Below are 53,646 nucleotides of genomic sequence, written 5' to 3'. Positions count from 1 at the left end.
CCGGCGCCGTTGGCCTGGAGGTACTCGATCGCGTCCCGGAGCCCGGACTTGAGCGCGTCGGTCAGGGGCTCGTTGGTGCCCTGGATCGCGCACACGGCGTAGTGCGCGAGGTTGAGCGGCTGGTTGCCGTTGGCCCCGCTCTCCTTGCCGGCGCCGCGGCCCTCGAAGACCACCGAGTGCCCACAAACGACCAGGTTGTACGCAATGTCGATCCAGTGCTGAACCGGGTCCGACAGGTGCTCCTGCTGGATCGCGCGGACCTCGGCGGCGCACTGGGCGTGGTCGGCCGGGGTCTGGTAGGGGCCGCCGATCCAGTGGACCTTGACGCCGCGCGCGGTCGGCATGTCGGACAGCTGCGCCTTCGGGGGCTGGGCGCCCCACTGGTCGCGAGTGACGAACTGCATGGTTCCTCCGGTCAGTTCAAGGTGACGGTCTCGGCGGTGGCCGAGGTGACGGTGAAGCCGGCGTAGTGCCGCAGGACGCAGGTGTCGCCGGTGGCCGCCAGGGCGCGGGCGATGTCGGCAGGGGTGCGGATCCCGCCGGTGTACTGGCTGGTGCTGTAGGGCCAGCCGGGGAGGTCGTCCTCGCTGGTGAGGGCGTACACCTGCCACTGCCCGGGGGTGGCGGCACTGGTGCGGGCCAGGGCCAGGAGCCACAACTCGCCCCACGCGGTGGGCTGTCCGGCCTGGGAGGGCCCGGCCTGTCCGGCACGTGCGGCGAGGTACTCGGCGGCGGCGAGCTGGTCGAGGTAGTTGGTCAGCGTGACCTGATCGGCGGCGACCACGGTGGTGACGGTGCGCACGGTGCTCCCGAGGGGTCAGGGGATAGAGCGGATCAGCTGCGGCTGCGCGGCCACACTGCCGCTGCCGGAAGTGAGCTGGGCCTGGACGCTGAGCTGGTACTGGGCGCCGAGGGCGACGCCGGGCAGCAGGCCGGTGTTGTCGAACGTCGTACCGGCGGCCACGGTCGGGCCCCACTGCACGCCGCCGATCAGCACGCGCACGTTGCCGGCGGCCCCGCCGGTGGCGATGGTGGCCAGGACCAGGCGCAGGCCGGGGTGCCAGGCCAGGTTCGAGCAGGAGGCGACGGTGGTCCAGGCCGCGGCCGAGGTGGCCGGCCACGCGCTGGTATTGGTCGGTAGCGGCGGCATGAGGGCGTCCGCTGCTGACAGGTCCGGGGCGCGGGCACGCAGCTCGGCGATGTCGCGTTGCAGTCGGGCCACGGTTGCGGCCAGGTCGGCTGGTGTGGCGGGGAGTTGGTCCAGGCGTCGGGTCACGTCACTGCACACCCTCCAGCAGGATCGGCTGCACCTGGTCGGCGCCGGCGTCGAGGGACCAGGCGTAGGCGCGGGCGACGGTCTCGGCCCCGTCCGGGTGGCGGGGGGAACTGGTGACGCGCAGCCGGACCGAGTCGCCGAGCGCCCAGGACTGGCCGAGGCGGGGCGAGGCCGAGGCGGCTGCGCTGATGGTCCAGGCGCGGCTGCCGGTGGCCATGAGCGCGAGCGCGGCGGCGGCGTGGGCCTCCAGCGAGGCCTGGTCGGTAATGGCCGCGGCGGGTTGGAATCGGGTCTCCCACAGTGGCCAGCCGGAGGAGAGTTGGGCGGTGGCCAGGTGGGTGGTGGAGCTGGCGCGGCCGGCGGCGGTCTGCGCACCGCGGGCGATCACGCTCGTGGCGCCCTTGTCCCTTTCGAACGACTCGGTCAGGGTGTAGGCGGTCACGCAGCCCGGCATGTCGAACACCGCCTCGGGGTTGGTGGATTGGACGCCGATCGCGGGTTTGATTCGCAGGACCAGCTGGACGGCGGTCTGGGCGGCGTTGGCCCAGACGGTGTCGATGGTCCACTCGGGGGCGCCATCCATGGCGGCGATCTCTTGGAGACAGGACAGGATGCTCTTGTCGTCGGTGTCGGCCACGGTGTAGTTGCCGAGGGTGCCGCAGGCGGTGGTGTCCAGGGTGATCGCGGGGCCCTGGGTGAGGATCGGGGTCGCGAGCTGCTGCACGATCGTGGCCAGGTCGGTGCTGGTGGCCGAGTAGCTGCCGGGGTAGCGGCGGTCCAGGTAGCACTCGGGGGTGACTGCGGCCAGGTCGAGTGTGGGGGCGCTGCCGCCAGCGCGCGGCAGCGGGATCCCGGACCAGACGATCTGGCCGGTCGCGGTGTCGACCCCCACGGTCAGAGTCCGTCCCGGGTCGGTCGCGGCCTCCCACGCGGCCGGCGCCCCGGCCAGGGCGAGGCCGAACGCGGTGCTGGTGGAGGCGCCCAGGCGGCGCTGCAGCGGCTGGGTCGGGGTGAGGGCGCGCAGTTCCTCGGCGATGGCGCCGGTCTGCAGGCTGCAGCCGTACCAGGCCAGGGTGACGGGTTGCTGCGTCATGTGCCCTCGTAGGCGAACGACAGGTGGATCTCGGCTCCGGAGGCCCAGCTGTTGATGGCGCTGCCGGGCGGCCAGTAGCTGATGTCCGAGTTCTTGAGGGCGAAGACGTTCGCCGTGCTGGAGCCGCTCGTGATGATCGAGCGGGCAGCTTTCCACGGGTTGCCTGCGTCGATGATGTAGCCGTCGCCGACCGCGCTGATCGTTGAGGCGGAGGCGGCCACTGGCAGGCTGACGCTGATGTTGCCGCCGCCGATGGTGGAGCTGGCGCCCCATAGGAGGGAGACCTGGGCCATGACGGTACGTCCGATCCGGGTCCATCGGCCGGCGGCGGTGGCCGCGCCCAGGGCGGACAGGCCGCTCCAGGTCGGGGTGTAGGCGGACCAGTCGCCCTGTGCGGTCCAGGCGCTCCCGGTCCAGTACTCCACTACGCCGCGGGTCGTGTTGTAGCGGGCCTGCCCGACGTAAAGGCCGGCCGCGGCAAGGTCGGCCGTGCTCGACACCGGCAGGATCCCGCCCGGCGCGACTGTGTAGGGCCGGGCAGCGTTGTTGACGGAGGCCGCGCCGCCGCCGGACGGCGGAACGTTGACGGTGGCTAGCGCAACGCCGTACTGGCCGGCGGGGATGGACGGCGCGCTCGGGCTGCCGGACGGGGTGCCGGCCAGGTAGACGATGTCCGCCTTGCGCAGGCCGGTGCCGTCCAGGTCCTGGTCCCACACGCGCAGGTACACCAGGTCGATGCGGGTGTAGGTGCCGTCGGCGGCGTTGATGCTGCCGGTCCAGGCGGTGTCGATCTCCGCGTGGTAGACCCCTTCGCCGGCCGCGCTGGAGACGATGGCGTTGCCGGTGGTGACGGTCAGGGTGGTGCCGGCGATGCTGACCGTCAGGTCGGGCCCGGGCCGGGTGCCTTGGCGGCCGCCGCGGCTGGTGCCGTCCGACATCGCGGTGAGCGCGCCGGCGACCCGCATCGTGTGCGCGTCGTAGGACAGCGTGCTCGTCCACAGCGGGGACCTGGCCAAGTGGAGCCTCCTACATCCAGGCGGAGCGCCAGGAGGCGCTCAGCGTCGCGGGTGCGCTGCCGGAGGCCGCGCGGAACAGCAGGGTCGCGGTCGAGCCGGCGGCGATCTCGGGCCAGGGCCCGGACAGGTAGCGGCGGCGGCTGGCGGTGCCGTTGAGCACGGCGGTGTGGGCGTCGCAGTCGAGCACCAGCGTGTCGCCGGCGCCCAGCTGGTCGCCGTAGGCGAGCTGTGTGACGGCGCCGCCGGCCGCCTGCACGGTGATCACGGGCTGGACGACCGGCCCGGTGATGGTCAGCACAGGCCGGGTGGCCATGCTCCCGGCGTTGGCCGCGGTGATGCTGCCGGACACGGTCGTGGACGACATCGTCAGCGGCAGCGTGAGGGGCAGCACCAGGCCGCCGGTGGTGGACGGCAGCCCGGTGGAGCCCTGCTGCAGCGTGGTCGAGTAGCGGCGCGGGTCCGGGGCCGTGACCAGCACGCTGTAGGTGGCCGTGCGGTCCGTGATCCGCTCCAGCAGCAGCTTGCCGGACCGCCGCGCCGTGCACTGCTTCGGGATCGTCTCGCGGACCGTCAGGACGACGTCGGAGACCCCGACAGCGGCCCGCAGCTGCTCCATCGCGGCCTCCAGCGTGGCCTGGTCGAGCGCCACGATGGTGCCGGTCAGGGTGAGCACCCGGGCCGTCAGGTAGGTCGGGCCCGCCCAACTGCCGTGGTCGGCCTGCCGCTCCGCGTACTGCATCGTGCGGGTGTCCGGGCTGTCCCAGCCGTCCAGGCCGGTCAGGACCCAGGCCACGCCGGCCGCGTCGACCACCCCGAGGCTGACCGGCGCGACGCCGGCGGCCTGCGGGGTGAGGTCGACGCGGATCGGCCCGACCGCGGACCCGGGTGTGTACACCAACGCGCACCTCCCCTTCTCAGCTGACGAACTGGAGGTGCCTCACCAGGTCGGCGCGCTGCTCGGCGTCGCTCTGCTGGGCGCCGTGCAGGTGCACGTTGGTGGTGCGCTGGTCGTAGCTCGGGCCGGCCGAGGCCGGGGCCAGAGCCGTCATCGCCCGAGCGGGGACGAGCTGGTAGCCGAACTGTCCGGCGACCTGGCCCAGCAGCGCGGTGGAGCGCTGCCGCTTGGACGGGGACAGCGGGATGTACGCTTCCGGACCCGCCTCGGCCCACAGGATCGGCCGGGACGCGACCATGGCCTGACGGCCTGACAGACCGTCGGCGGCCGTCGTGATCCCGCCCGCAGCCATCGCCCGGCTGTAGATCCCGCCGTCCGCGTTCGGCAGGGGCTTGTTCCCGTAGGGCCCGGTGCCTCCGGTGATCGTGAAATCGTTGATCGTTTTCACGTGGATCGTCTTGTCGGTCAGGGCGTTGATCTGGTCCTGGATCTGCTGCAGGGAGTGCAGCGGGTCCCCGGTCGGCACGGTCACCTTGACCCGGCCGTCCGGCAGGGTCTCGGTGGTGTAGCCGACCGCGTGCAGCGCATCCAGCGCGCCCTGGGTGAGCGCCGCGACCGTGACCGTGTGCGCTCCCGGCAGCGCCTGCACGGTGCGCCCCACCGTGTCCAGGTCGGCGATGGCCTGCCTGGTCTGCGCCGTGACGTCCACCTGCTTGCCGGGCACCTCCTTGGCGATCAGCGCGTCCAGCGCCGCGGCCGCCTTGTCGGTCGGGGCCGTGATCTCCATCTGCCGGCCGCCCGGCAGCGAAGTCACCTCGATCCCGACCTGCCGCAGCTGCTTCACCGCGTCGTCCGTCAGCGCCGACACCTTGATCGTGGCGCCCGGCGGCAGGTGGCCGGCCAGGCCCTGCACGTACAGCAGTTGCGCCTGGGTCTCCCCGAGGCCCTTGACGCCGAGGGTGATCGCCAGATTCGACGGAATGAACCCCATCTGCGCGGCCAGGTTCTTGGCCTGGTCGGCAGTCAGGCCGAACTGCTGCGCCGCGGTGACGGCCTGCTGCCACGCCTGCTGCATCGGCGCCTCGGCCGCCTTGAGTGCGGTCGGCAGGTCGGCGCCGTTGGCGGTCGCCAGGTCGTAGGTGGCCTGCGCCGCGCCGGCCACCGCCGAGTTCAGGTCCTGCAGCTTGTTCCACAGCTGCTGACCGTTCTCCGAGGTCGTGTTCAGCGAGCCGTCGACCTGCAGCAGCGCCGCCCCGTACCCCCGGGCGTGGTCGACGCTGTCCTTGTAGGTGGCCGCCAGGTCGAGCGCGGACTGGTTGGCCTTGGCGGTCGCGGCCTGGACGTCCAGCTCGCCGCCGGACAGCAGGGTCAGCGCGTCGTGCAGCGAGCGGGCCCGGGTGTCGGCATCGGCGGTGGTGTCGGACAGCGTCCCGATGATCTTCTTGAGCCTGCCCGCCGGGTCGGTCGCGTTGCCCGCCGCGGCACCGGATCCGGCGATGGCGGCCGCCAGGTCCTTCTGCTTGGCGATCGCCGCCGGCGCCTCCCCAGTCAGGGAGTTGATCGCGTCCGCAGCCTTGAGGATCGCCTTGCCCTGCTGGTCGTAGGTGTAGAACACATTGCCGTCGCTGTCAAAGTTGTAGACGGTCTTGTAGCCCTCCGCGGCCGCCATCAGGCGATCGTGGAGCGCCGTCAGGGAGTCGCCCTGGCCGAGGTAGGCATCGGTGAGCTGCAGGGTGGAGACGCCGGCGCGCTGCATCACGTCCAGCAACTGCGTCTTGCCGTCCTTGAGCTTGGCGTCGGCCAGGGTCTGCACCGTGGCCGACCTCACCGACGCGTCAATCTGCCCGTTGGACTGCTGCAGCGCCTGGGCGAGCGAGGAGATCCGCTGCCGGTGCGCCTCGGTCGCGGCCGCGGCCTCCTGCTGGTGCTGGGCCAGCATGTCCAGGCCGATCATGGCCGCGCCGATCGCGATGCCCCACGGTCCGCCCAGCAGGCTGACGACCCCGCTGAGCGCGCCCTTGAGCCCCGCCTTGGCGCCGACGCCGGCCGCCGTGGCGACACCGGCCAGGTTGCCGCGGAAGCCCGCGAGCTTGCCGCCGCCCTCCTCCACCGCCGCACTGGTCGTGCGGAAGCTAGTGGCCATCTCGCCGATGACCGGCACCCGCGCCTCGACCGCGGCGAAACCGGACCCCCACTTGCCCAGGGACACGCCGGCCTGCTCGGCCAGGATGGACTGCAGCTGCATCGAACCGCGCACCTCGTTGAAGGTGGCGGTGGCGGAGCGGCCGTAGCCGGTGACGGTGTCCTGCAGGGCCTGGATCTGCGGCCGAAACGGGCGCATGGCGATCATGCCGAGGATGGACAGCTGGATCGGCCCGGGCAGCCCGGCGAACGCGTGCCCGAGGTCGCCGACGATTGCGGCCAGTGGCCGCAGCTCGCTGGACAGGCCCCCGAACAGGCTGAAGCCCACTTGCAGACGGCCCGTCAGCACGCTGACCGCGCCTGCCCCGGAGGAGACGGAGGTGACCACGGACTGCAGGCCGCCGACCAGCGGGACGACCGCGGACCCGGCGTTGTGGACGACGGTCTCCAGCGCGTGGAACCCGGACACGGCCACCGGGATGGAGTCCTGGCCGATGGTCAGCAGCGCCCGGCCGACCGGCGCGGCGAACCGCCCGGCCGCGGTGGCGATCCGGTTCGTGTCCTGGGCCAGGATCCGCTCGACCGTGGGGCCGTAGATGGTCCACAGGTCGGTGGCGTCCTTGATGCCGCGCTGCACGTGCGGGATCGCCGCCGACACGCCGGACGACATCCAGCGGGTGATGCCCTCCAGGGTCGGCGCCAGGCCGAGGTACACCTGCAGGAACGCGCTGGAGATCTCCTTGCCGAGGGAGCGCATCGCGCCGCCCAGGCCCTTGGATTCGGCGGAGGCCAGCGCGGCCGCGCCGCCAGCCCGCCCGACCTGCACGCCGAACTGCTGGAACGCCTCGCCGCCTTGGTGAGCCAGTGCGGTCATCGCGCTGAGCGCTGGCTTGCCGAACGCCATCGCGGCGGCCGCGGTGAACTGCTGCTCGCTCAGGTGCTCCTGGGCGGTGTGCAGCTGCGTGATGACGTACTCAAGGCCCTTGAACCGGCCCTGGCTGTCGAAGGCCTCGATGCCGAGTTCGTGCAGGCCCTCCCTGGCCTGCTTGGTGGGCTTGGCCATGTTGACCAGGGCGCTGCGCAGGCTGGTGCCGGCGGTGTCGCCGATGATGCCGGACTTGCCGAGCAGGCCGACCGCGGTGGCGACGTCCTGCAGCGGAATGCTGAGACTGTGGGCGGTGGGCCCGACGTACTTCATCGCGTAGTACAGGTCCATCAACTCGCCGGAGGTGCTGTTCACCGTGTTGGCGAGGATGTCCGCGACGCGGGTGGAGTCGGTGGCCTTGAGGTTGAACTCGTCCAGGATGTCGCCCTGGATCTTCGCGGCGGTGGCGACATCGGTGCGGGCGGCGGCCGCGAGCTGGATCGTGCCCCGTGCCGCGGTGACCGCGTCCTGCGCGGACAAGCCCGCCTTGGCCAGCTCGACCATCGCGTCGGCAGCCTCGGCGGCGGTCGCGGTCGGCAGCTTCAGGTCCGCACCCAGCGCCTGGGCCTGCGCACCCGCGACCGCCATCTGGGCACCGGAGGCGCGGGTGACTTCCTGGTACTTCTGCAGGGCGTCGTTGTACTCGTTGCCCTGGTGGACGATGTCGTGCAGGCCCAGCAGCAGCGCGCCGCCGGCCAGCAGGGTGCCCAGGTGGGTGGTCATCTCCAGGGCGCCCTCGGCGCCGTGCTCGACGGCGGCCATGCCGTCACGGCCTGCCGTGCCGATCCGGCCGAACGCGGCCGCGCCGGCGTCCACTTCGGTGCTGGCCGCGCGTACCGCCCGCCCGGTCTTGGCGGCCTGCGCCTCGGCCTCGGCCGCGCCGGCCGCACCGCCGCGCGCACCGGTACCCAGGCCCACCATCGCCGCTTCGGCGCCCCCGGCCTCCTTGGCCATCGCACGGGTGCCGCGCCCGGCGGCTGCGGTGGCGTCGCCGAGAACGGTGGCCTTCTTGGCGGCGCCGACCATCTCGGGGCCGAACTGGGCGGTGTCCGCGACGACGCGGACCAGGACCGTGCGATCCGTCATCTGCAGGGCCTCCCTTCACGGTCGGGCCCGGCCGGGCGCGGATCAGTGGGTGCCGGGTGTGCTCCCCGGGGAGTTGGCGATCACGTCGGCGGCCAGCACGCTCGGCACCGGCTCGGCGTACTGCAGCTGGACGGCCAGGGCGGCAGACCATGCGGCGGCGAGCTGGCCGTCCGACAGCTCGGACCACCAGGCGTCGAACTCCTGCGCGCTGTCGGGCCGCGGGGAGAGCAGTTGGGCGTGGACCAGGGCCGGGGCGAAGGTGTCGGGGTCGAACGCGGGCTCGCCCTGGTTGGCCTTGGCGGCCCGCTCCAGCTGCTCGCGGGTGGGCGGGTGCTCGCGGCGCAGATCCCGGTAGGCGGTGTGCGGGACCGCCTGCAGGACCAGGTCGACGCGCGAGGCCTGGGCGCGCTGCTCGGCGGCCTGGAGGAGCTCGGCGATCGCGCGGGCGGTGCCGGCGCCGGTGGCTTGGTCGTGCAGCACCGCCCGCTCCAGCAGAGTGGCGAGCGTCTCGGTCTCGGCGGCGGCCTCGGCGTCCAGGACCAGCGGCACGGTGCGGCGCGGCCGCGAGATCCGCTCGCGCATCTGGGCGAACGTCAGCGGCTTGGCGGCGGGGCTCAGTGGCTTTGCGGCGGGGCGGGGCATGGTGTTCCTCGGATGATCAGGCCAGTGCGTCCTGCACGGCGGCGTTGATGCCGGCCTCGACATCGGGCTCGGCGGCGTCCAGCGCGGGTCCCAGGTGCGGGATCGGCGCGTTCTTGCTGGTCCCGTACTCCACGATGTTGCCCAGCGCGCCCTGCGGGCGGCCCTTGTCGGGGCCGATCTCGGCCGTGACGCCGGCCGCGGTGGCGGTGATGTCGTAGGTGATCGAGGCCGGGTAGCGGGGCAGGTAGCGATGCCCGCGGATGCGGGATCGGGCGTCGTCGCGCACGGTGCGGGCGGTGCGCTCCACCGCGGTGCGCACGTTGCGTTGCAGGGCATTGGGGGCGCGCTGCAGCGCGGTGACGACCTCGGTCAGACCGGTGACGATCAGACTCAACTCGCGGCTCCCTTGCGGTAGATGTGCACCTGAAGGCCGGCCGTGCTGGCGCCCTGTTCCTGGAGGGCGGTGACGCGGCGGTGGCCCGCCGCGCAGGCGTGGCAGCGCACCACCTCGGCGTCGTAGGCGTACTCACCCGCCGGGTCCGTGGTGTCGGTGCTGGGGTGGCCGCAGTCGCGGCACGCCCTCGCCTCCACCTCCAGCAGCGCCAGCGCCCACCACCGGTCCTCTGGCAGCCACAGCGGCTCACCCGGGCCTGGCATAGGCCGGCCCAGCAGGATCGAGCGGGGAACCCCCCAGGCGCGGGCGGCCTCCAGCTCCCTGCGGTACGGCAGCCCCGGGTCCTGCAGGCGCGAGCTCAGAAAGGGATCGGGCTGGGCTCCTCGTTCACGAGCAGCGCGGCGCCGAACAACTGCTCGGCAGTGCCGGTGTTGACCGATTCCAGCAGCAGGACCACCTGCTCGGCGGTCAGGCGCGGCTCGGCCGCGCAGGCCTCGACCAGCGCGGGCAGGAACGTGGCCGCGTCGTACCGTTCGTTGCTGCCGGCCGGGGCCGGGTGGCAGGCCAGCAGCGCCGAGTAGGCGGTGTGGCCGATCGCGACCAGCCGGACGTGGACGGTGGCGGCCGCCACCCGGGCCCGGACCACCTGGAGGTCTGCGGCCAGGGCGGCGCCCGGGTGCACGTCGCCCAACGAGGTGGCCTGCCAGCCGGCCGCCTGCTCCAGCTGCAGCTGCAGGTCGGCCGCGTCCTGGGCGGCCTGGCCGTCCAGGCAGACCGGCACGGTGAGCTCGCGCGGCGTGGCCCGGGCCAGCAGTTCGGTGATGTCGGGCATCAGGCCACGATCGCGTGCGTCGCCGGGTCCGAGGTGACGGTCAGACCCACCATTACCTTGAGGATCTCGTTCGCGGTGGGCGCGATGTTCTGCGGTTCCTTGCAGGCCACCGGGTAGACCTCCACCCGGTCACCGGCGGCGAACGCGGTGGCGAACGCGGTGCCGCGGCGAACCACCAAGAACCCGGTCACCCCGTAGCCCAGGGTGGTGTACGGCTGGTCCTCGGTCGGGGTGGAGCCGCGCTTGAACGTGATCTCCGCCTGGTAGCTCTTGCGGCCGGGGACCGCGGTGTCGAACGTCGACCCGAGCGAGGACGTGTTGACGTCCGCCGTGGTCGGGTCCGTCTTCAGGCCGTCCGGGGTGAGCCGGGTCGTCCAGTCGTTGCCCGCGTTGAGCTCGGCGGCGGTCGGCGCGGTGATGCTCGCGACGCTCGACACCCAGGCGACCTTGATGTTGCCGTCGCTGATCAGGTCAGACATGTTCGAACCTCCTTCAGGGGGTGGGGGTCAGAGCCGGAACGCGGCGATGGTCACGGTCGTGACGGCCGAGTACGCGACGGACGCCTGCTGGTTGATGTCCGCGTGCAGGGCGGCGTCCAAAGGGCCGATCATCTGCTCACCGGAGGCGGCGACGGTCACGATGCGGTCGGGCACCGTCAGGCCCTTGTAGGCGTTGTTCTGGGTGGTCACCGTGACGGTGATGCTGGACGCGCCCCCGTTCTTGACGTGCAGGAACGTGTTCGGGGCGGACAGGCTGACCTTGTCGCCGCCAGCCGAAGCAGCGCCGTAGGCGGGGCTGATGCCCGAGGCCTTGATGGTCAGGATGGGGAGCAGGGCCATGGGGGCTCTCCTTACTGGGGCATGGACCGCAGCCGCCATCGGGCCACGGCGTAGAACACGGGCGGGGTCACGTCGTCGTCGCGGCGCACGGGCTGGCCGTCCAGGGCCTGCGGGCGCCAACTGGTGCGGCCCGTCACCTGCAAGGGTGCGGACAGCGCCTGTTGGCAGCGGTCCATGACGTTCAGGGCCTGCTCGGCGGTCGCGCCGACGGCGGTGGCCTGCAGGACCCCGACGAAGCGGGTGCGGTCGTCCGCGAGGCTGGCCGGCGCCGGGGTGCCCGGATCCGGGTACAGGACGACGTACGGGGGTGCAACACCCTGCGGGGCGCCGCCGAGATAGACGGTCAACTGGGCGGTGGTCAGGACGGCGGTGACCGCGTCGACATGGGGCAGGACGGCCGGGGTGCTCACGTGGTGTCCTCGATCGTGATCCGCCACGCGGTGGCCGTGGACCCGAAGTCGACAGCCATCACGGCCATGACCTGGCCGACCAGCCGCCCGTCACCGGAGGCCGTGACGGTGACCAGGTCCCCGACCCGCAACTCGGCGGCGGGGACCGCGGCGAACGGCAGCGCCAGCTCGTAGCGCGCCGCGACCGTCAACCGCTCGCCGGCCTGCCTATCGCGAGGCAGCCGCTCGGCCTTGACCCGGCACGCGCCGGAGTAGAGCACCGTTGCGGTGCCGGGGGTGAGGTGGCTGGTGGTGCGGTCCAGCGTGGCCGGCCCGGGGCGGGTGATGGTGCAGGCGTCGACCATCAGCTGCTGGTGCGCCAGGCGTCCCGCCGCGAGGACCTGGTCGAGTGAGCTGCTCACGTCGGCCTCACCGAGGCCAGGTTGACCCGGTATGAGGCCAGCTCTTCCTTGTGGGCGTCGGTGAGTTGGGCATTGCCGATGGTCTCCGAGGCGAACGTGCGGCTGTAGTCGTCGATCGCCTCCTGCCGCAGGTTCTGCGGGTTGGTCAGGTTCATCGACGCCAGGTCCAGCACGACGTCCATCACGTCGTCGGGGACGGTCGCGTACCCGTGGCTGTAGGTGAGCTGGACTCTGGGTGCCCAGATGCCGAGGTTGCGGCGGGGCCAGCCCATGAGCCGGCCCGGGGCGTACCAGGGGTAGCCGCGGGTCAGTTCGTCGCCGTTGCGGATGTAGTCGCGCTGCTCGACCAGGGTGAGCTGGACGCCGCCGAGGTCGGCCAACTCGACCACGCCGAGCGGGTTGTTGGCGTCGACCACCAGGGGCCGGTCCGGGACCCGCAGGATCCGGTCCCCGCCGTCGACAACGATCGTCTCCTGCTGCACGAACGTGAACGTCTGCCGGGTCCACTTGCGCACCCGTGCGGAGGCCCGGCGGATCGCCAGTGCGGCCTGTGCGGCGTCCACCGGCCGCTGCATCGCGGTCTGCAGGTCCGCCACCTGGGCCAGAGGCGGCCCGGTCTGCGGCGGGGTGCTCACTCGACTACGGGGCCGGCCAGCTGCTGCAGCCGGTTGACCAGGGTGGCGCGGGCGCCGTCGCGGGCCTGCTCGACCTCCAGCGCATGCCGGGCCCGGGCCGGGTCCTCGCCGACCCAGGACAGCACGGTGTCGATCGTGCCGGCGATGTCCAGGCCGCTCGGGTCCACCGGCTCGGCCGGCGGCTGGCCGTCGCCGCCCTCCGGGTCCGGCTCGGAGGCCGTCTCGGGCTCGGGGTCGTGTTCCAGGATCTCGACCTCCGCGCCAGTGGTGGCCAGGTGACGGGCCAGCTCGCCCTCGTGCTCGGTGTCGGCGGCGAGCTCGTGCATGCCGTAGTTCCACCAGAAGCGGTGAGACTTCAGGAGTCGAATACGCATGGCTGACCCCCGATCAGGCGTGTTCGAGGACGACGGCGCGCTTGAACACCGCGTTGTCGCCGGACAGGGCGTCGGAGGGGACACCGAAGTCCCCGACGTAGGACCAGGCGGTCGACAGCACCTGCTGCAGGCGGTCCTGCGGCGGGCGCACGATCCGGGCGACCTGGACGGCGGGCGCCACGTCGATCATCTCGATCAGCGGCACGTCCTCCACGCCGGTGCCGGCCAGCAGGGACGCGGTGCCCTCGAACGGCGCGGCGACCAGGCAGTCGGCGCCCATGACGATCGGGCGGTGCACCGTCAGCGCCCCGGCGGACCCGCCCAGCACGGTCGGCGACTCCATGTTGCGCACCCAGTCGATGCCGCCGAAGCGCCCGATGGACAGGTCCCGGTAGATCGGGGAGTCGACCCGGCCCTGCAACGCCTGCTTGAAATCCGCGTCGCTGAACAACTGGGCCTCGGTGGTCGCGTCGACGTGAGCGACGTAGTAGCCGCCCTCGGTCGGCACGTTCATGGACCGGAGGCGGGCGACCGCCGAGCGGAACATGGCGAAGGTGGCGGTGTTGGAGCTCGTGAGGTCGTAGGCGGTGTTCGCACCGGTCGCGCGCACCGACACCGGGGCGGTGGAGGCGATGACGGCGGCGCCGACAGCGACGGTCGCCGCGGTGCCGAGCGTCAGCACGTTGGTGGTGGTGTTGACGCCGGTCACCGTGTTGGCGACGCCGGCGATCGTGATGCTCAGCGGGGTCGCGCCGGACACCGGGATCTGCACACCGTTGGACAGCACCGTTCCGAACCCGGCCGCGTTCTGCACGGTCAGGCTGGTGCTGGACGACGAGCTGACGGTCGCCCAGGTCCGGCCGCCCGCATAGGCGGTGTAGAGGCGGCCGCGGACCAGCTGGTTGATGGACTGCCCGGCGTTGACACCGAGGGTCTTGGCGTCCTGGAGCCACTTGGACGCCAGCGACATGCTGGAGGTCAGCATGTTGGTGTCGATCGCGTTGCCGTACTGGTCCATGCTCACGGACCACTGCTCGACGCCGTACGTGCCGGTCGACGCGTCGTTGCCGGTGATCGCGGTCGGGACCGGGGCCATCAGGCCGGTGCGGGTGAACGTCTTGGTGTCGCCCAGGCCGCCGGCCCAGGCCTCGGCGGTGGCGGTGGCCGCGTACAGGAACTGCGGGACCAGCGAGTCCTGGAACGTGCGGTCCAGCAGGCCGTTCTGCATGATGGCCTGCAAGCTCGCCGGGAGCGCCCAGCGCACGTTGTGGCGGGCGAGGTCGAACCACGGCGCGCGCGCCGGGCCTTGGGTGGTCGTCATGTGCTCTCCTGGGTGATCTCCACGGACACGAGGTCCGGGTGCTGCGCGGCCACCTGGTCGAGGCCGAGCAGGGCGGTCTGGGTGATGGCGCTGACCGCGGCGCAGACGCGGCCGCCCCGCTCGTGTTCCTCGTGGCCGGTCACCTCGATGGAGGTGCGGCCGGCGCCCAGGCGGGCGCGCACGTGGATCACAGTCGGATGCCGTACTTGGCGAGCTCGGCGGCGAAGGCGGTGCGGTCGGCGGTGCGGAAGTCGGCGGTCGGTGCCGGGGGGCGGGCGCCCTGGCCGGCGTCCGGGCGAGGGCCGGCCGGGGTGGTGGCGGGCTTGGCCAGGTGGGGCTTGGCCTGCAGCAAGGCGGCGAGGTCGGTGGCGATGCGGGCTGCGTCGATCTCGCCGGTGCTGGAGGTGTACTGGGTCAGGTCGAGCAGGGCGGTCGCGTCGCTCGGGTCCGCGAACGAGGTGGCGGCCATCGCCTTGACCTCGGCGCGCACCGCGCGGGCGGTGGCGGCCGCGGCCTGCTTGGCGGCGGTGTCGGCGGCGGCCTGAGCCTTCTCCAGGTCGGTGCGCTTCTCGTCCTCGAACGCGGCCACCTTGGCGGCCAGGTCGTCGGCGCGCTGCTTCTCGGCGGCGGCCTCGGCCTTGGCCGCGGCCCGCTCGGCCTTGACGCGCTCCAGGGCGCGCTTGCCGGCGTCGCCCAGGGCGGCCTCGTCGTCCGCGCCGGAGTCCGTACCGGTCGGCGTCGGCGGTGCGGGCGGGGTGGGGTCGTCGTGGCGGTGCAGGTCGAACCAGATGCTGGTCCTCATGGCGGTCTCCCGATGCGGGTTGGGCCCGCCCGGCGTTGAGCACGGGTCAGGCAGCGAGGTAGCCGAACTGGCGCAGCAGGCGGACCTGCTGGGCGCGGTCGGAGGTGAGCCGGTAGATCTCCGCGGGCATCAGGCGCGGGGCCTGCAGCGTGAACCGGGGCAGGCCGGCGGCGAGCTCGGCGCGGGAGTGGGCGTACCGGATGCCGGTACGCGCCTCCTCCAGCGTGCGGGCCCGCTTGTAGTAGGTGCCGAAGCGGCTGGTGCCCTCCAGGGTCGCGGCCAGGCGCGCCCCGAAGGCGTCCACGGTCGTCATGCCGCGGCGGGCGTTGACGACTTGGAAGATGTCGGCGCCGTCCCGGATCGCTTGCGCGTCCCCGGCACCGAACCTGCGGTCCTGCTCGGCCGCGCTGAGCCGGTCGAACACGGCGCGGGGGTCCTGCGGGCTGCCGGGGCGCGCCCGGGTGGCGGGCACGCCGTAGCACTGGCAGTTCTTGTGGCGTTGGAAGTCCGCCGACCAGCGGTACCAGCGGCCGGCCAGGATGATGCACCGGGCGCACGCGCCCGAGCGGACCTGCCGGATGTAGCCGGTCACCGTCCGGTTGGCGGTCATGGCGACCTGGGCGGCGGCCGAGCCGGCATCGGTGACCTCGCTGGTGACGATCCGGCGCAGGTCGACCAGACCGCCCAGCAGCGACTGCTGCAGCGTCATCCCGCCGCCCAGCAGGGTCTTGGTGCGGATCACCGGCAGGTAGAGCAGCGAGTCCAGCGCCCGGCCGTCGGTGGCGACGCCGGCCAGCGCCGAGGGCACCACCCTGCTCGCGCCGGGCAGGTAGTCCGGGGCCTCGCCGTCGGCGCTGACCACGGCGTCCACGTACGGCTGCCCGCTGCTCGCGGCCTGGAGCTGGCCGGCCGTCAGCGCGCGGACCAGGGCCGGCCCGATGCCGCCCAGCCACGCCGCGGACAGGTCGTCCGCGGCGGCGCCCAGCGCGGCCCACAACCGGTCCGTGGTCGAGGTGGCCTGGACGACGGCGCGGCGCTGGCTCGCGCCGTAGGCGGCGACCAGGTCCGTCAGCGTCTGGGTGTCAGCCATCGATGCCGGCTGACGGGCCGCCGGTCACTGCCGCCCGGGCGGCGGGCGAGCCCGGCAGCGTGCCGCCGGGGGCCCCGGAGAGCGCGTCCAGGTCCGCCGCGGTGAGCCGGGTCAACGCCGCCTCCTCCATCGCCTGCATGCGGGCGATCTGCGCGGCCGAGTAGCCCAGGTCCTCCCAGCCCTGCTCGCGCGGGATGATCCCGGCCACCACCAACTTCGTGACGGCGTCGGCCTTCTGTGCGTAGGTGGGGGTCGCGGCGTCCCGCCACAGGGTCTCCATCCGGTGGGCCTCCGGCGGCACTTCGCCGTCACGGATCAGCAGCGCAAGCCGCATGGCCTGCTCCCAGTCGCCGCCGAGGGCGCGCTGGCGGCGTTCGGCCCGCTTGATCAGCCGGGCTTCGGCCGCGCGGATCGCGTCCGCCGAGGGCGGGCTGTCGCTGGCCAGGCCGAGCATGGTCGGTGGCAGTCCGGACATCGCCGACACCATCCGCGCGAGCGCGTTCAGCGTGTCGTGGAAGTTCGTCAGGTTCGCCTCGGGGAACTGCCCGAACGTCACCTTCTCGTTTCGGCTGGCCCAGACCCGGCCGGCGATCCGGGACAGCGCGCTGACGACGCGGCCCTGCGGGTCCTTGAAGTCGTCGTCGGCCATCCCGGTCGCCCAGCGTCTGGGCATCGCGTGGAACTCTGCGCCGACCATCATGTCGGTGGCGATCTTGCAGGCCGCGTCCGACAGCGACACCACCGACGTCAGCTCGGAGCGGCCCGAGCGGTCCGCCAGGCGGGACCGGTTCACCAACGGCACCACCGGCACGACACCGAGCCTGTGCTCGTCCTGGTCGCTCTGCTCCCACACCGCGGCCGCGCTGGTGCGCCGGTAGGACACCGTGGCGTCCGGCAGGTACACGGTGGCGTGGAACTCGGACGAGCCGTCCGGCTGCACCTCCTCCCAACGCTTTAGCGCTGCCAGCACCTTGCGGGTACGCGGGTCACGCTCGGCGAAGACCTGCAGCGCGCTCTCGGCCGTCACCACCGGCGGATCGATCCGCGAGTCGCCGGCGCCCACGATCACGAACGCCCGCGACATCGCCAGCGCGTCCACGTGCGCGAGCTGCGAATCCTCGTCCAGGTCGTTGGGCTGCCAGATGTTCTCCCACAGGTCCCGGTCCGCGCGCTCCGCGCCGCCGAGCCGGAACCCCTCGATGTCGAGACGCTCGTCCAGGGCGTCAACCACCAGCTGCGGCCAGCACACCACGACCTGCCGCAGCCGGTCGTCCATCTCCATCAGCAGCTCGGGCGCCATGTACGAGAGCGGCTGGCGGCCCTCGTAGTAGGCGTCCCACAGCTGCAGCTGTGTCATCTGCCGGTCGTGGGCCTGGGCGAGGCGCTGCAGCCACCCCGCGGCGTCCAGGTCGGACAGAGCCATCAGCGCATCACCACCACACTGGAGTCGGGTTCGGTTCGGGCCAGGCCTGCCGCGATCGCATCGCCGGCCGCCTCATGGGCGAGGATCGAGATCACGGCGGCGTCGATCTTCTGTGTGTGTGAGGCCTTGCGGAGCAGGTAGCGGCCGCCCGGGCGGGCGGCCCTGCGGGCATTGCCGACGTGCACCGAGGTGATCGGGCACCCGTCGTGCCGCAACGTGGTGTCGGCCTTGGTCGCGTCGGTCAGCAGCCGCTCGGCGGCCGCGTGCATCTGGGTGGCCCGGTAGGTCGCCCACCGGACCACCCGCTCGCCGTACCGATCCGCCCACGCGTCGACTTCGCTCTCCCAGTAGGGCGGGTCGCAGTACACCCGCACCACGTCGTAGCGGCGCATCAGCTCGTCCAGCGCAGCGGCTACTTCGAGGCGCGGGACCTGGCCGCCCCACTCGGCCGGGTTCCAGATCGTCGGCAGCTGGAGCGAGCTGTAGACCGGCGTGAACTGGTAGCCGTCCAGGGTCTCGGCCCGGAAGCCGGTCCAGTCGTCCAGGTCCGAGCCGTCGAAGCCGAGGACGATCCGGGTCCCGTCCGGGACGGTGCGCGGCTCGGCGAGCAGGTCCCAGCGGGCCCGCTCCAGCCACGTCCCAGTGCCGGCGGTGATCCGGTTGCCGAAGAACCGTTCGGCCTGGGCCACGTCGGTTTCGGCGAGCTCAGCGGCCTCGGCCTCGATCGCGGCCAGGTCGACCCAGCCGCCGGGGCGCTTCGCTGAGTCGCCGTACACCGCGCGGTGGATGCGCTGCCGATCGCGCTTGAGCTTGTAGTCCAGGCGCGGGTCCGCCAGCGTGTGGTCCCGGTAGATGTCGCGCACCCGCGACTCGGCGGTTCGCTGCGCGACGCTGTCCTCGGACGGGTCCCAGGCGTTGGTGGTCTCGACCGAGCGGCCGCCCATGCCGGCCAGGCCGCGGCGCTGGGTCTCCGCGACCGCGACCATGCCCGACTGCACCGTCCACAGGCCGGTTTCGTCCTGGACCACGAACGTGACGCGCTGGCCGAGCCGGGTCCGCGCGCGGGAGGTGACCGGGTCGATCCGGCCGCCGCCCGGCAGGTTGACTCTGGTGTCGCCGGTGTCTGGGATCAGGTCCGCCAGCGGGCCCAGCTCGATCATCGGCTGTAGCGCGGCGTAGACGTTGGCGGTCTGGTCCTCGGAGTTGGCGGCGATCTGGATCAGCGGGGTCGGCCACGGCCGGCCAACCGGCTCCCCGTTCGCGTCCCAGCCGTCGAACAGCACGGGCCCGACGGCCTCCGCGCAGATCAGCGCTGCGCTGAACGGTCCCTTGCCCCACTTCTGGGGCCTGACCAACTGCGACCGCCGGTAGGCGAACGCCGGTGCCCGCTGGCCCGGTTGGGCGCCCGGGCGAAGCCGGTAGTGGTGCGCGAGGAAGCGCCACATCTCGTCCGTGAGCCGGTACGGCTCACCCGCCCGGTCCCCATCCGGGACGACGCACAGCTCCTCGATCCACTCCCCGACCAGCCAGCCCAGCGTGGGGAACTCGCCCGCGTAGTCAGGTCCCCTCCACGGCATCGGTACCGACCACCCTCAGCCGCTGACGCGGAGTCCGCGCGGCGGCCGGCGCCCGCTGCTGGCGCTGCTCGGCGACCTCATCGTCCGCCACCTCCCAGCGCAGCCGCAGCATCGCCAGCGGGTTCAGGCCGAGCCGGTCAGCGAGTTGCCTGGCTTCCTTGGCCGCGTCCAGGTCGCCCTGCTCGGCCCGCACCTTCCACCGCACGTATTGGGCGACCTCGCGGTCCCAGCGCAGCCGCTCCCAGGCCACCGCCTGTGGCGTAGCCCACAGCTGAGCCCACAACTCGGACTCCACCCGTGCAGCCGACTCCAACTGTGCCGTCAGGATGTTGACCTCGGTCACCGCCGCATCGTGCTTCTTCTGGGCTGCGGTCCGGGCCCGGCCGGTCAGGTCGGGCTCCAGCAACTGCAGCTCCAGCTCGTCCGCCAGCCGCTGCGCGGCGTCGCGCCGCTCGCTGCTCGCAATGTCGGGCAGCAGCGGCCACGCCGGCGGCGGCCCGGGCCGGCCGGCAGCGGGAAGCCGGGTCGAGCTCGCAGCCACGTTGCGCCGGCGCCGCTCAGCAGCAGGCTTGGGCGCCGGTCCCATCCCGGCCACGCTGACCACCTCCCTTACCTGTTGGGCGCATCATGGGGCGATGGAGAGGCGTGAGATCAAGCAGAGCGTGGCGGGGCTTCTGGCGATCGTGCTGGACGACAGCCTCACCGAGGCCGACTTCCTTCAGCAGTTCGGCCTGGTGACCACCGACCTGCTGGCAGTCTCAACTCCGCGCAGCGCGTCGGCGCAAGCAGCAGTTCGCGCGGCGGTACGCGAACTCGAACCGCAGCTCACGACCTTGACGGCAGCGCTCTGCGAGGCCTTCAGGCACCTGGCGAACGAGCACGACCTGGGAACTGAAGCGTCCTCGCGAGAGGTGCTGCAGGCCCTCGCGCTCGACTGGTCCAGCCAGAGCGGAGAGTAACCGCTGGGGGCACTGGTCGCGTGGCTTCGGACTCCCAGACCCGTACACAAGGCGAGCCACCTCCCCGGCGGTCCAAAAACGATCACCCCAGGGGGTCCCTCCCCTGGGTCCTGCTCACACCGAGTGACCGGCGGGAGGTGTCCAGCCGAGGCTCGCCAGCAGCCGGGCAGCCGTCGGGCTCATCACCACCTCGGCGTGCTCCACGTTGATGTGCCTGACCTCGGTGATGAACGGCTCGATCACCACGCGCGGCAACGAGTTGGGCGCGAGGTCGAGCGAGACCGAGCGCAGGGCCCCTGACCAGTTGGTGCCGTCGATGTGCACCGTGTGGCGGGCGCCGTCGCTGCTGATGCTGAGCGAATGCTTCACGCGGCACCATCCTCGGCGGCCGGGGTCCAGCTCCAGACGCCTTCGCTGACCCAACGCACCTCGCCTGCAGCGCGGTGCTGCAGGCCGCGCGCGGTCAGGTCGTGGCCCTCCGCCACCGGGAGCGGACCGTCGTACGGCTGCGTGCCCAGGTGGATCATCAGCTCGCCCCTTCGACCGAGGTGGTGCTGCTCTCGATCAGCTCGGCGACCCGGAGCATGCCGGCGCGCTCGATCCAGCCGAGCCCGTCGGAGTAGGCCAGGCTCAGGCGCGTGCTGCCGTCGGCCTGCAGCACCTTCAGCAGCACCACGGCGGCTGCGGCGAGCTCACCGTCCGCGAGGTGCGCGGCGACGCCAAGGCCGTCGATGATGGGGCCGAGCGGCTGGTCCTGGTCGTCGTTCACTGGTGCCAGCCTCCGGGTTGGTGTTCGGCGGTCTCGCGGCTGTGGCAGGGGCGGCATATGCCGCGCATGCGCTCGGGGGCGTCCGGGTCGGGCACGCCCTGCTGCAGCAGCTGGCGGCGGCTGGCCGGCCAGTGGTCCGCGACGCGGGACGGCTCGGTGCGGCAGAGCACACAGATCGGGTCGCGCGCGATCACGGCGGCCCGGGCCTGCGTCCAGTCGGGTCCGCCGTAGCCGCGTTGGCGGGGGCTGCCGCGGCGCTGTTCGGCCTGGCGGCGGTGCTCGTCGCATCTGCCGCTGTCGGTGTACTCCGGGCAGCCGGGGGTGCTGCACACTGCGTACGCTCTGCGTCTGGCCACGGTGATCACCTCCTCGGTCACGATCCGGGCAACACGGCACAGTGGGCGGGCAGTGGCTGGGATGCTCGCGACCATGTTTGACGAGTCGACAGCCGAGCCCGAGTTCGTACCCACGTCCGCGCCCGGCGTGCTGGAGCCACCGAAGGCGCAGCCGCGGTGGCTGCTGCCCGCTGTTACCGGGTTGGCCGGTGTACTGCTGGGCGCTTGTAGTGCGCTGCTGTTGGCGCCGGGCGGGTCCGGTGGTCAGGCGGCGTCCGGGGGCGCGCCGTCATTCACCCTGAGCGGCACGCTCGCGGTGCCGGGCACCAGTGCGTACTCGGGGACGGGCACGTGCAGTACGTCGGGCGGCTACACGGACATCCGCGAGGGCACGTCAGTAACGGTCTACGACGCGGCCGGCGCGGTGGTGGCGAGTGGTTCGCTGGGTGCTGGGGCGGATTCGCCGAGCCGGAGCGGTTGCGTGTTCCCGCTTGCGGTGTCTGGTGTGCCGAGCGGCGCCAAGTTCTACCAAGTGGAGATCAGCCATCGCGGGAAGCTCACCGTGCCCGCTGATGAGGCCCGCAGCGGAGGGTTCGCTGCCACGCTCGGGTAGCGAGCGCTGGTCAGGTGCGCTCGGGCCAGTGCCAGGTGCCGCCGACGGGGGTGGGTTCGGTCCATCCGCAGCCGCAGTATCGGAACGGCTGACCGTGTGACTGGGCGTCGGGACAGCTCGGGTGACCGGGCTGGCCGTCACCGTTGTTGTAGGGCACCGCGCGGTTCAAGTGGATGCCGGTCGGGTTGAGTACCGCGAGGCCGACCTGGTTGGGGTGGTTGGGGTCGCTGGTCAGCTCGGTGATGATCGCGGCGCGGCACTCCTGGGTGTACTCGCCGCCGGGGGTTCCGTGGCTGACGTAGTGGACGATGCGTCCGATGCTGGGCTGCATGGCAGTCTCCGGGGAAGGGAGCGGCCCCGCCACGGGGGGTGGTGGCGGGGCCGCTGGTCTTATGCCGCCTCGGCGAGGCGGGGGCGGGCGATGGCTGCGTAGTGGGGTGTGATCTCGCAGCCGACGAAGTTGCGGCCCTCGGTGAGGGCAGCGACCCCGGTGGTGCCGGATCCGGCGAACGGGTCGAGGACGGTGCCGCCCTCGGGCACGATCCGAACGAGCTGGCGCATCACGTCCAGGGGCTTCTGGGTGATGTGCTGACGCTCGGTGCCGCGGGGCTGAGATGCGCTGTACAGGCCGGGCAGGTAGACGGGGTCGGCGCCGGGGTGCATGGGGCCGTTGCTGCCCCAGACGATGAACTCGCACTCTTGGCGCAACCGGCCGGGCTGCGGGCGGGCGATGGGCTTGTGCCACACCGCGATGCCGCGCAGTGTCCAGCCGCCGACCTGCAGGGCGTCGGTGGTGACGCTGAGCTGGCGCCAGTCGGTGAACACGAGGGCGGCGCCGCCGGGTCGGGTGGCGTGCAGGCACTTGGAGAGGATGACGCCGAGCCAGGCGACGTAGCCGCGCTGGTCGCGGGATTCGCCGGCGAAGTCGGCCAGGCCGTGTGCGGTGCCGTTGCCGTTGTGGCCGCTGACGTATTTGTCGCGACTGCTGCGGCCGGTGCGTTCGGTGGGGGTGCGGCCACCGCTGTTGTACGGCGGGTCTGCGATCACGGCGTCGATGGACGTCACAGGTAGCTGGTCGAGGATGGAGAGGGCGTCGCCCTCGTGAACGGTCCAGGTCACAGTGCTTCTCCCGTCAGTTGGCCTGATGGTTGGCCTGCTGGGTGAGGCGGGAGCCCTGAGTCTGGGGATGGCGAGAGCCCCGCGCCGTGGTGCTGGCTGCGGGGCTCTCGGGGAGGCATTGTGTCCGGGCACGCCGGACGTGGGGCCAGTGTGGATCACGAACTGGCTGATCGTCAAGCAACCCCGGTGCGAACGTGCTTGGTCAGCTGGGACACGCGGCTTGCGGACAGACCCGGGCGCGCGAGCGCCGTGGGGCCGAGCCCGCCAGCGGCGAAGCGCTGGACGAGGAGGTCGCGGGCGTCCTCGGCGGCGTCGGCCGCGGCCCGGCTAGCGGCCAGCCGGGTGCACGCCTGGTCGAGCACGGGCAGGGCGTCGGTGGTCAGCGGGCCGTCGCCACGGGCGGTCCACTGCGGTGCGAGCTCGGCGTGAGCGCGCTGCAGAAGCTCGTTCACTGCGCTGGACGGGTCGCCCGGGTTGGTGATCTCGCCGAGCCGGATCCGGGCCGGCTGCAACCCAGTGGTGACAGGGTCGTGCAGTTGCATGCCGCCGCCGTGCAGGGCGGTGTCGGCCGGGCCACGAGCGAAGAACTCGGCACCGATCGCGGCCTGGTAGACGTACAGCAGCAGGTCGCCGGGCTCGGCGGCGAGGACCAGGGCGCTCGCGTCCAGCGTCCAGCGGCCGAGTCCGGGCAGGCCGTGCAGTGTGGTGGAGGCGATGTCGCCAGGGCAGTACATAGTGCTCCATGGGTTGGCCAGTGCGCTGGATGGTGGGAGTCCAGCGCACTGGACGGTGGGGTTGGGTCAGGTGGCGCGGAGCTGCTCGAGCAGCGAGGTACCGGTCCAGGTGATCCCGCAGCCAGCGCACCGGACACGGAAGTCATCCACCGAGTTGGTGACGCTGAGCTGGCCGCCGCACTCGCAGACGAGCGGCAGATCCACCGCCTGTCCGTCGGCCGTGGTGGGGCTGGCGAGGAGCGGCTCAGCGCGGCGGCGGCAGGCCGCGGCGACGGCGCCGATCCACTCGATCTGGGTGTCCGTCAGGGGCTTGAACGGTCCGGCCGGGTCGGTGAGGCGGTCGGCGAGCCAGCTGGCTGCGGTGGCGCCGTCGCGGCCGGCCAGGTTGTAGCGCCAGCGGCGCGGGTCGGCCCGGTCGGTGAGCTCGGTCAGGGCGAGGCGGCGCGCAATGTCGTCGTGCGGGCTGGCGGACGGGATCTTGAAGGTGAACGGGGGCCGCTGAACGGCGCCGGCGATCTCGTCGGCCAGGCCGAGCAGCTCGTCCTGGATCTCGCTGATCGTGTCGAGCACGGTGACCGACAGCGGTGCGGGGTGCTCGCCGGGGGCCAGCGCGGTGCGCTCGGCGAGCTCGGCGGCGGTGGCGTACTGCTCGGCGGCCGCCTCGTCGGGGGTGAGCTGGCGCTGGTAGTCGGTCATGCGGCCGGCGGGTGGCCAGGTGGTGGTGCGGGCGGTGAGGGCGTCGCGGAGCTCGGGCCAGCTGACGGCGAGTTCGGTCAGGTCGGCGATGGCGCGGCCGCGGGGGCTGGGGCTGGGCAACGGTGGCTCCAGGTGCTGGTGGGTCAGGTGCTGAACGGTGCGGTGCACCGGGCTGCAGGGCGGCCGGTTGCGTTCCCAGAGCCGCAGCAGGGTGCTGCGTTCCTGTGGGGTGAGGTTGCGGGCGGCGCGCTGGATGAGGATGTTCAGGTGCTCGCGGTCGGTCGGGGTGAGGCTCACCGGTCGTCCTTGGGTGGGATGGCGAACAGGCCGGATTGGGCGGCGCGGTGCTCGCCCGTTGTCGGCGGCGGCTTGGCGGGCGGCTGGCGGCGGGTGAGCCAGGCGAGCAGGCGGGTCCAAGCGCGCATGGTGGTCTCCAGGTGGTTGGCCGGCCGCCGCGGGTGACGGCGGCCGGCGAGGTGGGTCAGTGGCAGATCAGGCAGCGGTGGTCAGCGGACGCGTTGTCGTGGCAGCGGTCGATGCAGCTGCGGCACCACGGGCTGTCGCCGTGTTGGGCACGGCCGTTCCAGCGGCGGTCGTTCGGGTCAAACGGACGCCGGCAGGCTCCGCACTGCGGCTGGCTGGGCGTGTCGGCGGCCGGGGGGCCGGGGTTGACGACGCGCAGCATCCGGTGACCGCAGCGGAGGGTTATCGAGGTGCCGGTGCCGCTGGGTGCGGTGCCGATGCGGACCTGGTCGTAGTTGGCGAGGCGGCCCAGCCAGGCCTGGACGAGCGGGAGATCGGCTGGGTGCAGGTTGGCCTGCCACGGGGTGTCGGTGGCGGCGTACGCGACGACCTGGGTCAGGTCGCCGTCGTTGGCGGCGAACGCGAACAGCGCGCCGGCCGCGCCCTGGAGTCGGATGCTGGTGCGCGGGTCGGATGCGTGCGCGGCCTCGGCGAACAGGAAAACCGCGTCGGTGGCAGGGAGGGTGGAACGCATCGGTCAGCCCTCCAGGGTGGCCGTCGCCACCCGCTCGACCGTGAAGCGGCCGCCGTTGCTGCAGCCGGCGTAGATCTGGCCTCGGCCGGCGTCCAGGTTCACTGCGACATCGATCTCGCTGGAGGTCAGGTACTGGCGCACGTCGGCGCAGACCTGCTCGGCGAGGTGATTGGCCGTCATGGCCCAGGTGGTGAGCGGGGGCGGCGGGGTGCTGCCGTCGCGGCCGCCTCGGCGGCCTACGCGCTCGTAGGTCACGCGGTACAGCACCTGCTCGGCGTCCGGGTCATCCAGGACCGCAGCGAGCTCCGGAAGGCTGGGGGTCTCCAGCAGGTCGGTGGCGGCGGGGCGGGCGGGGTCCGGGGTGATAGCGATCTGCCACGGCGTCCGGGCGGCGGTGTCGGTCATGCGAGGGGCTCCAGGGGGTGTGTGGCGGGCGATCAAGGTCGCGTGCGGGCGCGAGGCCGGGCGGGACCGGTTGCGGGCGCTGAGCGGCCTGCTGGTGGTCTAGAACGGGGGTTCGGTGCCCCAGCTGGTGTTCTGGGTGGTGTCGCTGGCCCAGGGGTCGTTCTGGGGCTGCTGGGGTCGCTGCTGCTGGGGCTGCTGACGCTGCTGCTGGCTGTTGCGGTCGGCCTTGGTGACGCGGGCGGTGGCGCCGGTGAGGGACGGACCGATCGAGCGGATCATCAGGGCGGCCTGCTGGTGCTTCTGGCCGTCCTTGTCCCAGGACTCGGTGCGGAGTTCGCCGGTGACGATGACCTCCATGCCCTTGGCGAGGGTCTCGGCCGCGTTCTCGGCGAGCTGCTTCCAGGCGGTGCCGCGGATCCAGAAGGTGTCTCCGTCGATCCAGTTGCCGTTGGGGTCCTGCTTGCGGCTGTTGAAGGCGAGTCGGATGGTGCAGACGGGGGCGCCGTTGGGGGTGATGCGGAGTTCGGGGTCGGCGACGAGTCGGGCGGTGCCGGTGAGGGTGGGCAGGGGCATCAGGTGGTCTCCCGGGTGAAGGTGCGGATGAGTTCGGGGCTGTTCTCGCCGTCGACGCGGTAGACGGCGATGTCGTCGGGCCATGCCCAGAAGGTGAGGGTTCGGCCGCGGATGATGCGGACCCAGATGGTGAGTTCGCCGGTGAGGCTGGTGGCTGGGCCGATGCGGGGTTCAGTGCGGCCGTGGGTCATGAGATGGCTCCGGTGGGCGAGTGGCCGGTGTGGTGGTCGGCGTCGATGGGGGTGTAGCCGGTCCAGGGCCACCAGCCGCTCCAGCCCTGGCGGATGAAGGTGGGCCACCCCCGTTCGTCGCGGCTGCCGCGCCAGGGCAGGACGCGGCGGGCGCGCTCGTCCTGCGCGGACCGCTCGTCTTCGACGGGGCGCAGGCCGAGGCCGAACTCCGGCCACCTGAGCCAGAGCGAGCTGCCGACCGGGCGGAGCGCGCGCGGGCCGAGCCCGTTGCCCTGCGGGGAGTGGGCTTCGAGGGAGAGCGCGCACCGGGCGGTGGCCCGGGCCTCGTCCAGGACGACGGTGACGCGGCGGGCGAGTTCCTCGCTGTTGGGGTCGCCGGCGTGCAGCCGGTAGACGGGGCCGACGATGAGCAGGTCCGGCATGACGGACTCGACGCGGCGCATCAGCCAGGAGCGGCCTTCGGGGCGGGTGAGGTCGATGCCCTCGGGGCGGATGTCGATGTGGAGCTGGCCGCGGCGGACGGGGGTGTGCTGGTTGGCGGCGATGTTCATCAGGGCGCGGTAGTGCCGGCGGGACTGGCGGCCGGAGTTCTCGCAGTCCAGGACGAGCACGCGGGCCGGGCCAACGGTGTTGGGTTCGTTGGGTTTGCTCGGGTGGCTGGAGAACGGGAGGACGCCGGCTGCGGCGGTGACGGCGAGCTGGCGCTGGAGGACGGACTTGCCGCCGCCTTCACCAGCGGTCCAGATGATGCGGTCGCCGTGCTCGAGGAGGCCGGGCAGGACCCAGTCGTAGTGCTCGTCGTCGACGGCCAGGAAGTCGTGGATGTCCTGGGCGGCGGTGTCGGCCTGGGCGTGGCCGGCGTCGCGGACGCGGCGTAGTTCGGCGACGGCGTGTTCGGCGAGCTCGGCGGCGTCGTCGTCCTGGTCGAGTTGCCAGGCGGCGGCGGTGATCTGCTGACCGGTGCGGATGAGGTCGCGGCGCTGGGCGAGGTCGCGGATGCGGTCGGCGAGCCAGCCGGTGTCGTAGACGTATTGGCCGACGGCGACGCAGGTGTGCAGGTAGGCGGGTCCGCCGACCTTGAACAGGTGGCCGGTGCGTTCCAGGGCGGCGGTGAGGCTGAGCGGGTCGATGGGGTGGCCGCTGTCGGCGAGGGCCAGCATGGTGCGCCAGATCGTTTCGTTGGCCGGCCGGTAGAAGGCGGCGGGGTTGAGGGCGAGGTCGCGCAGGATGCGGCGGCTGTCGGGGGTCAGGAGGGTGCGGCCGATGAGGCCTTGTTCGGTGGCGAGGTCGTGGGGCTGGGTGCGGGCCCAGGGCTCGGTGGGTGCGTCGTCGGGGACCAGGTCGTCCTCGGCGGGGGCGAGCTCGGCGGTGGTCATCAGAAGATCCCTCGCTCCTCGTAGGTCTGCTGGCGGGTCTGCGGGGTGATGGCTGGCTGGGTGTCGAGCTGGTCCTCGTAGCGGTCGCCGTTGAGCCAGGTGGTCGGGTAGGGGATGAACTTCGGGTCGGTGCCGGCGGCTCGCCAGAAGGCGGCGTGTCGGGGGACGGCGTCGGCGATGGCGGCCGGGTCGGCGCCTCGCTTGATCGCTTTGGCCCAGGCGGCCCGGGCGTAGCTCTTGCCGATCTTGCGGGGGTAGGCGGACCAGAAGGCGTCGAACAGCGGGTCGTCGGTGTGGTGTGGTGATGCGCGTGGGGGTGAAGAGTTATCTGTCTTTAGGGGATTGAGGGGTAGGGGTCCGGGTTTTCCGGACCCTTTCGGGGTCAAATCCGGACCCTTTCGGGGAGTTGGGTCCGGGTTCTGCGGACCCTTTCGGCCTGGAATGGGTCCTGGAGATCCGGACCCAAAGTCCTGATTGGGTCCGGGTTCTGCGGACCCAATCCCGAGATTGGGTCCTGGAGATCCGGACCCTTCCGAGCCGAATGGGTCCTGGAGATCCGGACCCAATCCGCCGGTAGCGTCCGGGATTTCGGGACCCTTTGCGTTGCTGTCGGCGGTAGTCAAGAGGGCGATCCGGTACACGGCGCGGCGGCCCCGGTGGCCGGCCTCGACCGTCTCCAGGACCCCCTTGGCCCGCAGTGCCTGAAGCACGGCATAGCGGCTGGAGCGGCCCGGGATCCGCATCCGGCGAACCGTGCGCGGGTCGTCCTCCACGCCCGGGTAGCAGGTCCGGGTTGCGTCGTTCGCGTCCTCCGCGAGCACGCCGAGCACCCACGCCTCGCGATGCGTGAGCGTCGCGGGCGCGTGGTCCATCACCTCGACGATCAGGCGGATTCCCACGTGCGGCAGTCCTTCGGGGTCGGTGCGGGTGGTGCCGGTGGCCGGCGGGGTTGGTCGCCGTCGGCCACCGGGGTCAGCAGTGCAGCTGTGCGGCGGGTTCACGCGGCATCGGTGCACTCCTGCGGGTGGGCTGCGGCGTAGGCGGTGATCACGTCGCGGGAGATCACTCCGGCGGTGCCGACCGGGAGGTTGTTCTCGCGGGCCCAGGCGCGTATGCGACTGCCCTGGGTCCGGTCGGGGCGTGGCGCCGTGCTGCTGGGGCGGCTGGTCGTGGCGGTGCCCTTGGCGGCGCGCAAGTCCTGCTCGGCTGCTGCCAGTTGGTCCTTGAGTCGTTGGACGCGGTCTGCGGCCGCGGTGATGGCGGCCTCCTGGCGCTGGGCCTGTTGGAGGTCGGCGAGCGCGGTGCGGGCCTGCTCGGCGAGGCGCTGCATGCGGGCGCTGGGGTGCTTCATGCCCCAGGCGATGAGTCCGGCGGCCGCTGCGCCCGGGCCGGTGGCGACCGGGGTGGTGCCGTTCACGGTGAACACCGTGCCGGCACTCGTGACGGCGGCCGCGATCTGGTCCTGCGTCAGGCCGGTGGCCTTGACGATGGTGGAGACGGTGTCGCCGTTGCGGTACATGGCGACCGCGTGGGCGGCGCTGCGGGTGTCCACGGTCGGTCCTCCCTTGCTGGGTGTGGTGCGCGGTGCTGGCAGGTGCGGGGTGTCGGGGGTCTGGCTGTCGATCAGGGCGCGCAGTGCGGCGATGGTCATCAGTCGGCTACTGCGCGGATGCTGTCGACCCAGGCCAGGGCGGTGTGGTCGAGCCGCTGGCGTGCCCGGGTGACCGCGACGTAGGCGAGGCGGGCCTCCTCGCGGCGCAGGATCACCAGGCCCGTGGCCGGGTCGGGCTTGGGCGGGCGGAAGTCGTCGTGGATCCGCACGGCCGGCCACTCGCGGCCCTTGGCCCGGTGCGCGGTCGAGACGGTCAGCTCGGCCACGCCCTCGGCCGCGAGGGCATCCGCCGCGCGGGCCAGCTCGTCGGCGCCGTAGTCGTCGATCAGCTTGACGAGCACCTTCAGCGAGCCGTCCTCCTCCTCGGCGTACTCGCGCACCGCGGACCAGCTGGGGAACGCCAGCAGCTCCGGGTGGTCGGTGGCGCGGCCCTGCTGGAGGTCGCGGGCGGCCCACGCGAGGCGCTTCAGCTCGCCCCCGCCGCCGACCAGCGACACCTTGCGCCCGGCCTTCAGCGCCTCCAGGACGATGCCGACCGCGCCGGAGTTGGTGCGGCACAGGATCGCGTCAGGGTGCTCGACCGGGCCGGTGGTGCTGTCGGCCTGGTCCCAGCCGGTCAGGCGCAGCGGCGTGCCGACAAGGAAGAGCCAGGCGTTGGCGGCATCGGCGATGGCCGGCCCGAAGCGGAACGACTGCGACAGGGTGCGGACTTCGGCGCCGAGCTGGCGCTCGAACTGGGCCAGGGCGTCCTTGGCGCCGCGCCACTCGTAGATCTGCTGGGCGGAGTCGCCGACCGCGATCCGCTGCGCGTGGTCCTGAGCGAGCAGCACCTTGGCCAGGACGTCGTTGGTGTCCTGGGCCTCGTCCAGCAGGACAACGTCCGCCGGGATGGTCGGCTCGGACAGGGCCCAGAGCTTCAGGTAGTGGTCGTGGGACAGCTTCAGTACGCCGTCGGCGGCGCGCAGGTCGGCCCAGGCCCGGCGGGCGACGGGCAGCACCAGTTCGACCAGGGCTGCACGCGCGTCTGGGGAGGTGAGCCCGTCGTAGCGCGGGATGTGACGGGCGCTCGGCTCGGGGTCGGCGCTGTGGCAGTACCGCTCGACCGCGTCCAGGGCGGCGCGCATGATGACCTTGCTGGTCATGGCCTTGACGTGGCCGAGGTCGGTGGGGATCCGCTGGATTCCGCCGGTCAGCTCGTCGATCCCGAGGGCCTGGGCGGCCTGCAGCGCAGTCTGGCGCGGCCGCTGGAGCCGGGGCAGGTGCTTGGGGTCGAACGCGAGCCCGTGCCCGGTCGACGCGGCCACGTTGGCCGGGAACGACTTCTTCGCGTCGGCCGCGATGCTGCGGTTGTAGGCGATGTAGGCCATCCGGCGGCGCGGGTCGGACTGGGCGATCAGGCGCAGGGTGGAGCTCTTGCCGCACCCGGCGCCTGCCTGGAGCACCATGTCGAGACCGTCGCCGTAGGTGTCAAGGGCGGCCTGCTGCTCAAGAGTGGGCTGGACCACGTGGGTTCACCTCCTTCAAGGGGTGGTGCGGGGCCGCGCAGAGGGGAGGCTGCGCGGCCCCGCGGCTCGGTGGCGGTCAGGCGGCGGACTGGGCGAGGCGCTGCAGCATCGCGTCGTAGGCGGCGCGCGGCTCGGGCTGCTGGGTGACCAGGTTCAGCGAGTCCAGCAGGGTGCCCGCCTCCTCCTTCGACAGGTCGTTCGCGCTGGGGATGCCGCGGCCGACGATCAGCGAGGTGGCGGACAGGCGCTCGTCCCGGTCGGTGACGCCGAGCTGGTTGAAGGCGAGGTGCATCATCCGCATCTGCGGGGCGGTCGCCCGGCCGGTCGGGGGCTGCACCGGTCCGGACACCTCGGCTGCCGCCGGGCCCGGGTCGAGCGGCGTACTCGGCGGTGCCGGGCTGGGGCCGGGCGCGGGCGCGTCGGGGACAGCGGCCGGCTTGGCTGCGGTGCCACGAGCCACGATCAGCTCGCCGAGCGTCGTCGCGGCGCCGGTCGCCGGGTCCAGCACTCCGGCCGCGAGCAGCTGCCGGCGGCGGGCCCGCTCGTGCAGCTCGCGCGCCTCCTGGTAGGTCAGCCCAGGCTTGACCAGCTCGTCCATGATGACCTTGACCGGGTCGACGCCCTGGCCGAGCTGCTCCAGGATCACTTCGGCCAACTGCTCGCCGGGGTGGTGGATCGTCATCCCCTCGAGGGGGCTGTAGCGCGTCTTCGTGATGGTGGCGGTGCCCTCCACCATGTCCAGGATCAGGCCGAGCTCGTACTCGGCCCCTTCGCGCTGGACCGCCTTGACGCCGACCTTCGTGACCTTCTTCCCCTCGATCACGTAGTCGCCCTTGGTGCGCATGGTGACGATCAGGTGACCGGAGAAGTTCAGCAGGGCATCCAGCATGTCCTGCTCGATCGGGTTGCCGGTGCGCCAGCCGCCGAAGGTGCCGCCCGCGCCCTTCTCCGAGCCGGCGCGCTCCACGATCTCCAGCAGGCCGCCACGGCCGTTCCAGAAGTGCGACCAGGAGTCGACGATCAGCACGGGCAGCTTGATGCGCTCGGCCTCGCGGACGACCTCGATCAGGCTGCGGGGGTCGTGGGTGTCCATCGGCAGGTGCAGGAACTCGTGGCCGCCGAGCTCGGGCCGGCCGGGGACCGGGGCGTAGGTGAGGGCGGAGCCGCGTTCGGTGTCGACGAGGCCGACCTGGCCGCCCTGGGCCAGGGCCTCGCCGACGACCAGCGCCGTCTTGGTCTTGCCGGAGCCCGCCGGGCCCTGGATTCCGATACGGGCGCGGGCTTGCTCGCGGCTGGCCGGCGCGAAGGTGATCGCGGTCATCGGGTGCCCCCCTTGGGCTTCGTGGTGGTGAGGTCGATCAGGAGCTGAATCGCGGCCGCGAGCCAGCGCAGGCCGGTGGCGAGGACCAGGCCGCAGGCGGCGCCGACCAGTACGGCGTAGAAGAGGATCACTGGGGCCTCCGGTGGCGGGCGGGCTGACGGGCGGTGAGCTCGGCAACGGCGGCCAGCTGCACCCACAGCCATGCGGCCGACAGCCAGAACGCGAGGCGCAGCCGGGACGGGCGGCGCAGGCGCGACGCGCGGGCGGCCCGGGCGGGCGCCGGGGTGCCACCGCGGCGGTCGTGGCGGACCTGCTCGCAGTACGCCTCGATCACCAGCGCGACGACCAGGGCGCAGAGGACTGCCATCCAGACCGCTCCCGTGCCGGTCACGACTCACCGTCCGGGTTGTAGTGGTCCAGCACCGTCAGCGGGACGACCCGGTAGGCCGTGACCACCTCGGAGTCGCCGTAGGTGGCGTACAGGGCCATGGCGGTGCTGGCGTCCGGGAATTCCTCGTACCAGGCGAGGGTGGGCCTAGTACGGCAGACGCTGCGGAAGTGCGCCTCGGCGTGGGCCCGCGCGTCCTCGGGGGTTGTGTAGGTGCCGAGCGGGAAGGCGGTGTGCTCGGCCCGCCACACCACCAGGCCGTCCGCGTCGTCGGCCGGCACCTGGGACGCGTGCCAGACGGTCGGGTTGAGCAGCTGCTCGTCCGCGAGGACCTGGACGATGCCGGCCGGGGTGGTCTGCTGGGTCAGCAGGGAGCGGACCAGGTCGGTGGCGCGGGTGATGACCTCGCGCGGGGTGGCGCTCACGCGGCCACCGCCGGCAGCAGCTCGGGGTACTCGCTGAGCGGGGCATAGATGGCGATTTCTACCACCACGTCGCGCCACGTCGTCAGAACGTGCTGCGCAACGAGCGTCTGGTCGTCGCCGCTGGACCAGAACGTCATCGGCGGGGTGGGCGAGGCGTTGAGCGTCTCGGCCCAGGCGGCGAGGACGTCCCGAGCCGTGGGCTCCATCGCCGCAGCGGGAGTCACGCGGTGCAGGGCGCCCCGCAGGTTCCCCTTCCTGTGGAGCGTCCAGTTGAGCATGGGCAGCTGGGGGTGCTCGGTGATCAGCTGGGCCAGCGCGATGGCCGGACCGGACTGCGGGTGGTTCTGGCGGGTAGGCTTCATGATCGGCCTGCCTTTCTTCCTCTGGGTGGTGTGGTGGGCCCGGGCCGTCCCGGGTTAGGCGCCAAGGGACGGCCCACCCCACCGGGGGTGGTTAAGCGGAGCGGCGACGGCCGCGAGGCGCGCGCCCGGGCTTCAGGTCGAGCAACGTGGCCGGCACCGACGGGGCGTCGATCAGAGTCGACGCGGGAGCCGGACGGACCTCGAAGAGGGCGCGGATCTCTGCGGCGTGCTCCCGCGAGAACCGGACGTGACGTCCGTACTCGATGCGCGGCAGTTGGGCCTTGTGCTTCTCGATCCACGACTGCGGGATGTTGAGCACCGCGGCGAGGCTGGCGTAGTCGTAGTCCTCGTCGGTGCTCATACCGAGACCTCCTGCTCCACTGCGTTGGCGGTGCGTTCAGCTGGGGTCCACAGGACCAGCAGGTCGACGCCGATGCGTCCAGAGATGGCGGCGGCAACTTCGCCGGTCGCGGTCTTCTGGTGGCCCGTCAGGAGCTCACCGACGTGGCTGGCGTGGACGCCGGCGACCTTGGCGAGATCACGGACACTGGTGCGGGTTCCGTCCCCGGTGCGACGCATGAGGGTGCGCAGCAGGTCGGGGTCGTGGAGCTGAAATCGTGGGACTGTCACCAATCCTCCTGCGATGAATCATCCCGGTGTGGTGATGAACAGAGCATCGCATGGCGGGGACGGATTGTCTATCGCTCTGAGATGCTGCGTTCATCCCGCCAATGAAATGGCCGGGGCATGCCACTCATCTCCGCTGCGCCCTGTTGTGCGCCTCCCCCTGTGATGGACAATGCGTCCCCGTGGGGGAATATGGCCCTACCGCCCACCTGGGCAACCTTTTGGAGTTACTTAAGGGAACGGTAGACACGCAGGTGAACAGGAGTGCGGGATGATGCCCCTTATGGCTAAGGAGACGCGGGACGACCTGTCCCGACTGGTGAAGGCCCAGCGCGCTGAACTCGGCATGAGCCTGAGCCAGGTGGTCGAGGCTTCCGGAGACCCGGATCTGAATGGCTCCTGGATCAACCGCCTGGAACTCGGCCAGCTGAAGGAGGTGCCCAAGCGCCAACGCCTGGAGGCGCTGGCACGCGGCTTGCGCCTGCCCTTCCAACTGGTGGCTCGCGCGGCCGCAGCTCAGTTCATGGGTGTCGAGTCCGCTGAGCCTGAGTGGTCGTCAGACGGCTCTGTACAGATCGTCGTCGCCAGGATGAACGAGTTGGACGCTGAGGGCCGGCGCGAACTTGCCGAGGTCGCAGAGATCTTCGCGCGCAGGTTCGCCCGGGAGCTGGCGGACCCTCAGGAGTAGTGCGTTCCGGTACTACCATCTGTCCGTGGGACGCGGCATGATGTGTGCTCCACCTGGGGACACTGCGCTCACGGCGGTTTCTCGCGTGCCACCTCGCACAGCCTGTCGAGTCATGCCGCGCGTCACCCGCCCGAAGGGGACGGATTGACGATGCGAGCGATGGTCATCAGGGTGCCGAGCCTGCCGAACGGGCGCCGGGTGGCGAAGGTCGAAGGCCACGGGCTCATCGGCTGGGCGATCCTGGAGAAGGACATGAGCGCCGAGGCGGCCGCCGAGATGGAAGAGATGATCCAGCACACTCTCGACGCCGGCGGCTGGAGCCAAAACTGGGACTGGGCCATGGCCTTGATGATGACCACGGCCCAGCAGGTCAGCACCGCTTAGCCGAGGCGCTCCACGAGCCGCAGCCCAGGGCCGTCATCCGCCGCCATCGCGGCCTGGATGGCGGCCACGATTTCGCCGTCGAGCGCCCGAACCAGGTGGCCGTACCGGTCCACGGTTGTCGTGATCGACTCGTGGCCCAGCCTGGCTTGGATGGCAGGCAGCGGGATGTTCTTGGCGATCAGCCAGCTGACGTGCGTGTGCCGCAGGTCATGCAGGCGGGGGGCCTTCGGGAGCCCTTTGGTCTGCGCGGCCCTGACTGCTGGCAGCCAGCGGCGGTTGTAGTAGTTCGAGTGCCGCCACGGGTTGCCCCATGCGGTCGTGAAGACGAAGTCCTCGCCGCTCTTGGCTACGACGTTGCGCCGCAGGATCTCCACCGTGCCCGCCGAAAGGGCGAGGGTGCGGCGGCTCTTCTTCGTCTTCGGCGGCCCGAGCTTCAGCGAGTTGTCCCGCTGCCGCTTCCAGGCCCGGGCCACTCGCAAGGTGGGGTTAGATCCAGCCAAATTCAGATCGCGGACCTGAAGGGCCGCCAGTTCGCCCCAGCGGAGCCCCGTGGCAACGAGGACGTCGGCGATGTCGACGCCGTCGCCGCCGTTGATGCTTGCGATCTCCGCGCGCAGCCGCTGCCACTCGGTGTGCTCCAGGAACACCATCTCGTCCTCGGTCCCCGAATCGATCCGCGGCAGCTTCGTCTTGGCGCACGGGTTCGCGGAGCGCAGGGGAGGCTCGGCCTCGATGGCGGCCTGAAAGATGCCGTAGAGCAGCCCGTGGCGGTTGCTGATCGACTTGGGGGCCGCTGGCTGTCGTTCCCACTGCTCGGGGTCGCCATCGCGGACCTTCCCGTCCTCCTGGGCGCGCACCCAGTCGGTGACGTCCGCAGCAGTGACATTGGCTACCGTCGGCGCCACGATGCGGCCGGACGGCTCGGCGTGGACCAGGACGCCGGCGAAGTGGTTGTCGATGTCGCGGTGGTAGTCGCCGCGGGTGCGCTCTTCGATGCCGGTGAGCCGGTCAACGACTCGGTGCGCCCACTCGGCGAAGGGCTGGTCCTTGCCTCGGGCCGGCATCGCCTGGACGAAGCCCTGCCCGCGGACCCAGCCGGGCGGCCACTGCTGGGCGTGCATGTCGACGAGGCCCTTGAAGACTTCGGCTGCCCTCGGGTCGTCGGGAAAGTTCTCGGACTCCTGCTTGCCGTCGCGCGTGCCGCCGGCCCGCCACAGCACCGTGTAGGTGATGCCGCCGGTCTTGCGGGGGCGCTCTCTGATCGTCGCCATGGCATGACGGTAGACCCCCAATTCGGGGTCTGTGATGACGTCGTGCTGACATATTTCGGAAAAGGATCAAGGTCTGACCAAACTTGCTGGTCAGACCTTGATCATCTGGGGTGAGCGACGGGACTCGAACCCGCGGCCACCTGGACCACAACCAGGTGCTCTACCAACTGAGCTACGCCCACCATGTCCGGCGCGTTCCCGCGCTGACAGGAAGAACTCTACAGGATCCGACGGAGTGCTCGCGCCAGGGTTTCCGCCGGCGGAGGCCCCGGGGGCGGCCAGGTGACCGGGGTCACAACAGCCGCCCCCGGCACGGGACTCCGGCGGGCCGCCGGTCCCCGGGCCTGCGGATTCGTCGGAGTCGGGTGCCGGGAGCGGCTGTCGGGGGCGGGGCCTCGGGCGGGTACCGGAGGGGACTACTTGTCGGCCGGGAGCTGGTGCTTCGCGGCGATCCGGCGGGCGTCGTCGGCGTCCGGTCCGGGCGCGGGGACGAACACCGTCTCGCGGTAGTAGCGCAGTTCGGCGATGCTCTCCCGAATGTCCGCCAGCGCCCGGTGGTTGCCGCCCTTCTGCGGGCTGTTGTAGTAGGCCTTCGGGTACCAGCGGCGGGAGAGCTCCTTGATCGAGGAGACGTCCACGATGCGGTAGTGCAGGTGGCCCTCCAGCGCGGGCATGTCCCGGGAGAGGAAACCGCGGTCGGTGGCCACCGAGTTCCCGCACAGCGGGGTCTTGCCGGCCTCGGGTGCGTGCTGGCGGACGTAGTCCAGCACCAGCTTCTCGGCCTCGGCCAGGGTGACGCCCGCCGCCAGCTCCTCGAGCAGGCCGGAGGCGGTGTGCATCTGGCGCACCACCTCAGGCATGGTCTCCAGGGCCTGCGCAGGCGGACGGATCACCACGTCCACACCCTCGCCGAGGATGTTCAGCTCCGAGTCGGTGACCAGCGCGGCTACCTCGATCAGCGCGTCGCGCTCCAGGTCGAGGCCGGTCATTTCACAGTCGATCCATACCAAACGGTCATTCACCCGGCCCACCCTACGGCGCCTCAGCAAGCAGCGGCAGCACGGCGGAGGGTCGAACTCGTTCATGTGGTGGTGGAGACGGACATTTCGCCGCGGCCCGGGCCGCCGCCGAGGCGTTGCGGGTTTGGGGCGAGGGCCCCGCTCCGCCGCCGGCGTCCGCGCCCGGAGGGCGGCCGGGCGGCCGTGCGGCCTGCGGCCCTGGGCCCTGGGCCCTGCGGCGCCCGGTGGGGGGCGGGGTGTGCGAGGGTGCGGGGTGTGCGAGGGTCGGCCGGCCTGGGCCTGCCTGCTGGACCGTGCCGGGCGCGTGCGAAGGCTCGGAAGGAGCAGCGCACTCCCGCGGCGCCGGTCATCGGCATCGCAGGCGGCAAGGTCGGGCAGGCAGGCAGGCAGGCAGGCAGGCAGGCAGGCAGGCAGGCAGTCAGGCAGGCAGTCAGGGCCGGGCCCCGTGTGGTGCCCCGTCAGCTCCCGAGGTCCGGTTCGGGAGCCCGGCGGTCCGTGGCGCGTGGCTCGGCCGGGTGGTCCGCCGCCTCCGTTGCGCCGGTGCCACGTGCGCCGGAGCGGGCCGCGGCTGACGCTGCCGAGGACGCTGCCGTCGCCGAGGCCGGCGCCCCGGGACCGGTCTGACGGCTCCCGAGGGACGGTGAGCTGAGCGTCCGTCCGGCGAGGCCGTTGGCGGCGGCGCGGGCACGGGCGCTGGCGCTCGTCCCGGCCACGGCCGGCGTCCCGGTCCCGACTCCGGCCCCAGCCCCGGTGCCAGTACCGGCGCCACTGCCGGTGCCGGTGCTGCCGGTAGCCGTCGGGCTGCTTCCCGGGCGGCCCGTGACGCGGCCGGCGCGGTCCGGACGAGCCTCCGACCGTGCCTCCGCGGGCCGTTCGGCGGCGCGATGACCAGCACCGGCGCCGCGGGCACCCGGCTGGGAGTGCCCGTCCTCGGCCACGGCGTGCTCGACCGGGCGGGCCGCCGGGACCGGACCACGCCGGGTAGCCGGACCGGGCTGCGGCGGGACCAGCGGACGGATCCGGTTCTTCGCCGGGCTCGGCAGCCCCTGCTGCCCCTGAGCTGCCACCCGGGGCCGTCCGGCACCACTCGGGTTGCCCGGGTTGCCCTGGTGGGTGGGGAAGGTCTGGTTGGCCGCCCCGGCGGTGGACCCGGGCTGGCCCGGTCCGCCGGTGAGCGTCGAGCCCGCGCCGTGCCCCTGTGCGTGCCCGGGGCCGGACCCGGGCACGCCGAGCAGGCCGCTGCCGCCCGACCCGCTGCCGGCGGCGGAGACCGGAACCGGTCCACCCGAGTGTGCGGCCGCCCCGGAGCCGGAGTTGGAGACGGCACCGAACGGCATACCAGCCGCCCCGGGCAGCCCCGTCGCGCCGGCACCCATGCCTACGCCGGCGCCCACCGTGGCCCCGGCGAACCCGGGACCCCCCGTGAGGGAACCCGTCGTCGACGTACCCCCGGTACTGCCCGTACCCGGGCGCCGGGCGCGGTAGTTGGTCCGGTAGGCGGCCGGAGACACGCCGAGCTGGCGCCGGAAGTGCCCGCGCAGCGCCACCGGTGAGCGGAACCCGCAGCGGCGCGCCACATCGTCCACCGACAGCTCGGAGGTCTCCAGCAGCCGCTGCGCCTGCAGCACCCGCTGAGTGATCAGCCACTGCAGTGGTGCGCTGCCGGTGAGGGTGCGGAACCGACGGTCGAAGGTGCGTCGGCTCATGTACGCGCGGGCAGCCAGTACCTCGACGTCGAACTGCTGGTTGAGGTTCTCCAGTGCCCAGGTCACGACCTCGGCCAGCGGGTCGTTGCCGATCTCCTCAGGTAAAGACTGATCGATGTACTGGGCCTGCCCGCCCCCGCTGCGCCGGTTGGGCACCACCAGGCGACGGGCGAGCGCGTTGGCCGCCTCGGCGCCGTGGTCGCTGCGCACCACGTGCAGGCAGAGGTCGATGCCGGCGGCGGTGCCGGCCGAGGTGAGGACATCGCCGTCGTCCACGAAGAGTTCGCGCGGGTCGACGTGCACCCGGGGGTACCGCTTGGCCAGCGTCGGCGCGTACATCCAGTGGGTGGTGGCCGGCCGGCCGTCCAGCAGGCCGGCGGCGGCGAGCACGAAGGCTCCGGTGCACAGGCCGATGATCCGGGCGCCCTCGTGGTGCGCCTTGCGCAGGGCGGCGATCGCCTCGACCGGCGGCGGCTGGGAGATCGACCGCCAGGCCGGGACCACGATGGTGCCGGCCCGGGAGAGGGCCTCCAGCCCGAACGGGGCGGTGAGGGTGACTCCACCGGTGGTGGTCAGCGGGCCGTCCTCGCCGGCGCAGACCAGCAGGCGGTAGCGCGGCACCCCCGCGTCCTGGCGGTCCACGCCGAAGACGGAGAGCGGGATCGAGCTCTCGAAGATCGGTGCGCCGCTGAAGATCAGGACGGCCACCGTCTCGCGGCGGCGACGACCCGCGAGCTTGCGCGGGGCGTTGCTGACGCCGGGCCCCAGGCTGCCGCCGCCGAGCGCGCCGCTGCCCAGAGCCGGGCCGCCGAGGGCGGCGGCGCCCAGGGCGGCGGGGCTGAGCGGACCGGCGAGCGGAGCCGAACCGAGCGGGGTGGCACCGAGCGGCGTGGCGCCGAGCGGAGCCGGGCCACCGAGGGCGGCGCCGAGGCCAGTGCTGCCGAAGTTGCTGCTGCCGCCGAGACCGGTGCCGGTGCCGACGCCGGAGAGCGCGGTGGCGCTGAGCAGGGCGGGACCGACCGGAACGGTGAGCAGATCGGAGGACGGGGCCGTGCTGGTAAGGGTGGTGGAACTTCGCGGGATCCGGCCTACCCGGGCAACCGGGGACGGGCCGCCGTCAGGACCTGTCTCGCTCCTGCTCACCCTGTTCAAGGCGCCCAAGCCCCCTCGGTGGTGTGGTGTGGTGGTGCGGCACTGCTCAACAAGATCGAATCTACTGGGTGGACCGTTGCCGTTGTGACAAGTTCACCATCCGACGCTATGTCGACATGGCAATTTGGCGTGATGCATTCGATCACGAAGCGTGGCACCCGTCGACCCCCCTGGGAAGGGGGCGGGTAGGCCGGCGACTGGTTGCGGTACGGCGCACCGATGGTGGCGCAGTGCCGCTGTCCAGCGCGGGCGCCCTGGCCTGCCCCGATGGCCAACCTCGGGCGGGCTTCACAAAACTGACTGAAAATCGGTGTTGCGGAGCAGGGGCGCGTGATGAGTGTGCGCGCCCCATGAGCGCTCCAAAGGCGCTGGCTGTCGCCCTTGGAGCTGACGGCGGATCGGGTCAGTTGCTGATGGTAGGTCAGGCAGACGGCTGGCGGTGAGTCAGGTGAGCGGTCGGCAGTCGAGCGGGAAGTCGGCCGAGGATTGTCCGGGCCCGGGTCCCGGGCCCCGGCTCGCGGGTTGGTGGCGGGGGGCTGGGTCCGCTGGGACCGCTGGGGTTGCTGGGTCCGATGCGGTGGTCGTGGTGGTGGCCCATGACGGGGGCGCGACTGTGACCGGGGGATCACAGCTCGTGGTATCGCCGGCTCGAACTGGCCAAGCTGTGAGCGTGCGCGAATCGGTGCGCCGCTTGCCGCTGCTGGCCGTCAGTGAAGCCCGGGCGGGAAGAGCCCGAAAACAGCTACGTGGACGATCGGATGATCTATTCGGCAGCCCGCTCGAAGGCTCGTGACCCCTCAGGTCGTAATTTCATCAGTGTTATCTCTTTTCCGGGATCGTGACCGGCTCCCGGGGAGCAGCCCGTCCGGTATCCGCCCACCTCTCCACGGCTGGAATGCAGTCCGAGGCTGAACGCACACCGGTTCCGGATTCGGCGGCGCCCGTGGCAGTGACAGCGATGGCGGTAACGGCGGTAGCAGTGACAGTGGGGGCAGGGGTGGCGGCAGCGGTGGTGACGGGAGTGACGGGAGCTGCGGTACGCGCGGTGCGTTCGACTGAAACCGGCGCCGGAATGCCCTCCGCGTACCCGAGGCCCGCCGCCCCGGCGGCCAGGATCAACTCGATTGCCCCCGGGAGGTCGGAGGTGGTCAGGGTGGGCCGGCATCCGGGCTCGGACCACGGGCGCCCGTGGTCCGAGCCAGACGCTGCGGATTCCCACCAGCCGGGCGCCGGCGATGTCGGCGGGCCCGTGGTCTCCCACCATCCAGGTCTCGGTCCGCCAGGCGCTGTCCGGGGCTAGCCCGCAGCGTTGGGCGGCGATCTCGAAGATCAACGGATCCGGTTTGGCGCAGCCGGCCTCTTCGGACACCACCCAGGCGTCCACCAGTGCGTCGACCCCGGTCCGGCGCATCTTCTCGCGCTGGGGGACGGTCGCCCCGTTGCTCACCACGGCGAGAGTCCAGCCGGCGGCCCGGGCGGTCCGCAGCGCTGCCAGGTGAGAAGTCGGGCAGTGAATATGAGAATTGATCCCCCGCCGGTAGTGGGCGGCCAGGGCCTCCAAGGGCAGATTCAGCCCGTACCTGCGCTTGGCCGCACTCAGTACGGTCTCGCGCGGGATGTAGCCGCCGCCGTCGATCGTGGTGAGCCAGCCGAGCTCGGCCGCCGGGAGCCCGTGGTCTGCCAGGAAGTCCTTGGCCCAGGCCCGGAATGCGGAATCGCGGGGCAGCAGTGTGTTGTCGAGGTCGAGCAGCAGCAGCGGCATGCGCCGCATGCTGCCAGCGGGTTGGCTGCGCCGGAAGAGAAACCGCAGATCGGAGCCCATGCGAGGGGGGAGCCGGTCGAAGTAGCCCGGTCTGCGGAGCTCACCGATCGCAGTTGTCACACCATCCTCATGGGGCCCATCTTCAGTTGAACTCGGCAGCAGCCGTACGTGGCTGACCTGTTGCGTCCACAGACTCCGTCAGGCAAGCTCCAGGGAACCCGCGCACGGCGGGGCGTCATCTCACCCTATGGGGCGTGCGTCGATTACCCCGCGCCGCCGCCATTAGCGGGATCGTTGCCTCCCCCAGGTGCAATGGCTGGGCTGGCGGGTTCCCTCGTCGTACCCTGAAAGGAACAGGTCACTTACGGTGCAGCTCGGCCTTAACCGACCACGTGCCTATGAATGGCCTGCCGCCCGGGCAGCGCTGTCCCCACTGCCCTTCCTGTCGGCCCATCTCACTCGAAGAGTCTCGATTCATGGCCGGTTTTGAGTCTCCCCGATCCGCAGACCCGTTCCGGTTTCCCGGCGCTGCGGATATCTCCTCGGCGGATTCGCTGCCCGATGAGTCGCGATCACTCCAGTCGTCGCGGCCCGGTCCGGCCGAGTCTCCGGTCGGCGCCGAGGCAAAGCGGCGCCGTTGGTTCATGTCGTGGCAGCGCCGTACGGAGTCGGCGGCGGCCCAGGTTTCAGATGGTGCCGGCACCCGTCCCGGGGCCGGCGAGGATGGCGGAGGCGACGTGAAGTCCCGGCACCCCAAGCAGCCGGCTGCGCTCGGCGGGGAGATCCCCGTGTCGCAGACCGAGCGCGCTCGTTCCTGTGACCCGGCCTTCCAGCACGGCGTGGTGGTCGGTTTCGACGGCTCGCTCTCCAGCGAGCGTGCGCTGGCCTACGCGGTCGGCATGGCTCGCCGCTCGCAGTGCGGGCTGGTGATCGTGCACGTGGCCAACCGGTTGCCCACGACGGTGTGGGCGGGTTGCGAGCCTCCTGTCTTCGTCGATGCTCCCGACTACCGCACCGAGGTGCTCGGTCTGGAGCTAGCCTGCGCGGACTTCCTGAACGGTGTCCCGTGGGTCCTGGTCGAGCGTGGCGGTGACATCTGCCACGAGATCGAGGAGGTCGGCAAGGAGTACGCCGCCGACGCGATCGTGGTCGGCACCACCCAAGGGCTGCTCGGCCGCCTCTTCGGGTCGATCTCCGGCCGACTGGCTCGCCGGGCCAACCGCCCGGTGATCGTGATCCCCTGATCCTGGGTCAGTGATCCTCGATCAGTACGCCCTGAGTCAGTAGCCCTGAGCCAGGAGTGGTGCCTGCGCCAGGAGTCATGGCGCGTTGCTCCCGGCGATCGGTGCTGCGCTCCCGTCAGATCTTGCCTCCTGCCCTACTCTCGGTTCCGGGCGGGCTCGCCCTTCGCGGAGGGCAGGACCGGCCCGGCCAACGGCTGGCCGGCGGCCGATTGGTTGCCTGCCGCCCGTGCGCTGATCGGGTTGTCTCGGGCCCATCGAGAGCGTCCCGGGTCGCCCAGAATTACGACGGACGAACAATTGAGCGTGGTCACCTGAATCGCCCGTCATCTTGTTCGGCTACCCCCAAGTTCTTTACCCGCAGCATTGCTGAGTAGCCGTCGGCACTACCGGTGCGCTGCCGTCATCGGAGTCGGGCACCCCTTCGAGTGACCCTTGGCCGGTGGCAGCTCAGGGGCCCGGGCTGCCACCGACCAGGTACGCAGCTCGGCTGGTGCCGCGCACCCGACGACTCCGGAGGAGACGGCGGCCAAGGCGGACATGTTGAGGAACCTGACGGATGTCTGTGCTCGGCGGAACGCTCGCCCCTTTGACATCAGGGCGGTGGTCCCGCAGCTGGCGCTCGGCGGGCTGGTGGCCGGTGCAGTGCCGGTGGTGGCGACTCCGCCGGTGCTCGGCCTGACGGCCAACCGCCGGAATCTCGCGGTCATGTGCTTCGTCGGGGCTTCGGTGGCCTTCGCGGTGGGCATGGTGCTGCAGCTCAGCGGCCCGTACAGCGGGGTGATGGGAGTGCAGCCGACGGCCTGCTCACTGGCCCTGGTCAGGTACGACCAGATCGACTCGGACAGTCGGACTGCCTGATGGCTGGGGCGGTGCTGCCGGCCGACCGGGCCAGGTCGGCCGGACCGGCAGCGTGCCTCATGGGACGTCTCTCGGACTGGGCGTCAGGTCAGGAGGTCATGCCCAGCTCGCGGGCGATCAGCATCCGCTGGACCTCGGAGGTGCCCTCACCGATCTCCAGGATCTTGCTGTCGCGCCAGAAGCGGGCGACCGGGTACTCGTTCATGAAGCCGTAGCCCCCGTGGATCTGGGTGGCCTCGCGGGCGTTGTCGACCGCGGCCTCGGAGGAGTAGAGCTTCGCGATGGCGGCCTCCTTCTTGAACGGCTCGGCGAGCAGCAGCCGGGAGGCCGCGTCCCGCCAGGCGAGGCGCGCGAGGTGTGCGCGCATCTCCATGTCGGCGATCTTGAACTGGATGGCTTGGTTGGACCCGATCGGCCGGCCGAAGGCCCGCCTGGTCGCGGCGTAGCTGAGCGACTGGTCGACGCAACCCTGGGCGAGCCCGGTCGCCAGGGCGGCGATGGCGATGCGGCCCTCGTCGAGGATCCGCAGGAACTGGGCGAAGCCCCGGCCGCGCTGGCCGAGGAGGTTGGCTTCGGGGACTCGGCAATCGGTGAAGGACAGCTCTCGGGTGTCGGAGGCGTTCCACCCGACCTTGCTGTACTTCTTCGACACCGTGAACCCGGGGGTGCCGACGGGAACGATGATGGAGGAGATTTCGCGCTTGGGCGAGGCTTCGGGACCCCCTTCACTCGAACGAGCGAGCGGTTCGGTGAGCGCGGTGACGGTGACCAGACCGGTGATGTCGGTGCCGGAGTTGGTGATGAAGCACTTCGTCCCGTTGATCACCCACTCCCGGGTCGCCTCGTCGAACCGGGCCGTGGTCCGGGTCGCGCCCGCGTCCGAGCCGCCCTCCGGCTCGGTCAGACCGAAGGCGCCGAGCATCTCGCCACCGGCCAGGCGCGGCAGCCACTCGCGCTTCTGCTCCTCGGTGCCGAACCGGTAGATCGGCATGGCGCCCAGCGAGACGCCGGCCTCCAGGGTGATCGCGACCGAGGAGTCGACCCGGGCCAGCTCCTCCAGCGCCAGGCAGAGCGCGAAGTAGTCGCCCCCCATCCCGCCGTACTCCTCCGGGAACGGCAGGCCGAACAGGCCCATCCGCCCCATCTCCTTGACGATCTCGTACGGGAACTCGCCGCTCTCGTAGAAGTCGCCGATGGTCGGCGCGACCACGTCGTTGGCGAACTCGGCGACCGTGCGGCGAAGTTCCTCGTACTCGGAATCCAGGCGGTGGTCGAGCATCTGATCCTCCAGGGTTCGCCCGATGGGGTGAGTCGGGCGCAATGGGTGCGACGGTGGTCGCAGGGGTGAGAGGGCGCATCAGGGCGCGTAGAAGCAGCGTGCGGAACGCTCGGCGCAACCGCCCGTTCCGATGCGGTGCGTCGCGGTGCGCCCCGGCAGCGGCCGGTGCACCGCGACGGGCGGTCAGGAGGCTGTCGTGCCCGGGCTGCTGGGGCCCGCCAGCGCCTGTACCGCGCGGGACGGGCTCGGGCGGCCCAGCTGCCCGGCCATCCAGGTGCTGGTGGCGGCGAGCCCGGCCAGGTCGACCCCGGTCTCGATGCCCAGGCCATGCAGCATCCAGACCAGGTCCTCGGTGGCCAGGTTGCCGGTCGCGCTCTTCGCGAACGGGCAGCCGCCCAGGCCGCCCGCCGAGGAGTCGACCACCGTCACGCCGTGCCGCAGCGCCGTCAGCGTGTTGGCGAGCGCCTGCCCGTAGGTGTCGTGGAAGTGCACGGCGATCCGCTGCACCGGCACCCCCGCCCGGTCGAAGGCGCCGAGCAGCGCGCTGACCTGGCCGGCGGTGGCTACGCCGATGGTGTCGCCGAGGCTGAGTTCCGCGCAGCCGAGCTCCAGCAGGCGCAGCCCGGCCTCGACCACCTGAGCCGGCGGGACCGGGCCCTCCCACGGGTCGCCGAAGCACATCGAGAGGTAGCCGCGGACCGTGGCGCCGGCGGCGAGCGCCCCGGACACCACCGGCCGGAACATCTCCAGGGACTCGGCCACGGTGCGGTTGAGGTTGCGGCGGGCGAAGGTCTCGGTGGCCGAGGCGAACACCGCCACCTCGTCCGCGCCGCGGGCCAGCGCCCGGTCGAGGCCGCGCTCGTTGGGAACCAGGACCGGCAGCCGCAGCCCCGGGTACTGCTCGCGCAGCCCCGTCACGCGCGGGAACAGTTCCTCGGCGTCAGCCAGCTGCGGCACCCACTTGGGGTGGACGAAGCTGGTCGCCTCGACGGTGCGCAGCCCGGCGGCGGCGAGTCGGGCGATGAACTCGGCCTTCACCTCGACGGGGACCAGGGCGTTCTCGTTCTGCAGGCCGTCCCGCGCGCCCACCTCGTGGATCCGTACCCGGGCCGGCAGCGCCGGGTCGTGGACCACCTCGGGCAGGCCCAGTTCGAGCACACCGGGATCGGCGGACTGCGCCGAACGGGTGGAGTCGGCTGCTTCGGGGGTCTGACTGGTCATCAGGAAGCCACCTTCTGCTGAGTGTGGGCAGCGTCGGCCGACTCCTCGGGCAGGACGACCGCGAGCAGTTGGTCCATGGCGACGGTGCCGCCCGCTGCGGCGTGCAACTCGCTCACCGTGCCGTCGTGCGGCGCGGAGATCACGTGCTCCATCTTCATCGCCTCCAGCACCAGGAGCGCCTGGCCGCGGCGGACGGTGTCGCCGACCGCGGTCTTCACCACCGTGACGGTGCCCGGCATCGGCGCGGTCAGCGCGCCGTGGTGGGCGGCGTCGGCGGCACCGCGGTCGGCCACCGGGTCGTACGGGTGCAGCGCCCAGCTGTCGCCGTCCGCACCGAGCCAGATCACCGGGCCGCTGCCGGTCGCGGGCGCGTCGTCGGTGGCGAGGGCGAAGCCGGAGCGCAGGCCGTCCAGGGTCAGCGAGATGCCGGTCGCGCCGAGGGCGGCACGGGCCCGGCGGACCGGTCCTTCACCCAGACGGACCAGTAGTTCCGGCAACCCCCTTGACGGATCCTCAGATCCCTGGATTACCCTCTCGGCACTGACAGGTCGTACTCGCACCGAAACCGGGTCCTGCCCGGGGGCACGGAGCCGGTGCGTGGTCCAGGCCGGCTCGCCGGCCAGGCGCCAGGCAGAAGGGAGCGCGAACGGATCGGCCCACCCGCCGGAGGCGGCAGGGGTGAGCCGCAGGTGCCGCACGAGGGCTGCGGCGAGGTAGACGGCATCCGGGACGGCGGAGCCGCGCGACGGTGAACCAGTGGGCGGCGCTTCGGCGCCGGCCGGCTCGGTGGTGACAGCAGTGGCTGCTCCGGAGGCGGGAGCGGCGAGGGGCTCGCGCAGCGCGTAACGGTCGTGGTGGTCGTCCAGCAGTTCGGGGTGTTGCTGGACGGCCCGTTCGACCAGCCCGGTGTCCAGCCGCCCGGCGACCACGTCCGGGTGGGTGAGCAGTCGGCGCAGGAAGCCGGTGTTGGTGGTCAGTCCCAGGATCCGGGTGTCCGCCAGGGCAGCGCGCAGCCGCAGCAGCGCGGTGTCCCGGTCGGGTCCGTAGGCGATGACCTTGGCCAGCATCGGGTCGTACGCACTGGTGATCTCGGTACCGGTGGTGAGGCCGGAGTCCACCCGGATTCCCTCGCCCTCGGGCTCGCCGAGCAGCAGGACCCGGCCGCCGGTCGGCAGGAAGTCCCTGGCCGGGTCCTCCGCGCAGATCCGCGCCTCCACGGCGTGGCCGAGGAAGGAGATGTCCGACTGCCCGAACGACAGCCACTCGCCCGCGGCGATCCGTACCTGCCACTCGACCAGATCGAGCCGCTCGGCGGGGGCCCCGTCCCGGCTGACCGCAATCGCGAGCTCGGTCACGGGGTGCTCGACCTGCAGGCGGGTGTTCATCTCCATGAAGAAGAACTCGCGCACCGACGCCTCGCCGGCTGCTGCGGGGTCAGCTGAGGCGGCGTCGGGCGAGGCCGGGTCGGCACCGGGCACGATGAACTCCACCGTGCCGGCCCCGGTGTAGCCGCAGGCCTCCGCTGCCCGGACCGCGGCAGCCCCCATCGCGGCCCGTGTCTGCGGGTCCAACAGAACGGAGGGAGCTTCTTCGATCACTTTCTGATGCCGGCGCTGCAGACTGCACTCGCGCTCGCCGAGGTGCACGGTGGTCCCGTGGGAGTCCGCCAGCACCTGCACCTCGATGTGCCGGGGGTTGTCCACCCAGCGCTCCAACAGCAGGGTGTCGTCACCGAAGGCGGTGCGGGCCACCCGGCGGGCCGCGGCGAGCTCGGCAGGGAGTTCGGCCGCTTCGCGGACCAGCCGCATGCCCTTGCCGCCACCACCGGCGGACGGCTTGATCAGTACGGGGTAGCCGATCTCCTCGGCCGCGCGGATCAGCTCCTCGTCCGTGGTGGCGCCGCCCCGGCTGCCGGGGACCACGGGTACGCCGACGGCGCGGACCGCCTCCTTGGCGTTGATCTTGTCGCCCATCAGCTCGACGGCCGTGGCGGGCGGGCCGATGAAGACCAGACCGGCCTCGGCGCAGGCCCGGGCGAAGCCGGGGTTCTCGGCCAGGAAGCCGTAGCCGGGGTGGATCGCCTGGGCACCGGTCCGCAGCGCCGCGGCGATGATCTGATCACCCCGCAGATACGTCTCGGTGGCGGAGCTGTCGCTGCGGTCGGCGGGGCCGAGCCGGACCGCGAGGTCCGCCTCGCGGACGTGCCGGGCGTCGGCATCGGCGTCGCTGTAGACGGCGACCGACCGGACGCTGAGCCGGCGCAGGGTGCGGATCACCCGGACGGCGATCTCACCGCGGTTGGCGACCAGGACGGTGTCGAACATGGGAGGCGTTCTCCGGGGCGAGGGGCGAAGGGACTGGTACGAGAAGGGAGCGGTGCGGCTGCGGAGTTGCCGGGACCACGGACCGTCAGGCCCGGGCACGGGTCACATCCGGAAGACGCCGTACGGTGCCGGTGCGGCGAGCGGGGCGTTGGCGCAGGCGGTCAGGGCCAGGCCGACCACCGTGCGGGTGTCCATCGGGTCGATCACACCGTCGTCCCAGAGGCGGGCGGTGGCGTAGTAGGCGTTGCCCTGGCGTTCGTACTGCTCCCGGACGGGGCGCTTGAACTCCTCCTCCGCCGTGGTCGGCCACTCCTCGCCGCGGGCCTCGAACTGGTCGCGGCGCACGGTGGCGAGCACGGAGGCGGCCTGCTCACCACCCATCACGGAGATCTTGGCGTTCGGCCACATCCACAGGAAGCGAGGTGAGTAGGCCCGACCGCACATCGAGTAGTTGCCGGCCCCGTAGGAGCCGCCGATCACCACAGTCAGCTTGGGCACTCGGGTGCAGGCCACCGCGGTGACCATCTTCGCGCCGTGCTTCGCGATGCCGCCCGCCTCGTACTGGCGGCCGACCATGAAGCCGGTGATGTTCTGCAGGAACAGCAGCGGGATGCCGCGCTGGTCGCAGAGCTCGATGAAGTGCGCGCCCTTCAGCGCGGACTCGGCGAAGAGCACACCGTTGTTGGCCACGATGCCCACCGGGTGACCGTGGATCCGGGCGAACCCGGTGACCAGGGTGGCCCCGTACTCGGCCTTGAACTCCGCGAACCGGCTGCCGTCCACCAGGCGGGCGATCACCTCGCGGACGTCGTAGGGCGTGCGCGGGTCCACCGGCACCGCGCCGTACAGCTCGGCCGGCTCCACCGCGGGCGGCTCGACCGCCGCGAGCGGCCAGGGGCGGGCCGGTCGCGGACCGAGGCCGGCCACGATGGTGCGCACGATGTCCAGCGCGTGTTCGTCGTTCTCGGCCAGATGGTCCGTCACGCCTGAGGTGCGCGAGTGGAGTTCGCCGCCGCCGAGCTCCTCGGCCGTGACCACCTCGCCGGTGGCCGCCTTCACCAGCGGCGGGCCGCCGAGGAAGATGGTGCCCTGGTTGCGGACGATCACGGCCTGGTCGCTCATTGCGGGGACGTAGGCGCCGCCCGCGGTGCAGGAGCCGAGCACCGCGGCGATCTGCGGGATGCCCGCAGCCGACAGTCGGGCCTGGTTGTAGAAGATCCGGCCGAAGTGGTCGCGGTCCGGGAACACCTCGTCCTGCATCGGGAGGAAGGCGCCGCCGGAGTCCACCAGGTAGATGCAGGGCAGCCGGTTCTCCAGCGCGACCTCCTGGGCGCGCAGGTGCTTCTTCACCGTCATCGGGTAGTAGGTGCCGCCCTTCACGGTGGCGTCGTTGGCCACCACCATGACCTCGCGCCCGGCCACCCGGCCGATGCCGGCGATCACGCCCGCGGCCGGCGCGGCGCCGTCGTAGAGACCGTCCGCGGCGAGCGGGGCGACTTCGAGGAAGGGTGAGGCGGGGTCGAGCAGGGTGTCCACCCGGTCGCGCGGCAGCAGCTTGCCGCGGGCGGTGTGCCGTTCGCGCGCCTTGGCACCCCCGCCGAGCGCGGCGTTGCGCAGCTTCTCGCGCAGCTCGCCGACCAGGGCCTGGTGCGCCTCGGTATTGGCGCGGAAGGCAGCGGAGCCCGCATCGACCGCGGAGCGCAGCCGGGGCGCCGGAGCGGCCGCGGCCGGGCTGTCAGCCGTGGCACCCGCGGCGACGGATGCGGTGCCTCCCGGAGTTCCGGCGGTCTCCCATGGATGCTGAGAGGTGAAGCCGGGCGTCGACAGGGCCATCCGAAGAGCTCCCTTGCTCCCGTAACCCGCGGTCGGTGGGGCCGGTGGGCCTGCGCCGCACGTTAATGGTCGTTAACACCTGAGGCCAGGTTAACCACGGATAACCCTCGTGTCTACGATGGGATTCATGTCGAACAGTCCTGTCGTCCCCGCGACCCCCCGCCGCGACCAGATCCGTCGCGAGGCCGCACGACTGTTCGCCGCCCGGGGCTTCCTCGGTGTCGGGGTGGACGAGATCGGCAAGGCCGTCGGGATCAGCGGACCCGGGCTGTATCGCCACTTCTCCGGCAAGGACGCGATGCTCGCCGACCTGCTGGTCGGGATCAGCGAGCGGCTGCTCGACGAGGGCCGCCGCCGGGCCGGTGCCGCGCACACCCCTGAGACGGCGCTGAACGCGCTGATCAGCGGCCATGTGGACTTCGCCCTCGACGACTCCGACCTGATCACCCTGCACGACCGCGAACTGCTCCACCTGAAGGAGGAGGACCGCCGCCGGGTGCGCCGGCTGCAGCGCGAGTACGTCGAGCTCTGGGTGACCACGGTGCAGGCCGCCCTCCCAGGGCTGGCCGAACCGGCTGCCGAGCCGGCGGCGCGCGCCGCGGTGCACGCGGTGTTCGGCCTGCTCAACTCGACCCCGCACAGCATCGGCATCCGGTCGGCCGGCGAGCGGTCCACCGACCGGATCGGGCTGTTGCCGCGGGCCGAGATGGCGGCCTTGCTGCACCGGCTGGCCGAGGGGGCCTTCGCCGCGGCCTCGACCTCGAACGTCGGGGTTGTCGCCCGTGGTGGCGAGAGCCCTGCTCCTGGTGAGGGGCCCGCCGTGCCGAACCGCGCCCAGCCCTGACGCACCGCGCCCCTCGCGTACTGCCGCGGGTGCCCCCCGCTCCGCCGTCCACGTCCACGTCCGCGTCCGCCGGCCACTCGCTCGCTCGCTTGCCTTTGCCCGCCGTCCACCCGCTCTTGCTCGCCCTGGCTCGACCGGCCATCCGCCCCCGATTCCTCGGCGCGCGGGCCTAGGACGAGCGCCCCATCCGCCTCCGCCCTCCGCCTGGTGCGCCCCTTGCCTCGCTTGGGGGAGTCTGGAGGGGAAGGAAATCCGACCGGCGACGGTTGGTTCGTGCCAGGTCCCTGTGCAGCTCGCCGGTCAGTCGTGGACGACCGCCTCCAGAAATGGTTAGTATCCCTAAATATGCCTGAGACTCACGGCTCCACCAGGGAGATTCCCGCGGCGGAGACGGCCGGGGGACCGGCCGCCCCCGAGGGACACGCCGCCACGACCAGCCGCACCCCCGCCTCGCCGGGGCGCGCGGCCGACTCCGCTCCTGCCGCTCCTGCCGCCACCCCGGGTGCGCCCGCCGCGCCTGCGCAGCCCGAGGGCTGGCTGCGCCGCCTGGGCAGCTACTGCTGGCGCTACAAGCGCAACTTCCTGCTTTCCTTCGGTGCCTCGCTCGGTGGCATGGCGGTCACCGCGCTGGTGCCCCTGGTCACGAAGCTGATCATCGACGACGTGATCACCACGCACACCAAGCCGCTCGCGCCCTGGGCCGCCGTGCTGATCGTCGCCGCGCTGCTGGTCTTCGTCTTCACCCAGGTCCGCCGCTACACCGCGGGCCAGCTCGCGCTGGACGTCCAGCTGGACCTGCGCTCCGACCTGTTCCGCTCGCTGAGCCGCTTCGACGGCACCCGGCACGACCGGCTGGACATCGGCCAGGTGGTCGGCCGGGCCACGTCCGACCTCCAGCTGGTGCACGGCCTGATGTCGATGCTGCCGATGATGACCGGCAACCTCCTCCTCTTCGCGATGTCCATCGCGGTGATGCTCTACCTCTCCGTGCCGCTCACGCTGATCGCCCTCGTGATGGGCCCGGTGCTGTGGTGGCTGGCCACGCTCAGCCGCAAGCGGCTCTTCCCCGCCACCTGGGCCGCCCAGCAGGAGGCCGCCGCGGTCGCCGGAGTGGTGGACGGCGCGATCGGCGGCGTCCGGGTGGTCAAGGGCTTCGGCCAGGAGGCGCAGGAGCTCGGCAAGCTGGAGCGGGTCTCGCACTCCCTCTACAGTGCCCGGCTGCGCGCGATCCGACTGAACAGCCGCTTCACCCCGGCCCTGCAGGCGGTCCCCGCACTCGCTCAGGTCGCGGTGCTCGCACTGGGCGGCTGGCTGGCTGTCAACGGCTCGGTCACCCTGGGCACCTTCGTCGCCTTCTCCACCTACGTAGCGCAGATGACCGGCCCGGTCCGGATGCTCACCATGGTGTTGACGGTGGGTCAGCAGGCGCGGGCCGGCGTCGAGCGGGTCTTCGAGCTGATCGACGAGCGGCCGCTGGTCGAGGACGCCGCCGACGCGCAGGTTCTCGACCCTGCCGAGCTCGATCCGGCTGCCGTGGCCCGCACCGGCACCCCCGCGCTGGAGTTCGACCAGGTCGACTTCCACTACCAGCCGGCCGCCACCGCTGCCACCACCGAACCCGCTGCCACCACCGAACCCGGGGCTACCACCGCAACCGCGGCCGGCAGCCCCGCGCCCGCACCGGCGCCCGCCACTCCCGTGCTGCGCGGCCTGAGTCTGCGCGTCCAGCCCGGCGAGACGCTCGCCCTGGTCGGGTCCTCCGGATCCGGCAAGTCGACGGTCGCCCAGCTGATCCCGCGGTTCTACGACCCGACCGGCGGCTCGGTCCGCCTGTACGGCCACGACCTGCGCGAGCTCACCCTCGACTCGGTCCGCTCGGTG

At 72.1% G+C, this 53,646-nt stretch carries 63 protein-coding genes, 1 tRNA gene and 1 pseudogene (1 of these 65 only partly in view); 8 read left to right on the top strand and 57 right to left on the bottom strand.

The genetic code is table 11. From position 1 onward, the window contains the following. The 24 genes from C7C46_RS09020 to C7C46_RS08905 all read right to left on the bottom strand — a co-directional run. Positions 1–404: the 5' portion of a peptidoglycan recognition protein family protein gene (locus tag C7C46_RS09020; protein ID WP_110667570.1), read on the bottom strand. 403 nt of this gene lie to the left of the window's left edge; only the first 404 of its 807 coding nucleotides appear in the window; its start codon is at positions 402–404; its stop codon lies off the left edge, out of view. Between the two features lie 11 nt (positions 405–415). Next, positions 416–802 (bottom strand): hypothetical protein, encoded by a 387-nt coding sequence (locus C7C46_RS09015; protein ID WP_110667568.1) that lies wholly within the window; start codon positions 800–802, stop codon positions 416–418. 15 nt (positions 803–817) lie between these two features. After that, positions 818–1,276: a hypothetical protein gene (locus C7C46_RS09010; RefSeq protein ID WP_110667566.1), complete on the bottom strand. Its 459-nt coding sequence runs from the start codon at positions 1,274–1,276 to the stop codon at positions 818–820. Between the two features lies 1 nt (position 1,277). Further along, a complete protein-coding gene (locus tag C7C46_RS37270; RefSeq protein WP_110667564.1) occupies positions 1,278–2,369 on the bottom strand; it encodes a hypothetical protein in 1,092 nt (363 codons plus the stop codon). Next, entirely contained in the window at positions 2,366–3,385 is a 1,020-nt protein-coding gene (locus C7C46_RS09000) for a hypothetical protein (RefSeq protein ID WP_110667562.1), read from the bottom strand. Before C7C46_RS09000 ends, C7C46_RS37270 begins: the two co-directional genes overlap by 4 nt. 10 nt (positions 3,386–3,395) lie before the next feature. Then, positions 3,396–4,280 carry a phage distal tail protein gene (locus C7C46_RS08995; RefSeq protein WP_245984308.1) on the bottom strand — a complete coding sequence of 295 codons (885 nt, stop codon included), beginning with the start codon at positions 4,278–4,280 and terminating at the stop codon, positions 3,396–3,398. A 19-nt stretch (positions 4,281–4,299) separates the two neighbouring features. Continuing rightward, positions 4,300–8,433, bottom strand: a complete 4,134-nt coding sequence (locus C7C46_RS08990; RefSeq protein WP_110667560.1) for a phage tail tape measure protein — start codon at positions 8,431–8,433, stop codon at positions 4,300–4,302. 42 nt (positions 8,434–8,475) lie between these two features. Next, positions 8,476–9,075, bottom strand: coding sequence for a hypothetical protein (locus C7C46_RS08985; RefSeq protein WP_110667558.1), 600 nt, complete (start codon positions 9,073–9,075; stop codon positions 8,476–8,478). 16 nt (positions 9,076–9,091) lie between these two features. After that, positions 9,092–9,469: a hypothetical protein gene (locus tag C7C46_RS08980; RefSeq protein ID WP_110667556.1), complete on the bottom strand. Its 378-nt coding sequence runs from the start codon at positions 9,467–9,469 to the stop codon at positions 9,092–9,094. Next, positions 9,466–9,732 (bottom strand): hypothetical protein, encoded by a 267-nt coding sequence (locus C7C46_RS08975; RefSeq protein ID WP_245984307.1) that lies wholly within the window; start codon positions 9,730–9,732, stop codon positions 9,466–9,468. Before C7C46_RS08975 ends, C7C46_RS08980 begins: the two co-directional genes overlap by 4 nt. A gap of 95 nt (positions 9,733–9,827) precedes the next feature. After that, positions 9,828–10,301: a hypothetical protein gene (locus tag C7C46_RS08970; protein ID WP_110667552.1), complete on the bottom strand. Its 474-nt coding sequence runs from the start codon at positions 10,299–10,301 to the stop codon at positions 9,828–9,830. Beyond that, a complete protein-coding gene (locus C7C46_RS08965; protein ID WP_110667550.1) occupies positions 10,301–10,780 on the bottom strand; it encodes a phage tail tube protein in 480 nt (159 codons plus the stop codon). The genes C7C46_RS08970 and C7C46_RS08965 overlap by 1 nt, the downstream gene beginning before the upstream one ends. Positions 10,781–10,807: 27 nt before the next feature. After that, positions 10,808–11,140, bottom strand: coding sequence for a hypothetical protein (locus C7C46_RS08960; RefSeq protein WP_110667548.1), 333 nt, complete (start codon positions 11,138–11,140; stop codon positions 10,808–10,810). Between the two features lie 11 nt (positions 11,141–11,151). Next, positions 11,152–11,550: a tail completion protein gp17 gene (gene gp17, locus C7C46_RS08955; RefSeq protein ID WP_110667545.1), complete on the bottom strand. Its 399-nt coding sequence runs from the start codon at positions 11,548–11,550 to the stop codon at positions 11,152–11,154. Continuing rightward, positions 11,547–11,951 (bottom strand): DUF6093 family protein, encoded by a 405-nt coding sequence (locus C7C46_RS08950; RefSeq protein WP_110667543.1) that lies wholly within the window; start codon positions 11,949–11,951, stop codon positions 11,547–11,549. Before C7C46_RS08950 ends, gp17 begins: the two co-directional genes overlap by 4 nt. Next, positions 11,948–12,586, bottom strand: a complete 639-nt coding sequence (locus C7C46_RS08945) for a hypothetical protein (protein ID WP_110667541.1) — start codon at positions 12,584–12,586, stop codon at positions 11,948–11,950. Before C7C46_RS08945 ends, C7C46_RS08950 begins: the two co-directional genes overlap by 4 nt. After that, positions 12,583–12,960, bottom strand: coding sequence for a hypothetical protein (locus C7C46_RS08940; protein ID WP_146259027.1), 378 nt, complete (start codon positions 12,958–12,960; stop codon positions 12,583–12,585). The genes C7C46_RS08945 and C7C46_RS08940 overlap by 4 nt, the downstream gene beginning before the upstream one ends. A gap of 13 nt (positions 12,961–12,973) precedes the next feature. Further along, positions 12,974–14,281 (bottom strand): major capsid protein, encoded by a 1,308-nt coding sequence (locus C7C46_RS08935; protein WP_110667537.1) that lies wholly within the window; start codon positions 14,279–14,281, stop codon positions 12,974–12,976. Continuing rightward, the gene (locus C7C46_RS08930) at positions 14,278–14,463 is read right to left on the bottom strand and encodes a ribosomal-processing cysteine protease Prp (protein WP_245984306.1); all 186 of its coding nucleotides are present in this window, start codon (positions 14,461–14,463) and stop codon (positions 14,278–14,280) included. The genes C7C46_RS08935 and C7C46_RS08930 overlap by 4 nt, the downstream gene beginning before the upstream one ends. Positions 14,464–14,468: 5 nt before the next feature. Continuing rightward, the gene (locus C7C46_RS34880) at positions 14,469–15,083 is read right to left on the bottom strand and encodes a hypothetical protein (protein ID WP_181442265.1); all 615 of its coding nucleotides are present in this window, start codon (positions 15,081–15,083) and stop codon (positions 14,469–14,471) included. Positions 15,084–15,129: 46 nt separating this feature from the next. Continuing rightward, positions 15,130–16,173: a VG15 protein gene (locus C7C46_RS08920; protein ID WP_110667533.1), complete on the bottom strand. Its 1,044-nt coding sequence runs from the start codon at positions 16,171–16,173 to the stop codon at positions 15,130–15,132. Further along, entirely contained in the window at positions 16,166–17,596 is a 1,431-nt protein-coding gene (locus tag C7C46_RS08915) for a phage portal protein (protein WP_110667531.1), read from the bottom strand. The genes C7C46_RS08920 and C7C46_RS08915 overlap by 8 nt, the downstream gene beginning before the upstream one ends. Continuing rightward, the gene (locus C7C46_RS08910; RefSeq protein ID WP_110667529.1) at positions 17,596–19,173 is read right to left on the bottom strand and encodes a hypothetical protein; all 1,578 of its coding nucleotides are present in this window, start codon (positions 19,171–19,173) and stop codon (positions 17,596–17,598) included. The genes C7C46_RS08915 and C7C46_RS08910 overlap by 1 nt, the downstream gene beginning before the upstream one ends. Continuing rightward, a complete protein-coding gene (locus C7C46_RS08905) occupies positions 19,154–19,768 on the bottom strand; it encodes a hypothetical protein (protein WP_110667527.1) in 615 nt (204 codons plus the stop codon). The genes C7C46_RS08910 and C7C46_RS08905 overlap by 20 nt, the downstream gene beginning before the upstream one ends. A gap of 40 nt (positions 19,769–19,808) precedes the next feature. On the opposite strand from C7C46_RS08905, the gene C7C46_RS08900 reads away from it, so the two are divergent. Continuing rightward, entirely contained in the window at positions 19,809–20,132 is a 324-nt protein-coding gene (locus C7C46_RS08900; RefSeq protein ID WP_146259026.1) for a hypothetical protein, read from the top strand. Positions 20,133–20,246: 114 nt separating this feature from the next. On the opposite strand, the gene C7C46_RS08895 is transcribed toward C7C46_RS08900, so the two are convergent. The 4 genes from C7C46_RS08895 to C7C46_RS08885 are packed head-to-tail and all read right to left on the bottom strand — an operon-like array spanning position 20,247 to position 21,257. Next, positions 20,247–20,501 carry a hypothetical protein gene (locus C7C46_RS08895; protein ID WP_110667523.1) on the bottom strand — a complete coding sequence of 85 codons (255 nt, stop codon included), beginning with the start codon at positions 20,499–20,501 and terminating at the stop codon, positions 20,247–20,249. Continuing rightward, positions 20,498–20,659, bottom strand: a complete 162-nt coding sequence (locus C7C46_RS34875; RefSeq protein ID WP_181442264.1) for a hypothetical protein — start codon at positions 20,657–20,659, stop codon at positions 20,498–20,500. Before C7C46_RS34875 ends, C7C46_RS08895 begins: the two co-directional genes overlap by 4 nt. Continuing rightward, positions 20,659–20,901, bottom strand: a complete 243-nt coding sequence (locus C7C46_RS08890; RefSeq protein WP_110667521.1) for a hypothetical protein — start codon at positions 20,899–20,901, stop codon at positions 20,659–20,661. Before C7C46_RS08890 ends, C7C46_RS34875 begins: the two co-directional genes overlap by 1 nt. Further along, a complete protein-coding gene (locus tag C7C46_RS08885; protein ID WP_110667621.1) occupies positions 20,898–21,257 on the bottom strand; it encodes a holin in 360 nt (119 codons plus the stop codon). Before C7C46_RS08885 ends, C7C46_RS08890 begins: the two co-directional genes overlap by 4 nt. 73 nt (positions 21,258–21,330) lie before the next feature. On the opposite strand from C7C46_RS08885, the gene C7C46_RS08880 reads away from it, so the two are divergent. Continuing rightward, on the top strand, positions 21,331–21,849 hold the full coding sequence (locus C7C46_RS08880; RefSeq protein ID WP_245984305.1) for a hypothetical protein: 519 nt from the start codon (positions 21,331–21,333) through the stop codon (positions 21,847–21,849). A 10-nt stretch (positions 21,850–21,859) separates the two neighbouring features. On the opposite strand, the gene C7C46_RS08875 is transcribed toward C7C46_RS08880, so the two are convergent. The 20 genes from C7C46_RS08875 to C7C46_RS08795 all read right to left on the bottom strand — a co-directional run bounded on the left by C7C46_RS08875 (position 21,860) and on the right by C7C46_RS08795 (position 34,183). After that, positions 21,860–22,180 carry a hypothetical protein gene (locus tag C7C46_RS08875; protein WP_110667519.1) on the bottom strand — a complete coding sequence of 107 codons (321 nt, stop codon included), beginning with the start codon at positions 22,178–22,180 and terminating at the stop codon, positions 21,860–21,862. 59 nt (positions 22,181–22,239) lie between these two features. Continuing rightward, a complete protein-coding gene (locus C7C46_RS08870; RefSeq protein ID WP_110667517.1) occupies positions 22,240–22,968 on the bottom strand; it encodes a DNA-methyltransferase in 729 nt (242 codons plus the stop codon). Positions 22,969–23,141: 173 nt separating this feature from the next. Further along, on the bottom strand, positions 23,142–23,702 hold the full coding sequence (locus C7C46_RS08865; protein WP_110667516.1) for a hypothetical protein: 561 nt from the start codon (positions 23,700–23,702) through the stop codon (positions 23,142–23,144). 66 nt (positions 23,703–23,768) lie between these two features. Continuing rightward, complete coding sequence (locus C7C46_RS08860; protein ID WP_110667514.1) at positions 23,769–24,695, bottom strand: hypothetical protein; 927 nt, start codon at positions 24,693–24,695, stop codon at positions 23,769–23,771. Continuing rightward, complete coding sequence (locus tag C7C46_RS37265) at positions 24,692–24,823, bottom strand: hypothetical protein (RefSeq protein ID WP_281278532.1); 132 nt, start codon at positions 24,821–24,823, stop codon at positions 24,692–24,694. The genes C7C46_RS08860 and C7C46_RS37265 overlap by 4 nt, the downstream gene beginning before the upstream one ends. A gap of 56 nt (positions 24,824–24,879) precedes the next feature. Next, positions 24,880–25,395: a hypothetical protein gene (locus tag C7C46_RS08855; protein ID WP_110667512.1), complete on the bottom strand. Its 516-nt coding sequence runs from the start codon at positions 25,393–25,395 to the stop codon at positions 24,880–24,882. 3 nt (positions 25,396–25,398) lie between these two features. Beyond that, complete coding sequence (locus C7C46_RS08850; RefSeq protein WP_110667510.1) at positions 25,399–25,800, bottom strand: hypothetical protein; 402 nt, start codon at positions 25,798–25,800, stop codon at positions 25,399–25,401. A gap of 99 nt (positions 25,801–25,899) precedes the next feature. Further along, on the bottom strand, positions 25,900–26,373 hold the full coding sequence (gene ssb, locus C7C46_RS08845) for a single-stranded DNA-binding protein (protein WP_181442263.1): 474 nt from the start codon (positions 26,371–26,373) through the stop codon (positions 25,900–25,902). After that, the gene (locus C7C46_RS34210) at positions 26,373–26,564 is read right to left on the bottom strand and encodes a hypothetical protein (RefSeq protein ID WP_146259025.1); all 192 of its coding nucleotides are present in this window, start codon (positions 26,562–26,564) and stop codon (positions 26,373–26,375) included. Before C7C46_RS34210 ends, ssb begins: the two co-directional genes overlap by 1 nt. Then, positions 26,561–27,940 carry an AAA family ATPase gene (locus C7C46_RS08840; RefSeq protein WP_110667506.1) on the bottom strand — a complete coding sequence of 460 codons (1,380 nt, stop codon included), beginning with the start codon at positions 27,938–27,940 and terminating at the stop codon, positions 26,561–26,563. Before C7C46_RS08840 ends, C7C46_RS34210 begins: the two co-directional genes overlap by 4 nt. Next, complete coding sequence (locus C7C46_RS34205) at positions 27,940–28,839, bottom strand: hypothetical protein (protein ID WP_146259024.1); 900 nt, start codon at positions 28,837–28,839, stop codon at positions 27,940–27,942. Before C7C46_RS34205 ends, C7C46_RS08840 begins: the two co-directional genes overlap by 1 nt. 98 nt (positions 28,840–28,937) lie before the next feature. Further along, on the bottom strand, positions 28,938–29,591 hold the full coding sequence (locus tag C7C46_RS08830; RefSeq protein ID WP_110667502.1) for an Lsr2 family DNA-binding protein: 654 nt from the start codon (positions 29,589–29,591) through the stop codon (positions 28,938–28,940). Then, a complete protein-coding gene (locus C7C46_RS08825) occupies positions 29,591–31,057 on the bottom strand; it encodes a UvrD-helicase domain-containing protein (RefSeq protein ID WP_245984304.1) in 1,467 nt (488 codons plus the stop codon). The genes C7C46_RS08830 and C7C46_RS08825 overlap by 1 nt, the downstream gene beginning before the upstream one ends. A 76-nt stretch (positions 31,058–31,133) precedes the next feature. Next, the gene (locus tag C7C46_RS08820; protein ID WP_220040582.1) at positions 31,134–32,378 is read right to left on the bottom strand and encodes an AAA family ATPase; all 1,245 of its coding nucleotides are present in this window, start codon (positions 32,376–32,378) and stop codon (positions 31,134–31,136) included. Further along, positions 32,375–32,509 (bottom strand): hypothetical protein, encoded by a 135-nt coding sequence (locus C7C46_RS37260; protein ID WP_281278531.1) that lies wholly within the window; start codon positions 32,507–32,509, stop codon positions 32,375–32,377. Before C7C46_RS37260 ends, C7C46_RS08820 begins: the two co-directional genes overlap by 4 nt. Further along, complete coding sequence (locus C7C46_RS08815; RefSeq protein ID WP_146259023.1) at positions 32,506–32,745, bottom strand: hypothetical protein; 240 nt, start codon at positions 32,743–32,745, stop codon at positions 32,506–32,508. The genes C7C46_RS37260 and C7C46_RS08815 overlap by 4 nt, the downstream gene beginning before the upstream one ends. A 20-nt stretch (positions 32,746–32,765) precedes the next feature. Beyond that, the gene (locus C7C46_RS08810) at positions 32,766–33,191 is read right to left on the bottom strand and encodes a hypothetical protein (RefSeq protein ID WP_110667498.1); all 426 of its coding nucleotides are present in this window, start codon (positions 33,189–33,191) and stop codon (positions 32,766–32,768) included. Then, a complete protein-coding gene (locus C7C46_RS08805; RefSeq protein ID WP_110667496.1) occupies positions 33,188–33,553 on the bottom strand; it encodes a hypothetical protein in 366 nt (121 codons plus the stop codon). The genes C7C46_RS08810 and C7C46_RS08805 overlap by 4 nt, the downstream gene beginning before the upstream one ends. Positions 33,554–33,644: 91 nt before the next feature. Beyond that, positions 33,645–33,914, bottom strand: coding sequence for a hypothetical protein (locus C7C46_RS08800; RefSeq protein WP_110667495.1), 270 nt, complete (start codon positions 33,912–33,914; stop codon positions 33,645–33,647). After that, positions 33,911–34,183, bottom strand: coding sequence for an XRE family transcriptional regulator (locus tag C7C46_RS08795; protein WP_245984303.1), 273 nt, complete (start codon positions 34,181–34,183; stop codon positions 33,911–33,913). The genes C7C46_RS08800 and C7C46_RS08795 overlap by 4 nt, the downstream gene beginning before the upstream one ends. A gap of 280 nt (positions 34,184–34,463) precedes the next feature. On the opposite strand from C7C46_RS08795, the gene C7C46_RS08790 reads away from it, so the two are divergent. Together C7C46_RS08790 and C7C46_RS08785 are read left to right on the top strand one after the other, a co-directional pair. After that, the gene (locus C7C46_RS08790; RefSeq protein WP_181442262.1) at positions 34,464–34,868 is read left to right on the top strand and encodes a helix-turn-helix domain-containing protein; all 405 of its coding nucleotides are present in this window, start codon (positions 34,464–34,466) and stop codon (positions 34,866–34,868) included. 159 nt (positions 34,869–35,027) lie between these two features. Further along, the gene (locus C7C46_RS08785; RefSeq protein ID WP_146259022.1) at positions 35,028–35,252 is read left to right on the top strand and encodes a hypothetical protein; all 225 of its coding nucleotides are present in this window, start codon (positions 35,028–35,030) and stop codon (positions 35,250–35,252) included. Here C7C46_RS08785 and C7C46_RS08780 read toward each other — a convergent pair. The 5 genes and pseudogenes from C7C46_RS08780 to C7C46_RS08760 all read right to left on the bottom strand — a co-directional run bounded on the left by C7C46_RS08780 (position 35,249) and on the right by C7C46_RS08760 (position 42,162). Continuing rightward, positions 35,249–36,523: a tyrosine-type recombinase/integrase gene (locus tag C7C46_RS08780; RefSeq protein ID WP_110667488.1), complete on the bottom strand. Its 1,275-nt coding sequence runs from the start codon at positions 36,521–36,523 to the stop codon at positions 35,249–35,251. The two genes, C7C46_RS08785 and C7C46_RS08780, sit on opposite strands and share 4 nt — an antisense overlap. 106 nt (positions 36,524–36,629) lie before the next feature. Next, positions 36,630–36,705, bottom strand: a tRNA-His gene (locus C7C46_RS08775). Between the two features lie 234 nt (positions 36,706–36,939). Further along, the gene (orn, locus tag C7C46_RS08770; RefSeq protein ID WP_110667486.1) at positions 36,940–37,545 is read right to left on the bottom strand and encodes an oligoribonuclease; all 606 of its coding nucleotides are present in this window, start codon (positions 37,543–37,545) and stop codon (positions 36,940–36,942) included. A gap of 1,459 nt (positions 37,546–39,004) precedes the next feature. Then, positions 39,005–40,016: pseudogene (locus C7C46_RS08765) on the bottom strand (helix-turn-helix domain-containing protein); the annotation flags it as partial. A 1,147-nt stretch (positions 40,017–41,163) separates the two neighbouring features. After that, complete coding sequence (locus tag C7C46_RS08760; RefSeq protein ID WP_181442261.1) at positions 41,164–42,162, bottom strand: HAD family hydrolase; 999 nt, start codon at positions 42,160–42,162, stop codon at positions 41,164–41,166. Between the two features lie 788 nt (positions 42,163–42,950). Here C7C46_RS08760 and C7C46_RS08755 point away from each other — a divergent pair. Both C7C46_RS08755 and C7C46_RS37825 read left to right on the top strand, forming a co-directional pair. Beyond that, positions 42,951–43,406 (top strand): universal stress protein, encoded by a 456-nt coding sequence (locus tag C7C46_RS08755; protein WP_342775386.1) that lies wholly within the window; start codon positions 42,951–42,953, stop codon positions 43,404–43,406. Positions 43,407–43,838: 432 nt separating this feature from the next. Next, positions 43,839–44,264 carry a bestrophin-like domain gene (locus C7C46_RS37825; RefSeq protein WP_484421944.1) on the top strand — a complete coding sequence of 142 codons (426 nt, stop codon included), beginning with the start codon at positions 43,839–43,841 and terminating at the stop codon, positions 44,262–44,264. An 88-nt stretch (positions 44,265–44,352) separates the two neighbouring features. Here C7C46_RS37825 and C7C46_RS08745 read toward each other — a convergent pair whose 3' ends face one another. The 4 genes from C7C46_RS08745 to C7C46_RS08730 form a co-directional block, all read right to left on the bottom strand. Next, positions 44,353–45,543 carry an acyl-CoA dehydrogenase family protein gene (locus C7C46_RS08745; RefSeq protein ID WP_110667477.1) on the bottom strand — a complete coding sequence of 397 codons (1,191 nt, stop codon included), beginning with the start codon at positions 45,541–45,543 and terminating at the stop codon, positions 44,353–44,355. 183 nt (positions 45,544–45,726) lie between these two features. Further along, positions 45,727–46,764, bottom strand: coding sequence for a hydroxymethylglutaryl-CoA lyase (locus C7C46_RS08740; protein ID WP_110667475.1), 1,038 nt, complete (start codon positions 46,762–46,764; stop codon positions 45,727–45,729). After that, positions 46,764–49,088, bottom strand: a complete 2,325-nt coding sequence (locus C7C46_RS08735) for an acetyl/propionyl/methylcrotonyl-CoA carboxylase subunit alpha (RefSeq protein WP_110667473.1) — start codon at positions 49,086–49,088, stop codon at positions 46,764–46,766. Before C7C46_RS08735 ends, C7C46_RS08740 begins: the two co-directional genes overlap by 1 nt. Before the next feature lie 102 nt (positions 49,089–49,190). Further along, entirely contained in the window at positions 49,191–50,921 is a 1,731-nt protein-coding gene (locus C7C46_RS08730) for a carboxyl transferase domain-containing protein (RefSeq protein WP_245984302.1), read from the bottom strand. A 127-nt stretch (positions 50,922–51,048) separates the two neighbouring features. Between C7C46_RS08730 and C7C46_RS08725 the strand changes: the two genes are divergently transcribed. Beyond that, a complete protein-coding gene (locus tag C7C46_RS08725; RefSeq protein WP_110667470.1) occupies positions 51,049–51,765 on the top strand; it encodes a TetR/AcrR family transcriptional regulator in 717 nt (238 codons plus the stop codon). Between the two features lie 345 nt (positions 51,766–52,110). Continuing rightward, positions 52,111–53,646 (top strand): ABC transporter ATP-binding protein (locus C7C46_RS08720; RefSeq protein WP_146259020.1); only part of this gene is annotated, 1,536 nt, incomplete at its 3' end.

It is taken from the genome of Streptomyces tateyamensis, from assembly GCF_003205575.1.
Taxonomy (GTDB): Bacteria; Actinomycetota; Actinomycetes; order Streptomycetales; family Streptomycetaceae; genus Kitasatospora; species Kitasatospora tateyamensis.
Note: the sequence above shows the minus strand (reverse complement) of the source record. Positions and strands in the feature narration are given on the sequence as shown.

Excerpts from the sequence above, each read along its gene's own strand:
- C7C46_RS08840 (WP_110667506.1), bottom strand. The coding sequence starts at position 27,940 with ATGACCACCGCCGAGCTCGCCCCCGCCGAGGACGACCTGGTCCCCGAC.
- C7C46_RS08915 (WP_110667531.1), bottom strand. The coding sequence starts at position 17,596 with ATGGCTCTGTCCGACCTGGACGCCGCGGGGTGGCTGCAGCGCCTCGCC.
- C7C46_RS37265 (WP_281278532.1), bottom strand. The coding sequence starts at position 24,823 with ATGCGCGCTTGGACCCGCCTGCTCGCCTGGCTCACCCGCCGCCAGCCG.
- C7C46_RS08740 (WP_110667475.1), bottom strand. The coding sequence starts at position 46,764 with ATGACCAGTCAGACCCCCGAAGCAGCCGACTCCACCCGTTCGGCGCAG.
- C7C46_RS08910 (WP_110667529.1), bottom strand. The coding sequence starts at position 19,173 with ATGCCGTGGAGGGGACCTGACTACGCGGGCGAGTTCCCCACGCTGGGC.
- C7C46_RS08960 (WP_110667548.1), bottom strand. The coding sequence starts at position 11,140 with ATGGCCCTGCTCCCCATCCTGACCATCAAGGCCTCGGGCATCAGCCCC.
- C7C46_RS08970 (WP_110667552.1), bottom strand. The coding sequence starts at position 10,301 with ATGCCCGACATCACCGAACTGCTGGCCCGGGCCACGCCGCGCGAGCTC.
- C7C46_RS08900 (WP_146259026.1), top strand. The coding sequence starts at position 19,809 with ATGGAGAGGCGTGAGATCAAGCAGAGCGTGGCGGGGCTTCTGGCGATC.
- C7C46_RS08865 (WP_110667516.1), bottom strand. The coding sequence starts at position 23,702 with ATGTACTGCCCTGGCGACATCGCCTCCACCACACTGCACGGCCTGCCC.
- C7C46_RS08965 (WP_110667550.1), bottom strand. The coding sequence starts at position 10,780 with ATGTCTGACCTGATCAGCGACGGCAACATCAAGGTCGCCTGGGTGTCG.
- C7C46_RS08975 (WP_245984307.1), bottom strand. The coding sequence starts at position 9,732 with ATGCCAGGCCCGGGTGAGCCGCTGTGGCTGCCAGAGGACCGGTGGTGG.
- C7C46_RS08920 (WP_110667533.1), bottom strand. The coding sequence starts at position 16,173 with ATGGCTGACACCCAGACGCTGACGGACCTGGTCGCCGCCTACGGCGCG.
- C7C46_RS08985 (WP_110667558.1), bottom strand. The coding sequence starts at position 9,075 with ATGCCCCGCCCCGCCGCAAAGCCACTGAGCCCCGCCGCCAAGCCGCTG.
- C7C46_RS37270 (WP_110667564.1), bottom strand. The coding sequence starts at position 2,369 with ATGACGCAGCAACCCGTCACCCTGGCCTGGTACGGCTGCAGCCTGCAG.
- C7C46_RS08805 (WP_110667496.1), bottom strand. The coding sequence starts at position 33,553 with ATGAAGCCTACCCGCCAGAACCACCCGCAGTCCGGTCCGGCCATCGCG.
- C7C46_RS34875 (WP_181442264.1), bottom strand. The coding sequence starts at position 20,659 with ATGATCCACCTGGGCACGCAGCCGTACGACGGTCCGCTCCCGGTGGCG.
- C7C46_RS08730 (WP_245984302.1), bottom strand. The coding sequence starts at position 50,921 with ATGGCCCTGTCGACGCCCGGCTTCACCTCTCAGCATCCATGGGAGACC.
- C7C46_RS08940 (WP_146259027.1), bottom strand. The coding sequence starts at position 12,960 with ATGCGTATTCGACTCCTGAAGTCTCACCGCTTCTGGTGGAACTACGGC.
- C7C46_RS34210 (WP_146259025.1), bottom strand. The coding sequence starts at position 26,564 with ATGACCCACGGCCGCACTGAACCCCGCATCGGCCCAGCCACCAGCCTC.
- C7C46_RS08745 (WP_110667477.1), bottom strand. The coding sequence starts at position 45,543 with ATGCTCGACCACCGCCTGGATTCCGAGTACGAGGAACTTCGCCGCACG.
- C7C46_RS08760 (WP_181442261.1), bottom strand. The coding sequence starts at position 42,162 with ATGCCGCTGCTGCTGCTCGACCTCGACAACACACTGCTGCCCCGCGAT.
- C7C46_RS34880 (WP_181442265.1), bottom strand. The coding sequence starts at position 15,083 with ATGAGGACCAGCATCTGGTTCGACCTGCACCGCCACGACGACCCCACC.
- C7C46_RS08830 (WP_110667502.1), bottom strand. The coding sequence starts at position 29,591 with ATGACCATCGCCGCACTGCGCGCCCTGATCGACAGCCAGACCCCCGAC.
- C7C46_RS08780 (WP_110667488.1), bottom strand. The coding sequence starts at position 36,523 with ATGGCGACGATCAGAGAGCGCCCCCGCAAGACCGGCGGCATCACCTAC.
- C7C46_RS08735 (WP_110667473.1), bottom strand. The coding sequence starts at position 49,088 with ATGTTCGACACCGTCCTGGTCGCCAACCGCGGTGAGATCGCCGTCCGG.
- C7C46_RS08820 (WP_220040582.1), bottom strand. The coding sequence starts at position 32,378 with ATGACCGCGATCACCTTCGCGCCGGCCAGCCGCGAGCAAGCCCGCGCC.
- C7C46_RS08990 (WP_110667560.1), bottom strand. The coding sequence starts at position 8,433 with ATGACGGATCGCACGGTCCTGGTCCGCGTCGTCGCGGACACCGCCCAG.
- C7C46_RS08790 (WP_181442262.1), top strand. The coding sequence starts at position 34,464 with ATGGCTAAGGAGACGCGGGACGACCTGTCCCGACTGGTGAAGGCCCAG.
- C7C46_RS08855 (WP_110667512.1), bottom strand. The coding sequence starts at position 25,395 with ATGCGTTCCACCCTCCCTGCCACCGACGCGGTTTTCCTGTTCGCCGAG.
- C7C46_RS08880 (WP_245984305.1), top strand. The coding sequence starts at position 21,331 with ATGTTTGACGAGTCGACAGCCGAGCCCGAGTTCGTACCCACGTCCGCG.
- C7C46_RS08815 (WP_146259023.1), bottom strand. The coding sequence starts at position 32,745 with ATGGCAGTCCTCTGCGCCCTGGTCGTCGCGCTGGTGATCGAGGCGTAC.
- C7C46_RS08785 (WP_146259022.1), top strand. The coding sequence starts at position 35,028 with ATGGTCATCAGGGTGCCGAGCCTGCCGAACGGGCGCCGGGTGGCGAAG.
- C7C46_RS08800 (WP_110667495.1), bottom strand. The coding sequence starts at position 33,914 with ATGAGCACCGACGAGGACTACGACTACGCCAGCCTCGCCGCGGTGCTC.
- ssb (WP_181442263.1), bottom strand. The coding sequence starts at position 26,373 with ATGCCCCTGCCCACCCTCACCGGCACCGCCCGACTCGTCGCCGACCCC.
- C7C46_RS08875 (WP_110667519.1), bottom strand. The coding sequence starts at position 22,180 with ATGCAGCCCAGCATCGGACGCATCGTCCACTACGTCAGCCACGGAACC.
- C7C46_RS08850 (WP_110667510.1), bottom strand. The coding sequence starts at position 25,800 with ATGACCGACACCGCCGCCCGGACGCCGTGGCAGATCGCTATCACCCCG.
- C7C46_RS08935 (WP_110667537.1), bottom strand. The coding sequence starts at position 14,281 with ATGACGACCACCCAAGGCCCGGCGCGCGCGCCGTGGTTCGACCTCGCC.
- C7C46_RS08725 (WP_110667470.1), top strand. The coding sequence starts at position 51,049 with ATGTCGAACAGTCCTGTCGTCCCCGCGACCCCCCGCCGCGACCAGATC.